The 50,806-nt window shown below is 34.1% G+C and carries 48 protein-coding genes and 1 pseudogene; 33 read left to right on the forward strand and 16 right to left on the reverse strand.

Features of this window, described 5'->3' with window-relative positions:
- Positions 1-578: SpoVR family protein (locus CD29_RS15240; protein ID WP_036188719.1), on the forward strand; the 578-nt coding region annotated here is incomplete at its 5' end.
- A gap of 70 nt (positions 579-648) precedes the next feature.
- Here CD29_RS15240 and CD29_RS15245 read toward each other — a convergent pair.
- From CD29_RS15245 to CD29_RS15255, 3 genes are all read right to left on the reverse strand, one after another.
- The gene (locus CD29_RS15245) at positions 649-2,283 is read right to left on the reverse strand and encodes a catalase (RefSeq protein ID WP_036188721.1); all 1,635 of its coding nucleotides are present in this window, start codon (positions 2,281-2,283) and stop codon (positions 649-651) included.
- 304 nt (positions 2,284-2,587) lie between these two features.
- Positions 2,588-3,028, reverse strand: coding sequence for a hypothetical protein (locus CD29_RS20335; protein WP_140422917.1), 441 nt, complete (start codon positions 3,026-3,028; stop codon positions 2,588-2,590).
- A gap of 10 nt (positions 3,029-3,038) precedes the next feature.
- A complete protein-coding gene (locus CD29_RS15255) occupies positions 3,039-4,703 on the reverse strand; it encodes a ribonuclease J (RefSeq protein WP_036188726.1) in 1,665 nt (554 codons plus the stop codon).
- A gap of 310 nt (positions 4,704-5,013) precedes the next feature.
- Between CD29_RS15255 and CD29_RS15260 the strand changes: the two genes are divergently transcribed.
- The 5 genes from CD29_RS15260 (at position 5,014) to CD29_RS19740 (ending at position 10,616) form a co-directional block, all read left to right on the forward strand.
- Entirely contained in the window at positions 5,014-5,646 is a 633-nt protein-coding gene (locus tag CD29_RS15260; protein WP_169716194.1) for a hypothetical protein, read from the forward strand.
- Between the two features lie 78 nt (positions 5,647-5,724).
- Positions 5,725-6,027 (forward strand): YunC family protein, encoded by a 303-nt coding sequence (locus tag CD29_RS15265; protein ID WP_036188731.1) that lies wholly within the window; start codon positions 5,725-5,727, stop codon positions 6,025-6,027.
- A 225-nt stretch (positions 6,028-6,252) separates the two neighbouring features.
- Positions 6,253-7,128 carry a radical SAM/SPASM domain-containing protein gene (locus tag CD29_RS15270; protein WP_036188734.1) on the forward strand — a complete coding sequence of 292 codons (876 nt, stop codon included), beginning with the start codon at positions 6,253-6,255 and terminating at the stop codon, positions 7,126-7,128.
- Positions 7,129-7,243: 115 nt separating this feature from the next.
- Positions 7,244-8,125: a phosphate/phosphite/phosphonate ABC transporter substrate-binding protein gene (locus CD29_RS15275; RefSeq protein WP_036188736.1), complete on the forward strand. Its 882-nt coding sequence runs from the start codon at positions 7,244-7,246 to the stop codon at positions 8,123-8,125.
- 28 nt (positions 8,126-8,153) lie between these two features.
- The gene (locus CD29_RS19740; protein ID WP_081976290.1) at positions 8,154-10,616 is read left to right on the forward strand and encodes a bifunctional diguanylate cyclase/phosphodiesterase; all 2,463 of its coding nucleotides are present in this window, start codon (positions 8,154-8,156) and stop codon (positions 10,614-10,616) included.
- A 12-nt stretch (positions 10,617-10,628) separates the two neighbouring features.
- Here the strand turns inward: CD29_RS19740 and CD29_RS15285 are convergent, their stop codons facing one another.
- Entirely contained in the window at positions 10,629-11,210 is a 582-nt protein-coding gene (locus tag CD29_RS15285; protein ID WP_036188739.1) for a YitT family protein, read from the reverse strand.
- Between the two features lie 106 nt (positions 11,211-11,316).
- Positions 11,317-11,811, reverse strand: a complete 495-nt coding sequence (locus CD29_RS15290) for a L,D-transpeptidase family protein (protein WP_036188742.1) — start codon at positions 11,809-11,811, stop codon at positions 11,317-11,319.
- A 205-nt stretch (positions 11,812-12,016) separates the two neighbouring features.
- Between CD29_RS15290 and CD29_RS15295 the strand changes: the two genes are divergently transcribed.
- From CD29_RS15295 to CD29_RS15325, 7 genes are all read left to right on the forward strand, one after another.
- Positions 12,017-12,730 (forward strand): MBL fold metallo-hydrolase, encoded by a 714-nt coding sequence (locus tag CD29_RS15295; protein ID WP_036188744.1) that lies wholly within the window; start codon positions 12,017-12,019, stop codon positions 12,728-12,730.
- A gap of 13 nt (positions 12,731-12,743) precedes the next feature.
- Entirely contained in the window at positions 12,744-13,313 is a 570-nt protein-coding gene (locus CD29_RS15300; RefSeq protein ID WP_036188746.1) for a TetR/AcrR family transcriptional regulator, read from the forward strand.
- A gap of 350 nt (positions 13,314-13,663) precedes the next feature.
- On the forward strand, positions 13,664-14,560 hold the full coding sequence (locus tag CD29_RS15305) for a DMT family transporter (RefSeq protein WP_036188749.1): 897 nt from the start codon (positions 13,664-13,666) through the stop codon (positions 14,558-14,560).
- A 200-nt stretch (positions 14,561-14,760) separates the two neighbouring features.
- Positions 14,761-15,747, forward strand: coding sequence for a glutathione S-transferase family protein (locus CD29_RS15310; protein WP_052124201.1), 987 nt, complete (start codon positions 14,761-14,763; stop codon positions 15,745-15,747).
- Positions 15,748-15,760: 13 nt separating this feature from the next.
- Positions 15,761-16,261, forward strand: coding sequence for a GNAT family N-acetyltransferase (locus CD29_RS15315; protein ID WP_036188753.1), 501 nt, complete (start codon positions 15,761-15,763; stop codon positions 16,259-16,261).
- Positions 16,262-16,435: 174 nt separating this feature from the next.
- Positions 16,436-17,350, forward strand: a complete 915-nt coding sequence (locus CD29_RS15320) for an ABC transporter ATP-binding protein (RefSeq protein ID WP_036188755.1) — start codon at positions 16,436-16,438, stop codon at positions 17,348-17,350.
- On the forward strand, positions 17,347-18,957 hold the full coding sequence (locus tag CD29_RS15325) for an ABC transporter permease (protein WP_036188757.1): 1,611 nt from the start codon (positions 17,347-17,349) through the stop codon (positions 18,955-18,957). The genes CD29_RS15320 and CD29_RS15325 overlap by 4 nt, the downstream gene beginning before the upstream one ends.
- Positions 18,958-19,018: 61 nt before the next feature.
- Here the strand turns inward: CD29_RS15325 and CD29_RS19745 are convergent, their stop codons facing one another.
- Complete coding sequence (locus CD29_RS19745) at positions 19,019-20,872, reverse strand: trypsin-like peptidase domain-containing protein (RefSeq protein WP_052124202.1); 1,854 nt, start codon at positions 20,870-20,872, stop codon at positions 19,019-19,021.
- 612 nt (positions 20,873-21,484) lie between these two features.
- Here CD29_RS19745 and CD29_RS15335 point away from each other — a divergent pair.
- Positions 21,485-21,898: a gamma-type small acid-soluble spore protein gene (locus tag CD29_RS15335; RefSeq protein WP_036188759.1), complete on the forward strand. Its 414-nt coding sequence runs from the start codon at positions 21,485-21,487 to the stop codon at positions 21,896-21,898.
- Between the two features lie 81 nt (positions 21,899-21,979).
- Here CD29_RS15335 and CD29_RS20725 read toward each other — a convergent pair.
- Positions 21,980-22,084, reverse strand: a pseudogene (locus CD29_RS20725) (pyridine nucleotide-disulfide oxidoreductase); the annotation flags it as partial.
- A gap of 131 nt (positions 22,085-22,215) precedes the next feature.
- On the opposite strand from CD29_RS20725, the gene CD29_RS15340 reads away from it, so the two are divergent.
- From CD29_RS15340 to CD29_RS15370, 7 genes are all read left to right on the forward strand, one after another.
- Complete coding sequence (locus CD29_RS15340) at positions 22,216-22,449, forward strand: hypothetical protein (protein WP_036188761.1); 234 nt, start codon at positions 22,216-22,218, stop codon at positions 22,447-22,449.
- 235 nt (positions 22,450-22,684) lie between these two features.
- Positions 22,685-23,905: a carboxylate--amine ligase gene (locus CD29_RS15345; protein WP_036188763.1), complete on the forward strand. Its 1,221-nt coding sequence runs from the start codon at positions 22,685-22,687 to the stop codon at positions 23,903-23,905.
- On the forward strand, positions 23,906-24,634 hold the full coding sequence (cuyB, locus tag CD29_RS15350; protein WP_036188765.1) for a cysteate racemase: 729 nt from the start codon (positions 23,906-23,908) through the stop codon (positions 24,632-24,634).
- Between the two features lie 161 nt (positions 24,635-24,795).
- Positions 24,796-25,938: a DEAD/DEAH box helicase gene (locus tag CD29_RS15355; RefSeq protein WP_036188767.1), complete on the forward strand. Its 1,143-nt coding sequence runs from the start codon at positions 24,796-24,798 to the stop codon at positions 25,936-25,938.
- Between the two features lie 4 nt (positions 25,939-25,942).
- Positions 25,943-27,172 carry an aminopeptidase gene (locus CD29_RS15360; RefSeq protein ID WP_036188768.1) on the forward strand — a complete coding sequence of 410 codons (1,230 nt, stop codon included), beginning with the start codon at positions 25,943-25,945 and terminating at the stop codon, positions 27,170-27,172.
- 227 nt (positions 27,173-27,399) lie between these two features.
- Complete coding sequence (locus tag CD29_RS15365) at positions 27,400-28,575, forward strand: exonuclease SbcCD subunit D (protein ID WP_036188770.1); 1,176 nt, start codon at positions 27,400-27,402, stop codon at positions 28,573-28,575.
- Positions 28,572-31,649 (forward strand): AAA family ATPase, encoded by a 3,078-nt coding sequence (locus CD29_RS15370; protein WP_036188773.1) that lies wholly within the window; start codon positions 28,572-28,574, stop codon positions 31,647-31,649. The genes CD29_RS15365 and CD29_RS15370 overlap by 4 nt, the downstream gene beginning before the upstream one ends.
- A 58-nt stretch (positions 31,650-31,707) precedes the next feature.
- Here the strand turns inward: CD29_RS15370 and CD29_RS15375 are convergent, their stop codons facing one another.
- Entirely contained in the window at positions 31,708-32,031 is a 324-nt protein-coding gene (locus tag CD29_RS15375) for a DUF4870 domain-containing protein (RefSeq protein ID WP_036188776.1), read from the reverse strand.
- Positions 32,032-32,270: 239 nt separating this feature from the next.
- Here CD29_RS15375 and map point away from each other — a divergent pair, with 239 nt between their 5' ends.
- Entirely contained in the window at positions 32,271-33,014 is a 744-nt protein-coding gene (map, locus tag CD29_RS15380) for a type I methionyl aminopeptidase (RefSeq protein WP_036188779.1), read from the forward strand.
- A gap of 41 nt (positions 33,015-33,055) precedes the next feature.
- Here the strand turns inward: map and CD29_RS15385 are convergent, their stop codons facing one another.
- Positions 33,056-33,787, reverse strand: coding sequence for a hypothetical protein (locus CD29_RS15385; protein WP_036188782.1), 732 nt, complete (start codon positions 33,785-33,787; stop codon positions 33,056-33,058).
- A 112-nt stretch (positions 33,788-33,899) separates the two neighbouring features.
- Here CD29_RS15385 and CD29_RS15390 point away from each other — a divergent pair, with 112 nt between their 5' ends.
- Positions 33,900-34,670 (forward strand): polyphosphate kinase 2 family protein, encoded by a 771-nt coding sequence (locus CD29_RS15390; RefSeq protein ID WP_036188785.1) that lies wholly within the window; start codon positions 33,900-33,902, stop codon positions 34,668-34,670.
- Positions 34,671-34,830: 160 nt separating this feature from the next.
- The gene (locus CD29_RS15395; protein WP_197061773.1) at positions 34,831-35,430 is read left to right on the forward strand and encodes a GNAT family N-acetyltransferase; all 600 of its coding nucleotides are present in this window, start codon (positions 34,831-34,833) and stop codon (positions 35,428-35,430) included.
- A gap of 309 nt (positions 35,431-35,739) precedes the next feature.
- On the opposite strand, the gene CD29_RS15400 is transcribed toward CD29_RS15395, so the two are convergent.
- Complete coding sequence (locus CD29_RS15400) at positions 35,740-36,318, reverse strand: beta-class carbonic anhydrase (RefSeq protein WP_036188788.1); 579 nt, start codon at positions 36,316-36,318, stop codon at positions 35,740-35,742.
- 156 nt (positions 36,319-36,474) lie between these two features.
- Positions 36,475-36,615 carry a hypothetical protein gene (locus tag CD29_RS20515; protein ID WP_169716195.1) on the reverse strand — a complete coding sequence of 47 codons (141 nt, stop codon included), beginning with the start codon at positions 36,613-36,615 and terminating at the stop codon, positions 36,475-36,477.
- A gap of 295 nt (positions 36,616-36,910) precedes the next feature.
- On the opposite strand from CD29_RS20515, the gene motA reads away from it, so the two are divergent.
- The 4 genes from motA to CD29_RS15420 all read left to right on the forward strand — a co-directional run bounded on the left by motA (position 36,911) and on the right by CD29_RS15420 (position 40,771).
- On the forward strand, positions 36,911-37,714 hold the full coding sequence (motA, locus tag CD29_RS15405) for a flagellar motor stator protein MotA (protein ID WP_036188791.1): 804 nt from the start codon (positions 36,911-36,913) through the stop codon (positions 37,712-37,714).
- The gene (motB, locus tag CD29_RS15410; RefSeq protein WP_036188794.1) at positions 37,698-38,462 is read left to right on the forward strand and encodes a flagellar motor protein MotB; all 765 of its coding nucleotides are present in this window, start codon (positions 37,698-37,700) and stop codon (positions 38,460-38,462) included. The genes motA and motB overlap by 17 nt, the downstream gene beginning before the upstream one ends.
- Positions 38,463-38,768: 306 nt before the next feature.
- Entirely contained in the window at positions 38,769-39,857 is a 1,089-nt protein-coding gene (locus CD29_RS15415; RefSeq protein ID WP_036188797.1) for a carbohydrate kinase, read from the forward strand.
- Positions 39,857-40,771: a pseudouridine-5'-phosphate glycosidase gene (locus CD29_RS15420; protein ID WP_036188800.1), complete on the forward strand. Its 915-nt coding sequence runs from the start codon at positions 39,857-39,859 to the stop codon at positions 40,769-40,771. The genes CD29_RS15415 and CD29_RS15420 overlap by 1 nt, the downstream gene beginning before the upstream one ends.
- Positions 40,772-40,898: 127 nt before the next feature.
- Here the strand turns inward: CD29_RS15420 and CD29_RS15425 are convergent, their stop codons facing one another.
- A complete protein-coding gene (locus CD29_RS15425) occupies positions 40,899-41,120 on the reverse strand; it encodes a DUF1128 domain-containing protein (RefSeq protein ID WP_036188803.1) in 222 nt (73 codons plus the stop codon).
- Positions 41,121-41,296: 176 nt separating this feature from the next.
- Here CD29_RS15425 and CD29_RS15430 point away from each other — a divergent pair, with 176 nt between their 5' ends.
- Together CD29_RS15430 and CD29_RS15435 are read left to right on the forward strand one after the other, a co-directional pair.
- A complete protein-coding gene (locus CD29_RS15430; protein ID WP_036188806.1) occupies positions 41,297-41,620 on the forward strand; it encodes a YtxH domain-containing protein in 324 nt (107 codons plus the stop codon).
- Between the two features lie 35 nt (positions 41,621-41,655).
- Positions 41,656-42,600: a YihY/virulence factor BrkB family protein gene (locus CD29_RS15435; protein ID WP_036188809.1), complete on the forward strand. Its 945-nt coding sequence runs from the start codon at positions 41,656-41,658 to the stop codon at positions 42,598-42,600.
- Between the two features lie 84 nt (positions 42,601-42,684).
- On the opposite strand, the gene CD29_RS15440 is transcribed toward CD29_RS15435, so the two are convergent.
- Together CD29_RS15440 and CD29_RS15445 are read right to left on the reverse strand one after the other, a co-directional pair.
- Complete coding sequence (locus CD29_RS15440) at positions 42,685-44,235, reverse strand: fumarate hydratase (RefSeq protein ID WP_036188812.1); 1,551 nt, start codon at positions 44,233-44,235, stop codon at positions 42,685-42,687.
- Between the two features lie 139 nt (positions 44,236-44,374).
- Positions 44,375-44,572 carry an SE1561 family protein gene (locus CD29_RS15445; RefSeq protein ID WP_036188815.1) on the reverse strand — a complete coding sequence of 66 codons (198 nt, stop codon included), beginning with the start codon at positions 44,570-44,572 and terminating at the stop codon, positions 44,375-44,377.
- A 446-nt stretch (positions 44,573-45,018) separates the two neighbouring features.
- Between CD29_RS15445 and CD29_RS15450 the strand changes: the two genes are divergently transcribed.
- Complete coding sequence (locus tag CD29_RS15450) at positions 45,019-46,203, forward strand: MFS transporter (protein WP_036188818.1); 1,185 nt, start codon at positions 45,019-45,021, stop codon at positions 46,201-46,203.
- Positions 46,204-46,253: 50 nt separating this feature from the next.
- On the opposite strand, the gene nspC is transcribed toward CD29_RS15450, so the two are convergent.
- Entirely contained in the window at positions 46,254-47,393 is a 1,140-nt protein-coding gene (gene nspC, locus CD29_RS15455) for a carboxynorspermidine decarboxylase (RefSeq protein WP_036188821.1), read from the reverse strand.
- Positions 47,394-48,617: a saccharopine dehydrogenase family protein gene (locus CD29_RS15460; protein ID WP_036188824.1), complete on the reverse strand. Its 1,224-nt coding sequence runs from the start codon at positions 48,615-48,617 to the stop codon at positions 47,394-47,396. It lies immediately after the preceding gene.
- A 432-nt stretch (positions 48,618-49,049) separates the two neighbouring features.
- On the opposite strand from CD29_RS15460, the gene CD29_RS15465 reads away from it, so the two are divergent.
- Together CD29_RS15465 and CD29_RS15470 are read left to right on the forward strand one after the other, a co-directional pair.
- Positions 49,050-49,427, forward strand: coding sequence for a GntR family transcriptional regulator (locus CD29_RS15465; protein WP_036188827.1), 378 nt, complete (start codon positions 49,050-49,052; stop codon positions 49,425-49,427).
- 17 nt (positions 49,428-49,444) lie between these two features.
- Positions 49,445-50,551 (forward strand): DUF1648 domain-containing protein, encoded by a 1,107-nt coding sequence (locus CD29_RS15470; protein WP_036188828.1) that lies wholly within the window; start codon positions 49,445-49,447, stop codon positions 50,549-50,551.
- The last annotated feature ends 255 nt before the right edge of the window (positions 50,552-50,806 follow it).

Consider the following 50,806-nt stretch of genomic DNA (forward strand, 5'->3'; position numbering starts at 1 on the left):
CAGACGAAACAATTGAATACGCAAAATTAAATGCTGGTGTAGTGCAGCCATCAAAAACGACTATTAACCCATATTATCTAGGTTTGAAAATCTTTGAAGATATTGAAAGACGATATGACAACCCAACAGAAGAAATGCGTAAATTGGGGATTAAACCAGGCTCTGGCCGAGAAAAAATCTATGAAGTCAGAGAAATTGAATCGGATATATCTTTTATCCGTAACTATTTAACGAAAGAGCTAGTTGAACAAGAAGATATGTACTTGTTTGAGAAAAAAGGACTTGAATATCGAATTAGTGATAAAGATTATGAAAATGTTAGAGATCAATTAGTTTCAATGCGAGTAAATGGTGGCTTCCCTTATATCGTAGTTGAAAATGGTGATTATTTGAGAAACGGGGAGCTCTATTTAAAACATGGATATGAAGGAATGGAGCTAGATTCACGTTATTTAGAACAGGTTCTGCAGTATATTTATCGATTATGGGGTCGTCCAGTACATGTAGAAACAATTGTAGAAGAAAAGCCAATTTTATATACCTACGATGGTAAGAAAAACTCTAAGAGGTTTATGTAATATATAGTAACACTCAATGATAAAAACCCGTGAAGTTTATTAAGTTCACGGGTTTTTTAAAATGCAAATGCTAATAAGGTTTAGAATTACGTGCTCTATTGATAACATCATCAATTACTTTCTTTCCATCTTTTGCTCCGAGTGGGCGCGGATTGAATTCCTCAGCAAATTCTTCTTTATTATTTCGTGCTTGTTTTGCTTTTTCTTGTAGACCTTCTCTCAATCGGCGACCATATTCTTCATCTGCCTGTTCAGCGAGGGCAATCATTTTATCTTGGATTTCTTGTGGACATATACTTAAATCATTGACTAAGTTATTAATCAATTCATCTTTTTCCCATTGCTCGAAGTTACGATATGTTTCACCGGCTTGTTTTGTATTGTCATTACGTTCGATTGATTCTCGTACAAGTTCCCCCTGAATCATTGGTGTATATTCTTTTCCCACTTGCTTCGCTTCTTTTAAACCACCCATACTTGAAGGTTCGTAGTTCACATGTAAATTTTGGCCAGGAGCTTTGTCGTTGTAATAACGTAACTGACCACCTTCTTGGTTTGTAGCTACTCGTTTTTTGGCAGCATTTATTGGGAGTTGCAGATAATTCGCGCCTACTCGATAACGTTGTGTATCAGAGTAGGAAAATGTTCTACCTTGTAACATTTTGTCATCAGAAAAATCGAGTCCATCGACAAGTACGCCTGTACCAAATGCAACTTGTTCAACTTCGTTATGGAAGTTTTCTGGGTTTTTATTTAATACCATCCGCCCAACAGGTAGCCATGGAAATTTGTCGTTCGGCCAAAGTTTCGTATCATCAAGAGGGTCAAAGTCTAGCTCAGGATGAGGGCCATCCTCCATAATTTGTACGAACAATTCCCATTCTGGATAGTCGCCTTGCTCAATTGATTCATATAAATCCTGTGTTGCATGGTTAAAATTTTTCCCTTGGATTTCCTCGGCTTCCTTTACCGTTAAGTTTTTAATGCCTTGTTTTGGTTCCCAATGGTATTTTACAAGAACTGCTTTTCCTTCGTTGTTAACCATTTTATATGTGTTAACTCCTGAACCTTGCATCATACGATAGTTTGCAGGTATTCCCCAAGGTGAATAGACAAGGGTTACCATATGGAAGGATTCAGGTGAATTTGCGCAAAAATCAAAGAAACGTCTCGCATCTTGAATGTTTGTAACAGGATCAGGTCTGAAAGCATGAATCATATCAGGAAACTTCATAGCATCACGGATAAAGAAGATTTTTAAATTGTTTCCTACTAAGTCCCAGTTTCCATCTTCTGTATAAAATTTCACTGCAAACCCTCGTGGATCACGTACTGTTTCTGGCGAATGTAAACCATGAACAACTGTAGAAAAACGAACGAAGACAGGGGTTTTCTTACCTTTTTCTTGAAAAAGCTTGGCACGTGTATATTTGGAAGCCGGGTCATCTCCAATTGTTCCATAGGCTTCAAAGTAACCATGTGCACCAGCACCTCGAGCATGTACGATACGTTCAGGAACTTTCTCCCTGTCAAAGTGGCTAATTTTTTCAATAAAATCATAGTTCTCTAGAGTTGCAGGCCCACTATTCCCAACGGTGCGTATATTTTGGTTATTTGTAATGGGGTGTCCCTGACGATTTGTTAACGTATCGTCATTTTCAATATTTGTTTGGTACTTATCTTGATTTGATGGATCGTTAGTCATTTAAACCCTCCTCAATAATGAAGTTATCTTCATGAAAATAATGTCCTAATGCAACATAGATTAATCATTTAACTATTTTTTTGTCGTAGGAGCTAACTAAAGGGCGATTTACTAATGGAGAGAGTTGCTCATAAAGTGGAGCAGGACAGGGAGTTGCTCATAAGAGGGCAAAAGTTGCCCATAACAGGGTGGAAGTTGCTCATAACGGGGTGGAAGTTTCTCATAAGATGGCCAAAGTCGCTCATATCTGGTGAAAATTTGCTCATAAAGAGAGGAAAGTTGCTCATATCGTGGCCAAAGTTGCTCACAAAGTGGAGCGGGACAGGGAGTTGCTCATAAGAGGGCAAAAGTTGCTCATATCGGGTGAAAAGTTGCCCATAAAGAGCCCAAAGTCGCTCATAATAACCCCAGAGCCGCCAATTAGGGGGGATTCGCTCAATTCCGGGGAAAAGCCGCTCAATCCAAGTTTAGAGTCGCTCAATTCCGAGGGAAAGTCGCTCAATTCAAGCGGAAAGCCGCTCAATCCGAGAAAGCCGCTCAATTCCGCGGGAAAGTCGCTCAATCCAAGCGGAAAGCCGCTCAATTCCGCCCCGAAAGCGCTCAATCCCGGGGGAAAGCGCTCAATCCGGGAAAGTCGCTCAATCCAAGCGGAAAGCCGCTCAATTCCGAAAGAAAACCGCTCAATCCCGCACCAAAGTGGCACAATCTCATCCCCACAGCCAACAAAAAAAGCGCCTTGTCGCAAGGCGCATTCTCTAGATTGCAATGATTATTGGCAATATCATTGGTTTTTTATTAGTTTGTTCAAATACAAAGTTGCCAACTTCTTTTTTAATAGCCCGTCGCATTCCTTGTACGTTCGCATCATTAAATGGATCGATTGTTCTTTTTACCACTTCATTAATATTGCTTAGCAATTCTTCTGAATTCTTTGCATAAACAAATCCACGTGAAATGCTATCTGGGTCACTAATACGATCCCCATTATCCTTACTAATCGACACAACAATTACAAGCATACCTTCTTCGGATAATTGTTTACGATCGCGCAGGACGATATCAAACACCTCGTCGTCCCCTGCATTATCGACATATGTGTCTCCAGCAGGTACACTACGTGTTTGCCTTGCTTCACCGTGCTGGAAATCTACTACGTCCCCATTTTTAATAATAAATGTATGACCTTCTTCAACCCCAACTGCCTCAGCCAACTTCTGGTGAATATGGAGCATACGATATTCACCATGGATTGGAATAAAATACTTTGGTTTCATCAAGGTAAGCATAAGTTTTAAATCTTCCTGATAGCCATGTCCTGAAACATGCATGCCTGTAATTTTTGCGGAACCATAAATCACATTAGCTCCTAATTGAAATAGATTATCAACAATTTTGGAAACGTCTTTTTCATTTCCAGGGATTGGCGATGCGGCAAAAATGACTGTATCACCTGGGTAGACTTTCACATCTCGGTTGCTATTTGTGGATAATCGGGATAAAGCTGCAAGAGGCTCTCCCTGACTTCCTGTACATAAAATAGTTAATCTTTCAGGCGGAAGGTGTCTAACATCTCTTGCGTCTACTAGCATCCAATCAGGTACATCTAAATATCCTCTTGCTCGTGCAACACCAATAACATTTACCATACTCCGACCAAGTAACGCCAATTTTCGATTTGTTTTTTTACAAGCTTCAACAATTTGCTGCACACGATTCACATTCGATGCAAATGTCGAAATAATAATCTTTCCTGTTGCACCAAAGAATGCTTCTTCAATGTGTCTACCAACTTCACTCTCAGAAGGTGTAAGTCCAGGTCTTTCTGCATTAGTACTTTCGGAAATTAAAGCTAATATTCCTTCTTCACCGATTTTCGCCATTTTATGAATATCAGAATATTGGTCATTAACTGGAGTCAAATCAAATTTAAAATCCCCTGTATGAACAACTTTTCCTTCAGGAGTATCAAATACTATTCCCAAACAGTCAGGAATACTATGGCTTGTTCTAAAGAAACTAACTTTTATATTACCAAAGTCTAAATTGGAAGTTTCATTAATCTCAACTAATGTGGATTCACGTAGTAATTTATGTTCTCTTAGTTTTAGTTCTATTAACCCAAGGGTAAATCGAGTGGCATAGATAGGGATATTTAGCTTCTTTAAAAGGTACGGAATCCCACCGATATGATCTTCATGTCCATGAGTAACAACTAACCCACGAATTTTGTGATGATTTTGCTGTAGATAGGTTACATCGGGAATGATTAAGTCAATCCCAAGTAAGGCTTCACCTGCAAACTTCGCTCCACAATCAATGATAATAAGGTCATCGCCGTATTCCAGAACGTACATATTTTTACCTATTTCATTAATTCCACCTAAAGCAAAAATTGATAATGTATTTTGTTTTTCAGACAATGTAACTCCCTCTTTTCACCAACACTTGTTCTTTACTACTCTTATTTTGATTTCATAACACTGATTAGTATATCTATTTACAAAATGTCCTATACGAGTGATTTCTATGGATTTTCAACTAACGGATATCTAACTTTATTTTTTTTCTATTAATTTTCGAAAAATAAGTATGAAAGTCTATTAACTCGAATAGAATTTTATAAGTTTACTATTTGGAAAATATATAGTAGAGGAATGAAATATTATGCAAAAGTTCTTGATTAGCTGGATACTCTTACTAGGGATGGCCTTTTTTATATTAGCTTTTTTCTTGGAATCGTTATTAATGGTTGGTTCTTATTTATTTATCGCGTTACTTATGTTTTTCTGGGGTTATATTGAGTTAAAAAAAGAAATTGATAAGAGAATTGAAAAAGACATTGAAGATACTAAGCAATTATTAGAAGAAATTCCACATACTAAATTAACACTTTCAGAGGATTTACTATGCAGTTTACTAATCGATGAAAATACACATACATTTTATGTAGCCAACAGAGAGGATACAGATGATGAATTTACATTCAAGTCATATCCATTTTCAAAATTATTAGAAGTAGCAATTTTAGAGGATGGAAACGTTAAATATCTTTTCCCGAGGCAAGGAATTCTAGGCGGTACAATCAATGAAGAAGGGCAAGCCATTATTAATGTAATTGATCCTGAAGAAATGGAATATGAGGATGTTGATGATGAGACCATTAGAAAACTAACTTTAAAGCTCGTGCTGGACGATTTCTCAAATCATACATTTGAATATACTTTTTTTGAAAAAGAAGATCCCATTGAAAAAGATAGTGACGACTATAAGGATTCAATAAAAGAATGTACAAACTGGTATCATATGATCAGTTTAGCCATTAATCAATATAAGAACGAAAAAAGATTAGTTGGACAATGGTAATATCAATATATACTCTGAAAAAACATTAACACTATTTAGCCTAACTCCATATTTATATAAGTGGAGGAGGGTTTTGCGGTGATATCAACAGAAACGTTAACCATTCAAGGGCATATTTTTAATGCTGTGACCGTTTATTTACCAAAGACAACATTATTAACAATTTCAAATGACATTGGGTATATTATGTGCGGTGCTTTGGATGTTGGATTGTTGAACGAGAGACTTGCGGATCGTAAAATTGTCGCTGGGCGAGCAGTTGGTGTAAAAACAATCGATGAATTGCTAAAAGCTCCCCTTGAATCAGTTACCTTTGAAGCAGAAAAGTATGGAATAGTAAAAGGCATGATTGGTGAAGAAGCTTTACTAAAAATGATTTAACTAAATATATTTTAGTGACGTATTTGTTTTGAAAAACAAGTATGTCACTTTTTTTGCGGATAAAAAAGTATAAGTTTTTAAGGTAATCCGCATAAGAAAAGACATCATCTCGACCTATTTGGGTCGAGATGTGTTTTCTAATTTTAAAAATAATATAATCAAAATGCGAATATGCTAGAAATTTGATAAAATGAATGACAATATGACTGATTGGAGAATTAGATTGTGAAAACATTTAAGAAAGTTTATGTAGAGATTATTAGTGTATGTAATCTTGCTTGTAGTTTCTGTCCCCCTACGAATCGTACAAAGGGAATTATAAAAGTAGAGGATTTTAATAGAATTTTAGATCAACTTAAACCACATACAAAATATATATATTTGCATGTAAAGGGAGAGCCGTTAATGCATCCCCGAATTGATCAATTGCTTGACGCAGCACACGAAAAAGGGTTTAAAGTGAACATTACTACGAATGGAACTCTTATAAAGAAAAATCGTGAAAAACTTTTAGGTAAACCTGCATTAAGACAAATTAATTTCTCTTTACATAGTTTCGATGGACATGAAGGTTCAGAAAATCGTGAAAAGTATTTAGGTGATATTCTCGAGTTTGTTCGCAATGCAAAAGACCATGGAATAATTATCTCCTATCGTTTATGGAACCTACAACGAGGCCAATCTACTGAAATTGCTAAAAGAAGAAATAGAGAGACGTTAGATATTATAGAAAAAGAATATAATCTTGATTATAGAATTGAAGAAAAAGTTGTACCAGGTGGCGGAGTGAAAATTGCTCATAATATTTATTTAAATCAAGACCATGAATTTAGATGGCCAAGCCTTTTTGCGCCAGAAGATGAGGGGAAAGGATTCTGTCACGCACTAAGAAGTCATGCAGCAATATTAGTAGATGGAACAGTAGTACCATGCTGTCTTGATGGGGATGGGATTATTAAACTCGGAAATGTGAACGATCAATCATTTAATGAGATTGTAGAAGGTGAACGGGCTAATCGAATTGTCGAAGGCTTTTCTAATCGAGTAGCAGTTGAAGAATTATGTAGAAAATGTGGCTTCCGTCAGAAGTTTGGAATGTAGTGGAATATCTACATTATAATAGCTAAGTTGTCGAAAAATACTCGTGAATTAACAATGACTTTACATTTGTATAGTATGATGTGAAAAAGTGACTAATCATGGGGTGAATCCTTAGATGGTAAAGTTGAAATTTACATTAATGATCTTCGTTTTATGTACATTTTTAGTAGGATGTAACATTAACAAAGAGGAATTAACCATAGGGATGATCCCTGTGAAAGAAAAAGAAACGATGCTAAATGATTTTGAACATATTAGACTTTATTTAGAAGAACAACTAGAAGTTCCTGTGAATGTCATTGTGACTGAAGATTATGCGAGACTTGTAGAAGAAATGGAAAATAAAACAGTCGATATTGGATGGTATGGTGCTTTTTCCTACATTGCTGCAGATAGTTTTTTAGATTTAACACCACTAGTTCTACAGGAAAGAAAAGCAGAAGGATTATACTATCAATCTTTGATCATAACACCACAAGATTCTAATATTCATACAATTGAAGATTTAAAAGGAACTACCTTTGCATTTGTCGATTCCGGTTCAACATCAGGATTTGTCCTTCCTTTCGCATTATTTAAAAGTAAAGATATTGAAATAGAAAACTTTTTCAGTGAAATACATTATTCAGGCACTCACCAACAAGTACCTACAGATTTAGTAAATGGTAAAGCAGATGCAGGTGCAATTAGTAGCATCCAATTAGAAAAATTGATAAGTAAAGGCGATATTGACGGTAATGATTTTCGAATAATATGGAAATCAGAAGATATTCCTGGATCACTTTATGTTGCTAGAAGTGCTGTTAGTGAAGAAATGCAAGAGAAATTTATCAATGCTATGGTGGCAATACATCAAGAACAGCCAGATTCGTTAGAAAAATTTGATGGCTCAATTAATAGATTTATTGAAGTTGATAATGATATTTATCATTCAATAAGAAATATTGCAACGATTTTAGGAAAAGACTACATGATGGAATTTTTCTTAAAAAGATAATGAGTAAACTTGAGGATGAGTGGCCGGTTTGAGAACAAAAAGTATTAAACTTTGGGCAATATTATTAATATTGTTTATGTGTATAACCACTATGACACTATTTGGTTTTATTGCATCACAAAGCTTAAAGAAAAATATCGAATTGCAATATAAACAGGAATCACAATCTGTTTTAAATCGTACAGTAACTTCTTTTGAAAGTTCATTTAATGCTGTTGAAAAGTTTTTAGAGCAGATCGAGCAAACATTTATCATGCAACCGAAAATGACTACTGAAGAATTAGGGTTGTTATTTAATACATATCAAAATATTATGCCATCTAATAGTTCACTAATTTACGGACATATTAATGGGCATCTTTATACAGGAAATAATTTAGTAGTACCTAATGACTTCTCACCAATTAAACGGGAGTGGTATAAGAAGGCAATAGTCAACAAAGAAGGGATTAACTGGACTGAGCCATACTTAGATTACTTCAATCAGAATATCGTCATCACTGCATCGCAATATGTAAATGGTCAAAATCATGATGGGGTTATAGGCATAGATTTTAAATTAAATGAATTAAGTAAAATCATTAGCAATTCAATGATTGGTGAAGACGGCTTTGTCTTGTTGTTAAATCAAAATGGGACGGTCATTGCCAATGGAGATAATTATCTAATTGGTGAAACGTTATTTGATGAACAATATAATTTACTAATCGAAGAAAGTAGAAAAAGTTATGTTTCATATTCAATTGATGAACAACAGTATTTACTTCATTCTTACCAATTAAGACAAAATGGAATGAACATCGTTACTGCTATTAGTAAAGATGAATTAGATGCAAAGCTAATCCAAAACTTATTTCCTATATTAGTCGCAGGAGTTATTTGTATATTAATATTTAGCATTATCGGTTATGGAATTACATTACTTTGGACAAGACCATTAAAAAAATTGGGAATTCTTATGAATCATGTTGAAAATGGAAACTATCAAGTCCGTGCAAATGTAAAGAGCTACCAAGAAGTAACCCGTTTAGCTAAAGGTTTTAATAGTATGATTCGAGCGATTAAAAAACGGGATAGAGAACTCATTTTTTCAAACAGTGAATTAAAGCGTACAGAGGAACAATTACGTAGTAAGTATGATGAGTTAAAAGAATCGCAAAGAGTCCTAAAACTAAGTGAAGAAAAGGTTGCACATCTTGCTTCTCATGATTCTTTAACAGGTCTACTAAATCGTAGAAGGTTAAATGAAGAATTAAATAAATCAATAATAAATTATAAAGATTGTCCAATTGCTGTTATTTTTATTGATTTAGATAATTTTAAGATGATAAATGATACATTAGGGCATTCCTTCGGGGATCAACTAATCATCAAAGTGGCAGAGATGTTAAAAAATATTTCTCCTCCCTACAAACAAGTTGCACGTATTAGTGGTGATGAATTTATATTAATCATTCACGATGTAGAATCAGAAAAACAAGCAGGGGAAATTGCTAAAGAAATAGTCGAATTATTTGATACAGGCATAGCTATTGATTCGAAAATATTAAATGTGACGGCTAGTATCGGTGTAGCATTATATCCTAAGCATGCTTTAACAGCGGAGGACTTATTGAAGACCGCTGATATGGCAATGTATCGTGCAAAAGGATCCGGCAAGAATGGTTATCGATTATTTGATGAAAGTATTCAACAAGAGATTGAAGAAAAAACGGTAATCGAATCAGGGATACGTAATAGTCTTGAAACAAATGGATTGGAATTACATTTCCAACCATTGTACAGTACGAATCATAACAAAATTACAAGTATTGAAGCTTTATTGCGTGTGAAATCACCTGATTTAATGAAATTTGGAATCCAAAAAATCATTCAAATAGCTGAGGTAACAGGACAAATTATTGAAATAGATAATTGGGTTCTAGAAAATGCATGCAGAGCAATAATACGCATCAATAAGCAGCTATTAGATCCTGTAAAAATCTCTGTTAACATCTCACCTGTTCATATAATGCAACAGGATTTTGTCGAGAATGTTCGAGGTATTGTTGAAAACACTGGAATACCACCGGAATGGCTACAACTAGAAATTACAGAAACCTCTTTAATGAAATCTTTTGAAACAAACTTAAAAAAATTAGAACTGCTAAAACAGCTTGGAATATCAATTCATCTAGATGATTTTGGTACAGGTTATTCCTCATTAAGCTATTTAAATAGTTTACCTATTGATCGGGTGAAAATTGATAAAAGTTTCGTAGATATGATGTTAAAGTCAGAAAAAGAACGAAGAATTATCGAAACAATCATCAGTTTAGCACATAATATTGGATTGCAAGTTGTTGCAGAGGGCGTAGAGTATAAAGAACAACTTGAGATGCTAATAAAATATAACTGTGAGCTTGTCCAAGGGTATTACATTAGTAAACCATTAAACTATGAGCAAATAGCTGTAAGATTATTAGAAGAAGATGTGACTAGTATTAACTAGTTGCATCTTTTTTTATACTGAAATTTTTACGTTCCTCGTAATTAGGCTAGTTGTCATACCCACAAATAAAATCGTTACAATTGACAGGAGTAATGTCGAAGTTGAGATTAAAAGCCCACCTAATAAAACAACCAAAGCATCAATGAAAAAAATAATAACCCCTACGTTAATTCCTGTTTTATCGCAAATGAATTGTGCGATCAAGTCAGTTCCACCAGTGCTTGTCTTAAATTTGAGCATCAGCCCGATGCCTAGCCCAACTAATATTCCCCCTAATATAGAGCTAAACATAGGGTCAATTCGAACGTACTGCTGAAGTGGTCTAAAGAGGTCTATAAAGAATGAAGATATAATCATTCCATGCAAACTATTGTAAAAGTAATCGCGATAGAAAAACCAAGCAACCATAAAAATTGGAATACTTAAGCAAATAATCATAAGTCCCGCTTTTAAGTTCCATAAATAGTTTAGTATAAGACCAATTCCAATAATCCCTCCATCTAAGATTTTATAGGGAACTAGAAAGAAATTAATACCTAAAGCAATAAGGATACTACAAATAATAATGATAAATGCTTTATTAAAAAAATACATACATTTCCTCCAAAGAGTGGACATGTATGTATCTTATGAAATGAATTAAAATTTAATGAGCTTAATCTATTTGAGAATTTGATAACTTATAATACCTCAATTAACCTTACGCATGGATAGAAACAGCTGTACCGTTAGGAATGATTCCTGCAAGTTCTTCTACATCATGATTTTGCATGCGAATACATCCCCTTGACACTGCCTTCCCAATTGAACTTGGATCATTTGTTCCGTGAATTCCGTAATGCTCTTTCGAAAGACTCATCCACATCGTACCAAAGGGCCCACCAGGGTTTGGTGCACGATTGATTACGACATAGTTTCCAATAGGTGTTTGATAAAGCATACGACCTACAGCAATTGGATAGGTTTTTTGCAATACATTATTTCTATATAAACTTAGTCTTCTATTATTTATCGAAACTTCAATTCTATAAGGAATAGAACTTGGGTCAGGTAAACCAGGAATATCAATTCGCTGACCTACGTAAATTAAATCTGGGTTGATTGTAGGATTTGCACCAATTAAAAGGGCAATTGGTAAACGATAATCTCGTGAAATTTGTAGAAGTGTCTCTCCAGGTAGTACTGTGTGATACACCGAAATCACTCCATTCAATTTAAGTATTCTCTACATCTTATGTCGAAATATGAAATCGTTTCGAATGGAAGTGGAATAATTAATTTACAAAATAACTAAAATATTACAAAAAAAGCGTTGAAAACTAATACCGTTAGTTATATTATAAAACTAACGGTATTAGTTTTTGGGGAAGAACAATAATTCATTTTAAGGGGCTAACATAATGAGGATTTCAAAGTATGGCAATCTTTATCAATTAACACTATTACCAAGATTATTTCCGGTGAATTGTTATGTTTATGAGGAAGAAAATGAATTAACTCTAATCGATGCAGGAATGCCAGCGAGCTTTAAAGGAATTGTACAATTAGTCGAACGTATCAAGAAGCCATTAACGAATATTATTTTAACCCATGCTCACGGGGATCATGTTGGTTCATTGGACCAGTTAAAACAACACTTCCCTAATGTAGCTGTGTCTATATCTCAACGCGACAGCAGACTACTAGCAGGGGATTTAACTTTAGATGCAGAAGAACCGAATACACCTATTAAAGGCGGATTTGATAAAAATTTGAAAACAATACCAGATAGGTTATTAAATGAAGGGGATCGAATTGGTTCTTTTGAAGTCATCTCTACTCCAGGTCATACTCCAGGTTCTATCTCTCTATTTAATACGACTAATCGACAACTGATAGTGGGCGATGCAATGCAAACAAAGGGGAAAGTAGCAGTTGTTGGTCAACTAGTACCAACGTTTCCATTTCCTACTTTTGGTACTTGGAATAAGGAACTTGCTCTTTATAGTGTTAAAAAAATATATGAATTACAACCGTCACTTGTAGCTGTTGGACATGGGAAAGTGTTAGAGTACCCAAAAGATTTGGTAAAACAAGCAATTCAAGATGCAGAAAAGAAATTAGTTAATGTATAAGGAATGATGTAAAGTGCCTAGAGTAGGATTAGATATAAATAAAATTATTGAAACAGCAGTAGAAATAGCTGATCAAGAGGGAATAGAAGCAGTTACTCTTGCAACACTTGCAAGAAAATTATCTGTAAAATCTCCTTCACTATTCAATCATATTAAAGGTTTAGCAAGTTTAAAAAGGGAAATGTCATTATATGGTTTAAGACTACTACTAGAAAAGTTAAAAAATTCTATTGAAGGTAAACAACAAGATGAAGCGCTTTATGCAATGGCATATGCTTATGTAGCATTTACGCGTGAGCATCCTGGTTTGTATGAAGTAACTATACAAGCACCTGAAGTAATTGATGGGGAACTAAAAAAAGCAGGCGATGATATTGTTGAACTTATCATATATGTTTTAAAAGATTATAACTTAGATTATGAAAAAATGATTCACACGATCCGTGGATTAAGAAGTATATTGCATGGATTTTCATCACTTGAACAAAGTGGAGCATTCGCCTTGTCCGTTAATGTGGAGGAAAGTTTCAAATATATAATTAAAAACTTCATAAAAGCAATCCATCGTGTAGATAGAAAGTAGTCTTCTAATAAGTTCACAGGAAATGAGTTTGAGCACTAAATGTGTTCAAACTCTTTTAAATTCCTGGTGGAGCATAAATATAACTATAAATTTTCACTTTATCATTTCTCGGGAAATAATGTCGAACTGAAAATTAAAAAGTCGACTCAAAAAATGAGCTGGCTTTTTAGTTTTAGGTTTTAGTGAGGTTTAAATGAGTTAAGTATCATTTAAAAAAGTTTTTGGTATACTTGTGCAAAATTACTAAGGGTTCTTAAACTATTTGAAATATTCAATAATAGTTGATGTATACTAATATATGAAGATTCAATTATACTAATAAAATAGTTTTTTATAAGTTGGAGGAAGTTATGCAAAAATATATTGGCGAAGTCATGTTAATCATTACCGCAATTATATGGGGAAGTGGATTTGTATTTTCTGCTGTATCTTTAGAGTATTTTACCCCTTATCAAATACTTGCTTTTCGGTTCACTATAGGATTGATCATATTAAGTGCCATTTTTTATAAACGGTTAAAGAAAATAAAAAAATCTACATTAATAAGAGGTCTTGTGTTAGGGATATTACTGTATCTTGCTTTCTTACTTCAAACAGTAGGATTGCAATATACGACACCTTCTAAAAATGCATTTATTACTGCAGTGAATGTTGTTATCGTACCTTTCATTGCTTTCTTTGCATATCGAAGAAAGATAGACAAATTTGAGCTAACTGGTGCTTTTCTTGCAATCATTGGTATTGCTTTCTTATCACTGCAATTTACGGCTGAGGTAAATATAGGAGATTTGTTAACTTTAGCTTGTGCATTTGCGTTTGCGTATCAAATATTTTATACAGCAAAATACGTTAAAGATGAAGATCCTATCTTGCTTACAGTTGTTCAAATGGGTGTTGCAGCTATATTAGCATGGATTGCCTTATTAATAAAAGGAGATACAAACTTCTCGTTTGAAATGGAAGGAGTTTTATCTATTTTATACTTAGGTATCTTCTCTACAACACTAGCATACTGTTTCCAAACTATTGCACAAAAGTATACTTCCGAAACAAAAGCCGCAATCATTTTATCGACTGAGGCATTCTGGGGTATGGTATTCTCAATTATCTTGCTAAGCGAAGTTATCACGGCAAGAATGATTGTTGGTGCAGTGCTCATATTATTAGCAATCTTAATATCTGAAACAAAACTATCATTTTTCAAAAAGAAGGATTTACTAGATAATAATCTATTCCAAAACAAATAAACTCGTTGGCAAAGTATCTAAAAAATCATTTTTTTAGATACTTTTTTAATTCATTTAATTAAAATTCAAAATTATCTTGATATCGAAATAAATTACGCATATAATCCAATTAAACATAGTAATATACTGTGTAATAGTACATTGTTTTCCAAACTATAAATGAAATAAATAAAAATTGCATAAGTCTAGAGTTGAAGGGGATGGATAAAGTGGCGAATCCAGTTGAAATTGACCAAAAAGGGAAATTCAATCGACAAACAAATCGTTTTACAAATGTATTCGGAGATCAACCTGGGGAATTACCTGTTGAAGCTGACCGTTACCGTTTAATATGGTCTGAAATTTGTCCTTGGGCACACCGTACAGTCATAGTAAGAAGTTTACTAGGTTTAGAGGATGTCATTAGTTTAGGGACAGTAGCACCAATGCGTCCTGCAGTACCGCGTGTTGACTGGGATTTCTCATTAGATGAGGGTGGGGTAGATCCGGTTCTTGGTATTCAATATTTAAGTGAAATATATACAAATACAGATCCCGAATTCTCAGGTAGACCTACAGTACCAGCACTGGTAGATGTGAAAGAAGGGAAGGTCGTAAATAACGATTACTTCCGACTAACAAACTATTTTGAAATCGATTGGGCTCCGTTTCATAAAGAAAATGCCCCAAATCTATATCCAGAAGATTTACGCGATGAAATTGACTACTTAAGCGAAGTAATCTTCCATGATATAAATAATGGCGTTTACAAATGTGGGTTTGCTCGTTCACAAGAAGCATATGAAGAAGCTTACGATGTGTTGTTTAATCGACTTGATGAGTTGGAAGAAAGATTAGCTACAAAACGTTTCTTGTTTGGCGACTATATAACGGATGCAGATGTTCGTTTATACACAACTTTAGTTAGATTCGATGTTGCCTATTACGCTGCTTTTAAAACAAACCGTAATCGAATTGTCGATTTCCCAAATCTATGGGGTTATTTAAGAGATTTATATCAAACACCAGGATTTGGTGATACGACAAATTTCCACGCGATTAAATTGCATTATCATCTATCGAATCATATCGCAAGTGATGATCAAAAAAGCTTTAATATATTACCTAAAGGACCCGATACTTCGATTTTCATTACTACGCATAATCGGGAGAACATAAGTGGTAAAAAAGAAAAGTTCCTTATTTAAGGGGGATTGAAAAATGATAATCCGAGACGCTTTACCAAGCGAATACACAATAATACAGGAATTACGCTTACAAGCATATGAAGAACATGCATCAAAAATTCCTGAGGGGCATTGGAATGTATTAAAACAACAAATAGTAACTGATGATCAAAATTCAGAAATCGATATTATGGTTGCTGAAATCGATGGAGAGATTGTTGGTTCTGTAGTGTTATTCCCAGCAAAAGTACAAGGTTACCAAGGCCTTGTTGCGGATGAACTAGAATATCCTGAGCTTAGGAAGCTTGCAGTTTCTAGCAAGGTAAGAGGCAAAGGTATTGCAAAAGCTTTAGTAAATGAATGTATCAAACGTTCAAAAGAGAAAGGCTATAAAGCTATGGGATTACATACATCAGACTTTATGGAAACAGCCGTAAATTTGTATGAACAAATGGGTTTTGTAAGAGTACCCGAAAATGACTTTATTCCTCTTGATGACGGAATAGTTGTAAAGGCATTCCAAATTAGTTTTTAGGTTAGATAAATAATACCATTAGTAAAGAGGTCTAATTAAAGGCCTCTTTTTTTAATAGATTAACTTAATACTGTTAGCCGATTTCTTCAGTTATATTTTCGTGAATTTTACAAATTTAATGTACTTCAATGTAATATAATTAACTTATATAACCAGGGATTGGGAGGGGAAGAAATGAGCTTAGTTGAAGTAAAAGGTTTAACGAAAAAGTTTGGAAAATATAAGGCTTTAGATAATGTTCATATGGAAATCAATGAAGGGGAAATTTACGGTTTTATTGGCCCAAATGGAGCAGGAAAATCTACTACAATCCGAATACTATTAGGAATGCTTAAAGCTACAAGTGGAGAAGTGAAAATCTTTGGAAATGACGCATGGGAAGATGCAGTAGAAATACATAAATATCTTGCATATGTTCCAGGAGAGGCGAATCTATGGCCAAATTTAACTGGGGGAGAAGTTATTGATATCTTCCTAAAAATGCGTGGAAATGGAAGTAAAAATAAACGTGATGAATTAATTGAACGATTTAACTTAGACCCTACAAAAAAATGTAGAGCCTACTCTAAGGGGAATCGTCAAAAAATCGCATTGATCTCTGCTTTTGCCTCTGACGCACAATTATATATATTAGATGAACCAACTTCTGGTCTTGACCCACTTATGGAACGAACTTTTCAAGAGTGTGTTCTTGAAGTGAAAAATGAAGGGAAGAGTGTACTTCTTTCAAGTCATATTCTCTCCGAAGTGGAAAAACTATGTGATACAATCTCCATTATTCGTGAAGGTAAAGTCATTGAGACAGGTACTTTGAATGAGATGCGGCATTTAACACGTACAAATTTGCATGTACAAACAAAGCAACCTTTGCCCTCCATTCAGCATATGAAAGGTGTACATCATGTGGATAATCATAGTGATGGAGTTTCTATCCAAATAGATTCGGAAGAATTAGGAACAATTATTAAATTTATAAGTGATTTTGGTATTCTAAAATTAGAAAGCACACCTCCGACCCTAGAAGATTTATTTTTACGTCATTATGAAAATTCTAATTCTGTTGCTTCTACTGGAGGCAGAGGAATATGAATGTACAAATGTTGAAAGGTACTAGTCAGTTAATAAAAATTATTTCTAGACAACATCGTTTTCAAATAATTGCATGGTTAATGGGAATAGTGTTCGTGTCACTAGCAGTAGCTTCTAGTTATCAATCAGTTTACCAAAATGAAAGTGACAAACAGGGATTTGCTCTTACGATGCAAAATCCTGCGATGGTTGCAATGTTAGGACCAGGATATGAAGCAGATGAATATTTACTTACTATAGGTACTCAATTTGCTCATGAAATGTTACTGTTCACTCTACTTGCTATTGCGATAATGAACATTTTACTTGTGGGAAGTAGTACAAGAACAGATGAAGAAACAGGTAGAACTGAAGTACTTCGTTCCCTACCAATTGGAAGACTTTCATATCTAGCAGCTAGTATAATTGTTGTAGGTTGCGTGAATCTGATCATTGCATTAATAACTGGTATCGGCCTTCATCTACTAAATATAGAGGGAAATACATTAGAAAGTTCCATTTTATATGGAGCGATTTTAGGCTTAGGAGGATTCGTATTTGCAGCCATTACATCCTTATTCGCGCAAATTACTGATTCTTCAAGAGGAACAAAAGGGTTAGCTTTCGGGACTTTAGTTATAGCTTATTTTATAAGAGCTGTTGGCGACGTAGTAGATGAGAAAATATCTTTTTTTTCGCCACTTGGCTGGTTACTTAGAACAGATGTTTTTATAAACAATTATTGGTGGCCAATTGTTATATCTTCTATTTTTTCTATTGTCTTAATTATCATCACTTTCTATTTAAATTCAATTAGAGATTTAAATTCAGGTTTTTTACCGACACGAAAAGGCAGAACGAATGCTTCCTCCATGATCAAATCAATATTAGGACTTGTGTATCACTTACAAAGAATAAAGATTATTGCTTGGGGTATTGGTATTTTTGCACTTGGTGCAGCGTTTGGTGCGGTAATGGGTGATATGGAAAAGTACTTTTCTGACAATGAGTTTGTTCAAATGATGTTAGCCCAAATGGGAGACTTTTCGATAACGGATCAATTTATTTCGATGCTAATGGGGATCATGTCATTAATCTCTGTTATTCCAGTAATAATGACTATTCTAAAGTTAAAAAGTGAAGAAAACCACTATCGGACAGAGCATTTTTATAGTCGAGCCATATCAAGAAATAGGGTATTAGGAAGCTTTACGGTTTTAGCAATCATTGAAAGTATTATATATTTAATGTTATTAGCCCTAGGGTTATGGTTGGCTGCAAATACAATGATGGAAAATCCAATTTCATTTGCAACAATAATGCAATCTGCGTTAGTCTACTTACCAGCTATGTTCTTTATGATAGGTGTTACGGTATTTTTAGTCGGATTTGCTCCAAAATTTACAAGTGTTATTTGGCTATATTTTGCATTTTGTTATGTAGCTGTATATGTAGGTGGGTTGTTAAATTTCCCAGAGTGGATCATGTATTTATCTGCCTTTGAGTTAATCCCCAAAGTACCTGGAGAAGAAGTGGATATTCAATCATTATTCTTATTATTAGTTCTATTTATAGTATTTCTTTTTATCGGATTTAAGGGATATAACAAACGAGATATCGCGGGATAAACAATTAAAATACTTATAGATAAATAGAAAGAGGCATCGAAAAATTCGATGCCTCACTTTATTACATTGCTTCGTAATAATACATATCTGATATTAGATAATAACCGTACTCATCGATGACTACATAATATTCTGCAACTTCTGAATACGTTTCATATTCACCGTTTGCATCATATAAATCGTATTCTTCATTAGTAGTTACGATTGCATAACCTTCTTCTTCAAAAATTTCAATTCCTGTTATTTCAGTAGATAAATAATCGAACGTATAACCGGAGCCATAGTATTCACCAATTTGCCTTTCGATTTCTAAGTAAGCATTACTTTCTGGTGAAATCATGTCTTCAACCCAGTAGAAGTCACCGTCATTAATGGACCATTCATAGTATTCAAAGTAATCATTAATAAAGTTTGTTAATGTAGTTTCGTCAAAATAATAACCGTAAGTATCTAGGTAATTATCATAATCTACATATTCATCTGTTCCTTCACCATAATACTGTTCATACCATTTCCAGAAATCTGAATAATCTTCTCCAAGATCATTAACGTTTGTTTCGTAACCTGCATAAACATCTACTGAAACGACTTCACTTGCCGACATTGGATTTTTAATCCAATTATCGAAATACTCTTTAACTGTGTAAACTGGGATAGCAAAGGCAAAAGACTGATAGTTTAGGTAAACGATGGAATTGATACCTATTACATTTCCGTTTGTAGCATCAAATAATGGTCCTCCGCTACTTCCTTGGTCAATTTGAGCATCAATTTGATACAATTCATCGTATACAAAATTATAACCATCAATAGACATTTCTCTATCTGTACCCGTTAAATAACCGATAGAAGCTGAATTTTCGAATCCTTGAGGGCTACCAATGGCGATTACTTCAATACCAATGTCTGAAGGCTTATTTTCAATAGAAAGTGGTTCTGTCCTTGCGTATTCTTCGCTCTGAATAAGTGCAATATCTAAAGTGTCAGAAATACCTATAACTTTCCCTGGTGATTCTTGGCCTGCACTATTTCTTACAAGAACATCTGAAAAGCCTGCTACAACGTGGGCATTTGTTACAATATAGCCACCATCAGCATAAAGGAAACCTGAACCATGACCATCTTGAGTTATAATTGTAAACACTTTTGGTAAAGATTCCTTAATAATTTGTGTTTTTTCTTTTTGTTCAACGACTTCTTTTACTTTTTCTTCTTTTGTATCTTTCCCGTTTTTGTCATCATTTTTCTCGGGGTCTTCATTTCCATTCACATTGTTATTTTGATTGTTATTACCTTGCACAGTCTGACCAATCTGATTGTTATTGTTTAGTGGAGTCGCATTATTTTGACCGTTAAAGTAAGTAAATAAACCATAGCTTACCGCAAGGATCACAACAAGCAATACCGCCACACCAGAAATAATCCAAACTTTCGTGTTCTTTTTTGGTGGTTTTGGATTAGAACGTTGCGGACTATTTGATTGAAAATGACTATTAACCGGTTGTTGGAACTGACCATTACCCTGGAATCCTGGACCACCTGGTTGCTGGAATTGATCATTTCCGGGTTGCTGGTATCGTTGTTGGTTATTATACTGTTGGAATTGAGTTCCACCTGGTTGCTGGAATGGCTCGTTACCGGGCTGATTTAATTGTCCGTCAAAAGGTCTTTGGAATTCTTGGTTCCCTTGTCGCTGGAACGAATCTCCACTTGGTTGCTGATAGTTTTGGTTACCAGTTTGTTCGTAATGTTGCGTATTTGGTTCTCGATAATTAGGATATGAATGTTCATCATGTGTTTGTGAAGATTCTCCACCAGGCTGATGACCCATAGGATTGTTTAACATTGAGTGCCCACAATTCCCACAAAACTTAGAGCTTTTTTCGTTACTTTCACCACAATTTGGACAAAACATTACCCCACCTCCTAAATAATAAATTTATAAATAAATTAAAGACTAATAAAACAATTTTACTATTAAAACGATAACAATGTCTTCCAGACTTTTAGAGGTAGAAATGGTTTTCAGTTTTTTATAGTGATTGTTACATAAATACTATACATGATGGATGAAAAACGAGAAATAACAAATTTTCAAAAATTTTGAAAATAATAATTGATTTACCCTAATTGAAGAACTTGATTGAAAGGAGATTTACGTAAGAACAGATAGGCTCATATGATGAGAACGGAAAATGTAGAATGGGGTATCAAAAACGTATGGTATGAATAATTACAAATGCGGTAGTAATGCATTATATGGTGAATACTCCATTGTAACGACAGGTCGAATAATTTTTTTTTGGAAGAACTAGTATGGACTATTTTAAGAAGGAACCAGCGATGGCAAAACCAGAGTTTTATTGATTTATTTTGATATAAAATGTAAATAATTTTTAATATTTATAAGGAAAAATACTACAATACTTTTTTATACAATTGATGTAAAAAAAGAAACATAATAATTACTCATAATTACTTCGATTTTTGGAATGATAATGACGTAACCAATTTGGAGGTGTTGATAATGGAAAACAATAAAAATCGTACGGTTACAGGTACTGATATTAATGAGGTAAAACAACTTAATGCTGGTGGAAGTCCTTCTAATGGATCGTTTGGGGCATTTTCTTCAAGCACTGATCCACAAAAAGTGAGAGAAGAAATTGCTCAAGAAGCAGGTCCTTTTACATCTGGCCAAGCAGCTGCAAATCAGTCAAGCCAATCATATGGCAGCCAATCTACATTTGGTAAAACTGCGTCTGGCACTGATATTCAAAAGGTGAGAGAAGAAATTGCACAAGAAGCAGGTCCTTTTGGAACTCAAGCTTCTCGTCAATCAAGTCAATTCTCTGGAAACAAAACAGTGGCCGGAACTGATATTGACGAAGTAAAACGTCAAAATGCACAATCAAACCAAAACAAAAACTTCAATCAATAAGTAAAAATAAAACGCCTCTTTAGTAGGGGCGTTTTATATTATGTACTCAATAATATATTTCAAACTGCTTATAAATGTGAATTATTTTAATACATCGTGAACAACGTAACGTTCACCATTGATTTCACTAATTAAATTTATTGCAACTTTTGCACCGTCACCAGCAGTAATAATTGTATGTACACTTTTTATTCTAAATTAGTGCCCGATTATACTTTTAAAAAGATATAATAATAGAACTATAGCAATAAATAGGATAACTGGAAATGCATAATTAATTTTACAAATAACACACTAATGGTAAAGGAGTGGTTGTTATGAATAAAGATTCAATTCCAGAATCCAAAAAAGTTTTTATGGATTTACCCTTTAAAGATAAACCTGATATGGTCGATTCCGAAAATATAAGTCTTTTCGATCTACATGAAGATATGCAAACCGTCGATGCAATTGCAGTCCACGAGTTAAATAAAAGAGTAAAAACTGAGGGTGACGAATTGTTAGAAGAAGTTTGGAGAAAAGAATCCCCAGATGAGAAAAAACATTCATAGATTTACATAATACCCTGAAGTTGATTCAGGGTATTTTTAATTTATCGTTGTAGCTAATATTTAATATAAATTTAATATGATAATTTCCTTACGCTAGCTAAAATGAATTAGTTGGCGTTTTCGTTTTTAAAAGTGCTTAGTATATGAGAATATAATTGTATGTATACTTAATAACATAGAAAATATGTGCTAAACTTTTTTCATAATAAATTTTACTAAAAGTGAGCTGAGATGAATGGATCAACCATTTTTACCAATATTACTAGGTTCTGATATGAACGCATATGGAATGGCCCGTGCCTTTTATGAGGCATATGGCATAAAACCACTTGTGTTAGGGCGTTCGCACTTAACAGCAACACAAGATAGCAGTATTCTACATTTTAAAGAAATTGCAAATTTAAATGAGCAAGAGACATTTGTTCCTGCTATGGAGGAAGTAGCAAAGCAATATAATGATAAAAAATTACTTCTGCTCGCTTGTGGCGATGACTATGCGAAACTCATTATTAAAAATAAGCCACAATTACAAAAATACTTTACTGTTCCTTATATAGATGAAACTTTAATGGATCAGATTCTATTGAAGGAAAACTTCTATAAAATGTGTGAGAAGTATAACTTTAAATATCCTGGTACAACAACTGTAACCGCTGATAATTATGAAAACTTCATACCACCATTTGAATATCCAATTATATTAAAAGCTTCAAACTCTGTTGAATATTGGGCATGTTCATTCCCAGGGAAAAAGAAAGTGTTTGTTGCTCACGACGAAGATGAAAAAACGGCAATTCTAAAGGCTATTTATGCTTCTACTTATCAGGACACAATGATTGTACAAGAATTTATCCCTGGTGATGACTCTTACATGCGTGTTTTAAACGCTTATGTGGGTAAAGACGGTAAAGTGAAACTAATGTGTCTAGGAAATCCAATCTTAGAGGAACATTCACCTGAAGGAATTGGAAGTTATGCTGCCATTATTACGACATTTGATGAAAAGTTAATGGACAAAGTACGTTTCTTCCTAGAGGATATAGGTTACACAGGATTTGCAAACTTTGATATGAAATATGATGCTCGTGACGGTGAATATAAACTATTTGAAATTAATTTACGTAATGGTCGTTCAAGCTATTATGTAACTGCTGCTGGTTATAATTTAATGAAATATGTAGCAGATGACCATATGTTAAATATTCCTCAAGAATTAACGTATGGGGACAATAAGCACTTATGGACAATCATTCCAAATGGCGTTTTATTTAAATATGCATCAAACCAAAAATTAAAAATTGAAGCAAAAAAATTGATTCATGAAGGAAAATGGACAAATTCATTATTCTTCAAAGAAGATATGAACCCAAAACGTTGGGCAAAATTGACATTAAATAATTTAAATTATTATCGTAAATATAAAAAATACTTTAATAAAAAAGGTTTGGCTGAATAAATGAAAAAAATATTAGGTATTATCGGTGGTGTCGGTCCACTAGCAACTATGTTTCTTGGCGAAATGATTGTTCGCCGAACGAATGCATCTAAAGATCAGGAACATGTACACACAATCATTGATAATGATACAACAATACCTGATAGAACAGCGTATATTCTTAATCAGTCGGAGGATAACCCGATTCCATTCTTAATTCGAGATGCAAAAAAATTGGCTAGCGTTGGTGCAGATGTAATTTGCATTCCTTGTAACACAGCCCATACATTTTATGATGATTTACAAGGTGCATCTCCTGTACCTGTCATACACATGATTCGTGAAACTGCTAAACGCGCTTCAATTTTAGGAGCAAATCGAGTGGGAATACTTGCGACAGATGGTACCATTGCTGCAGGTGTGTATCAGAATGCCTTACTGGAAGTGGGAATTAAACCAATCATACCAGATGAGAGTACTCAAAAAGCAGTAATGTCCATGATTTATGATTACGTAAAAGCTGGTAAAAGTGTGACGTATGAACAATGGATGAAAATTGAACAAGCTATGTGTGATCTAGAGTGTGATAATATTATTTTAGGTTGTACAGAACTTTCAATTATCAATAAAGAATTAAGCCTAAATAAACAACGATATATTGATTCTTTAATTGTATTGGCTGAAAGTGCTATTGTTTATTGTGGTTATGAATTAATCGACAACAACATAACTTCTAAAAACTACTTATAAAAAAATCTTTCCTAAAAAAGGAAAAACTCTACGAATATAGTTACTAATCATATTATAAATCCTCGATTAGGGTACACTCTAATCGAGGATTTTTTGCTGTTTCACGTTAATATTAACTAAAATATGGTACACTAAACGCAAGATGTAAAGGTGGGAAAGACATGTCAGTAATTAGCTTATTAAATGAGACATTACAAAGTAAATGGAAATTTGAAACAACAATGAAAGTGCAAGATGAAATGATTCCTGCAATGTTAAAAGGAAAAGACATTGTAGCAGAATCACCAACTGGTTCAGGTAAGACTCTTGCATATGTTTTACCAATTTTAAATAAAGTAAATGGTAGCAAAAAGCAAACCCAAGCTCTAATTGTTGCCCCTTCCCAAGAACTTGCAATGCAAATTGTAGAGGTAATAAGGGAGTGGATAACTGGTACAGATATAACTGTACAACAATTAATTGGCGGGGCAAATTCAGCTCGTCAAATCGAGAAATTAAAGAAAAAACCAACGATTGTTGTAGGTACACCTGGACGCTTAAATGAGCTAGCTAGAGCAAATAAGTTAAAATTAAAAGAAATTGAAACAATCGTCTTAGACGAATGCGACCAGCTATTGAGCCGCGACTATCGTGTAGTGGTGAAATCCTTTATAGAAGGTTCTGCGTTTGGCCGTCAAGTAGTTGTCGTATCTGCTACCATCACAGATGAAATTAAACTTGTTGCAAGTCGTATGATGTTTGAACCAATTACTATAAACATTAAACCTGAAGATATGGTGAAGGTTGGGAAAGTGGTCCATTCCTTCATAAAAGTAGATGAGCGTGATAAAACAGAAATGCTAAGAAAATTGGCAAACGTTGAAGGATTAAGAGGGCTTGCATTTAGTAATAATGTGGACCAAGTCATTATGAAGGAATCGAAGCTAAAATATCATGACGCAAAAGTTGTTACTTTGCATGCGGATATGAAGAAAGATGAAAGAAAAAGAGCACTAGACGCGTTTCGTAAAGGGGATGCAAGAATCCTAATTGCTACGGATTTAGCAGCACGTGGATTGGATATAGAAGGTCTTACACATGTTATCCACGTAGATGTTCCGCATACAATTGAGCAATATACACATCGTTCAGGTCGTACAGGGCGTGCAGGAGCTGATGGTGAAGTATTAACTTTACTAACATATAAAGATGAAAAAACGTACAAAAAACTAACAAGAGAATTAGATGTAAAGGCCATTCAAAAAGTTTGGAATAAAGGCGAAATAGTAGAGGGTAATTCCAAAACGGTTACAAAGAGAGGTTAAGTCCATGGAGTTTCAAGAAAAGCTAGAACAATATGCTGAATTAGCTGTTAAAATAGGCGTTAATATTCAAAAAGGACAATATTTATTAATTAATACTTCTACGGAGGCTCTTGAATTTGCTCGTATGGTCGTTAAAAAAGCCTACGAAGCAGGAGCTGGAAGAGTTCATGTACAATTAACAGATTCTTTTATGACACGTAAATTTTATGAAAATGGTGCTGAAGAAGAATTTAGTCAATACCCAAAGTGGATTGTCGCTCAGCGTGAAGAACTGATTGAAAAAAAAGGTGCATTACTCTGGATTGATGATGAGGACCCGGATTTACTTTCAGGTATACCTGTATCACGAATTTCAGCAAATCAAAAAGCAGCAGGATCAGCTTTAGTCAATTATCGTAAAGCTGTAATGAACGATGACATTGCCTGGTCAATAATTGCAGTGCCATCTCCAAAATGGGCTGCGAAGGTCTTCCCTAATTTACCGCAAACAGAACAGGTATCAGCTTTATGGGAAGCAATTTTTAAAACAGTTCGTATTGGTGAAGGTAGCGCGGTAGAAAAATGGCAAGAACATATTAAACACTTAGATGAAAGAGCATTAAAATTAAACGAAAAGAAATTTGCGAAACTTCACTATAAGGCACCTGGAACTGATTTAACAATTGAACTTCCACAAAAACATATTTGGGTTTCAGGAAGCAGTAAGACACCAAATGGAACGATATTTATCGCTAATATGCCAACGGAAGAAGTATTTACACTACCATCAAAATACGGTGTAAATGGTTACGTAAGTAATACAAAACCATTAGCATATCAAGGAAATATTATTGACCAATTCAAGCTAACTTTTGAAAATGGTAAAATTGTGAAAGCAGAAGCCGAAGTAGGAAATGAACTTTTACAAGAGTTAGTTACTGCAGATGTAAACTCATGTTATCTTGGAGAAGTTGCTTTAGTTCCGCATGAATCACCAATTTCTACATCAGGAATTTTATATTACAATACACTATTCGACGAAAATGCATCAAACCACTTAGCAATTGGAGAGGCTTATCCTACTTGTTACGAAGGTGGACGTGATCTAAGCGAAAGTGACTTTGATTCATTAGGTATTAACAAATCCATAACGCACGAAGACTTCATGATTGGTAGTGCACATATGGATATTGATGGAATACTTTCTGATGGAACAACTGTCCCTATATTCCGTAACGGGAATTGGGCATTCTAAAATAATGGATAAAACTGCCGAAGTTGAATGCTTTGGCAGTTTTTTTATTTTCTAATAAACAAGAGTTTATAGATTTTTTTTTACTGTATTATTATCTAGCTGGAAATTAACATGTGGAAATGGTAAGATTTTTACAAGAAATACGTACGAACATTTGTGCGTAATTTATGGTGTTATTATATAGAAAATGATAGAATAACAATACGATATTAATAGGGGGTAATATATTGAAAATCTTTCATACCGCGGATTGGCATTTAGGGAAACTTGTTCAAGGCGTTTACATGACAGAAGACCAAGAATACGTATTAAACCAGTTCTTGCAAGCCATTGATGAAGAACAGCCAGATGTAGTGATAATTGCAGGGGATTTATATGATCGAGCAGTACCTCCAGTAGAAGCAGTAAATTTATTAGATTCGACATTAGCTGAAATAGTTTTAAAGAAAAAAATTCCCGTATTAAGTATTGCGGGAAACCATGATAGTCCAACACGGGTTGGATTTGGGCAGCAGATGCTTAAAGGGAGTGGTTTATTTATCGTAGGGGAACAAAGTGCGAAAATAGAGCCAATTATATTAAATGATGAGCATGGCGAAGTTCATTTTTATTTAATTCCTTTTAGTGAGCCTTCCACAGTGAAACATATCTTTGGTGAAGATTCAATTTCCAACTACAATGATGCTATGAAAAAAGTGGTGGAAGTCATTGAAGATAAAATGGACAAGTCTAAGCGACATGTTTTTATAGGACATGCCTTTGTTACACCGCATGGCGAAATGGAGGACAATACTAGTGAGTCAGAACGGCCTCTATCAATTGGGGGTTCTGAATATGTAAGTGCAGAAATTTTCAAACCGTTTCATTATACAGCTTTAGGCCATTTGCACAAGGCGCATTATGTGTTAAATGAAACAATTCGTTATTCTGGTTCGCTATTAAAATATTCATCATCAGAAGCAAACCACGAAAAGGGATTTCTAATTGTTAATCTAGATGCTGAAGGTCAAGTATCAGTGGAAAAAAGACCATTCAAACCAAGACGAGATTTAAGAATAATTGAAGGCTCCATTCAAGAAATATTAAAGCACGAAGTATGTGAGGATTATGTTTTTGTTCGACTAACGGACTTGACTCCAGTAATTGGAACTATGGAACAAATTCGTACGGTCTATCCAAACGCAATGCACGTTGAACGTAAAGCGCTTCAACAACAGTTTGTCGCCCAAGAGGGACAAGTGGTACGACGAGAACAGATGGATGATGTGAGTCTATTTAAGGCTTTTTATCAAGAAATCCTAGGCGATACACCATCTGACATTCAAGTAATGCTTCTTCAAGAAGTGTTAGATGAAATGCTATCTGAAGAACGAGAAACAAAAGTGATGGTGATGAATAAATGAAGCCTATTAAGCTAACAATGCGCGCTTTCGGACCATATAAAAATGAAGAAACAATTGATTTCTCGAAATTACATGAAAATCGTCTTTTTGTAATATCAGGTGCTACAGGAGCTGGAAAAACTACAATCTTTGATGGTATTTGTTTTGCGTTGTATGGTTTGGCAAGTGGTTCAGATCGTAAAGACACCAATATGCTCCGAAGTGACTTTGCAGATGATGATGTGCATACAGCTGTTGAATTTGTTTTTGAACTTCACGATAGAAAGTACCGTGTATTAAGACAAATACCACATATAAAAAAGGGTAGAAAAGGTGCGACAGGTGAAAAGTATGAGTTATTTGAAGTTGTTAATGGTAACGAAGAAGTTCCAGCAGTAGAACGACAAAAAGTTACGGATATTAACAGAAAACTCGAGGAGATTATTGGGCTAACGTATGATCAATTCAGTCAAATAATCATGCTGCCGCAGGGAGAATTTCGAAAATTATTAACCTCAAAAACAGAAAATAAAGAAGAAATTTTACGTAAAATTTTCAAAACAGACCGTTATGGTGAAATTGCACTCAAATTAGAAACGAAAAAGCAACAGGCAGAACAAAAGCTAAATGAAGCTAGAGTTTTAAAAAATAGCTATATTAGCCAACTTTCAGGAGCTCTACCAACACGTGAATCTAACCTATTTACGTTATTAGATAAGAACTCGAACATCTATCAAATTCAAGATGCACTTAAAGAGGAATTGGATTTCTATCAACAAAAAATTGAAGATGATCGTAAACTATACGAAGATACCTATCTTCTTCATAAAGAAAAGTATGAACTCTATCTTGCGACGAAATCATTAAATGAGCGTATAGACGTTTTTCAACATAAAATCACTAAATTGCAAGCTCTTGAAACGCAAAAAACATTCTATGAAAACTTGAAAATAGAGTATGACGTAGCTATTCTTGCAAGTAAAATTGACCCGCTCTATAAACAAGTAATTACAATAGATAGGGAATGTCAATCGAAACAAAAAAAATTAATAGAAGTAAACGAGCTACTAAATTCTTCTAAAGAAAAATTAGAACAAACAAAAGCACTCTATGAAGAAGAAAAACAAAAACAAGGCATTCGTGAAGAATCAATCAAAAAAGTAATGGATTTAGAAAAATTACTACCAATATTTGAATCTATTGAGAAGCAAATGATTTTCGTTGACCGATTAAGTAAAGATCTAGAAATTACGAAAGCGGAAGTTACAAAGTCGACTAACCAACTTAATGACAAAAAGACTCAACGCCAAACGGTTAATCAAACAATTGAACAACTTGAAGCAAAATTAGAAAACAACCAGTCTGTGCAAGCAGAACAGGCTCATTTAAAGGAAATTGTACAAGCATTTAATCGTTACGAACAAATTCAATCTCAATTGAATGAATTAAATGATGAATATACATTAGCGTTACAAAAATATGAAGAAGCAAAACGTATTTACGACCTCGAGGAAATGAAATGGTTAACTAACCAAGCCGCGACATTGGCTAAAAAATTAGTACCAGGTGAACCTTGTCCAGTTTGTGGAAGTACGGATCATCAGTTGTCAAAACAAGAGTTAACAGAGATGGTTGATGAAAAAGAGTTAAACCTTTTAAAACAATTACTTAGTGTAAAGGAACAACAAAAATATGAAATTCTAGCTAATATTAAAGCGATAAATGGTCAATTAGAATCTATAAGCAATGATCTTCTAATACAGAATGTAATAATTGAGGATAAAGATTTATATCGAACGAAATATCATAATATCAGTGAATTAGTAGCAACTTTACACAAAGATAACGAGCGATTGATTGAACAACGAAAGCAATATAAGAAAATTGTAGTTGAAGAACAAGAGTTAGAGCTGCAACGAAACGAAATTGAAAAACATCTTCATCAAAAGAGCAGTCAATTATTAGAACAAACAACGATACTAGAACAGCAAAAATTATCTATACCTACAGAAATCAAAAATCTCAATGAGTTGCACATTGCTTTAAACGATGCAAAAAATTCAAAATCGATGTTACTAAACGAATGGGAAAAAGCACAAAGGGATTTCCAAGAAGCTAAAACTGAACTAGCAAAAAATGATGAAACATTCCATTTAATTTCACAACAGGTTCAAGAGCTTAGTACAAAATTTGGTAAAACGAAAGAAGAATTCCAAGCTGCACTACAACATGCTGGTTTCCAGAGTACTGAGCAATTCCAATTAGCAAAAAGAACAGATTCAGAACAACGACAGCTGTATGAACAATACATGAATTTCACAAAAGAATTGCACTCACTATTGACTCAAGTAAATGAGGAAAAAGAACAACTAAAAGATAAAGTAAAAACCGATTTACGACAAGCAGAAGAACAGTTAGATTTATTAAAAAGAGACTATGAAAGAGCATTTCAGCATCTGAATGAGTCGAAGAACTATTCTGATCTTTGTTTAGATTACAAAGATAAATTAGAAAGAACAGCAGATAATATTGTTCAACTCGAGGAAACGTCTAGTCAAATTGTAGACTTATACAATGTATTGCGCGGCCATAATACAAAGAAAATATCTTTCGAACGTTATGTGCAAATGGGTTATTTAGAACAAATTACAGAAGCTGCTAACATTCGTTTGAAAAACTTGTCAAATGGACAGTTCTATTTACAATGTTCAGATCGTCAAGAATCTCACGGACGTCAAAGTGGGTTAAGTTTAGATGTATATGATACTTATACTGGCCAGTCACGTGATGTGAAGTCACTATCTGGTGGAGAAAAATTTAATGCTTCCCTTTGCTTAGCGCTAGGAATGGCAGATGTCATTCAAAGCTACCAAGGAAATGTAAAAATTGATACGATGTTTATCGATGAAGGGTTTGGATCACTAGACGAGGAGTCATTAATGAAAGCTATTGATACTCTTATTGATTTACAAAAGTCTGGAAGAATGATTGGTATTATTTCACACGTTGCTGAACTTAAGGCTGCAATACCTGCAATCCTTCAAGTTGAGAAATTGAAAGAAGGATATAGCAGAACATCGATTACCATTAAATAGTTAAAAATAAAACGAGTCCTCAAATTTGGGACTCGTTTTTTCTGCTATGTTTGAAAAATTATCGGTATACTCTCACAGCTTGTACGAGATTCCAGATAACAATAGCAATTGATAATACAAAATAAACGGACATCCAAATCATAAAGTTCGAATAAAAAGAAGCGTCATATACTGTACCATTAAATGTAAATAAGCTTATTAATGCAATAAAAGAAATCACTACCCCAATGACGGTGGGTATTAAGTGAGAAATAGATGCACGTTTTGCATGATACTTAACTTCTGTTTCTTTGGAAACAAAAAATAATATGACAGGAAGAATAAATGGTGCAAAAAAAATACTTAAATAACTAACTGCAGATAATGTTTTTGGGTTAAACATAAGATCCCTCCATGGAAGATAAGATACAATTCCACATATTTGTTAAGATGGTAATGTTTTATAATAATTATTGTTATCTATTTAGATTTCTATTCGTATATAAAGAAATATGGATTTATTTTTACGAGGAAATTATTTTCAAAGTTCAGTTTCTAAAGAGAATAAACGGGATTGCCTAATTTGATTTGTACAGTTGTGGTATATTATATAAATAGATTGTAGAAGGAAGGAATTTTTTCATGATAGTTAAAACGCAAGAAGAATTAGATGCTCTTAAAAAAATAGGTCGTATTTGTGCTGACATTCGAGATGCGATGAAAGCAGCTACTAAACCGGGTGTAACGACAAAGGAACTCGATGAGATTGCTGGGCGCATGTTTGAGGAAGCTGGAGCAATTTCAGGACCGAAAGGCCAATATGACTTCCCAGGATTTACATGTATTAGTGTGAATCATGAAGTAGCACATGGTATTCCCGGTGATCGTGTAATTAATGAGGGTGACATGGTAAATATTGATGTATCAGGATCCTTCGATGGCTATTTCGCAGATACTGGAATATCATTCGTAGTTGGTGAAGGCTATGAAAAACAAGAAAAACTTTGTGAAGTAGCAAAGTCTGCCTTTGATCGTGCAATGACAAAAGTTAAAGCAGGATCAAAATTAAACCAAATTGGTAAGGCTGTAGAACGTGAAGCAAAGGATCATGGTTTACACGTCATTATGAACTTGACTGGACATGGTGTAGGAAAAGCCCTTCATGAAGCACCTGATCATGTATTAAATTATTATGATGCTTGGGATACTACAATTTTAAAGGAAGGAATGGTATTAGCGGTTGAGCCATTCATTTCTGAAAAAGCCGAGCATATTGTAGAAGCTGGTGATGGTTGGACATTTATAACACCTGACAAATCATTAGTGGCACAAATCGAACATACAATCATTGTTACAAAAGATAAACCAATTATTATTACAATATAGTCATTTTTTTCTCTAACAAAAAAATCCTGTATTCTCTCAAATTATTTTGAGGAAACAGGATTTTTTTTCATAAACAAAATTCCAACCACTATTACTCCACTTAAGAACAGAGCGGCTGTTGTAACAAATAATTCGTCAAAACCATTTTCAAATGCAATTCCAACATAACACCATATAAAGACACTCGGAGATGCAACATCATGGTGATGGTAGCGGAAATGTAGGATGGTTGCTGTCCCAATCGTCATTACGAAGACACACCATAGAGCATTGCTTAAACCAAAACCGGACCATTGGATATGTACTAAGACATAGCAACAACTTAATATCAATAAAAAAAGTGTCCAACTGAAATAAACCGCTATAGGATTACGTAGTTGAATGGACAACTTTTCTAATGGGAAGGTCAAGTATAAAACCAATAAAGCTATAAATTGAAAAGAAAGTAGAATCGTCGATAGAAAGAACTGTTCATAATGCCAACTAAAAGTTGAAATCAATTGAAGTAAGGATATTGTTACGAAAAGTATTGATTGTTTCTGATTTATTACCTTTTTAGACTTTTGTAAGTTGAAACATTTCAGTACCCATAGGGATAGATAACCGTAGATAAAAATCCAAATGATAAAGACGTAATTCGAAGGTGCGAATAAAACTGGTAAGTGATTAATAATATCAATTGTAGAATGCCCATTTAATTGAAACCAAAATGCATTTATTGTATAGGGGGCTACTACGATAATTGACAGTAATATAGTAACTAATCGAACCACAATGCTTTCACTCCTTTCTATAAAATTATATACATAAGATATATCATTCAACAACAGTTTCCAATAACAGACAAATTTTTGTAAAATATAAAAGGAAATACACGCAGGAGTGATGAATTTGAATAGAATAGAAGACATTGATTTAACAAATAACTTAGATAAAAAAGAGTACAAAAAAAAATTAAAGCATCTACAATATGAGTTGTTAAATATACAGCAATATTTATTAAAAAATAAAATTGGATTGATTCTAGTTTTTGAAGGAATGGACGCTGCGGGAAAAGGTGGTGCGATAAAAAGGCTAACACAAAAACTTGATCCACGTGGATTAATTGTTCACCCCATATCAGCTCCTCAGCCTCATGAAAAGCGATACCACTACTTACATAGATTTTGGAGAAAACTCCCCCAACATGGCCAAATTGGTATTTTTGACCGTTCTTGGTATGGTAGAGTGTTGGTAGAGAGGATTGAAGGTTTTGCAACTGAAGATGAATGGCAACGTGCATACGATGAATTGAATGCATTTGAAAAAGCACTTACAGACGAACATTACATACTGTTAAAGTTCTGGATCCATATCGATAAAGACGAGCAATGGAAACGATTCATTGAACGACAACAGGATCCTTATAAACAGTGGAAATTGACAGATGAGGATTGGAGAAATCGCGAGAAATTTGATGACTATATGTTAGTAGCGAATGAAGCGTTTCAAAAGACGGATACACACTTTGCTCCGTGGGTTTTAGTGCCAGGAAATAACAAAAACTATGCTCGTATTAAAGTGATACAGGAAACAATAAACTGGGTGAAACAAGAACTAAGTCGCAGGGGACTTTCAATTAACGATAATAATGAAAATAAAGATTTGCAAATTTAGTTACAGTGATGATAATTATAAACTTCAAACAGTGAACATTCTTTTTAATCCTACACTCATTGTTATTGGGAACGGATAAAACACTTTAAAGTAATCTGACCAAAGTATAAAATATGTAAAACAAAACCACTAAAAAGGAAAGGCAAGGATAAGGTGGAGCATGGTGAGAAAGTTTCTTAATTTACTTCAGAAAAAAGGTGATCAAGTGGTAAAAATTGAGGGGGAACGACTGTTTTTAAGGACGTTTGTAGAATCGGATGCTAGAAGTCTTTCAGATCTTTTAACAGATAATAAGTATTTTTGGTCACAATATGAACCTTTACACGAAGAGTATTTTTATACTGAAGATGCACAGTTTAGAAAAATACTAGAAAGTATGCAGTTAATGCGTGTTAATAGGGAATATTCATTTGGAATTTATACGAAAGGTCGACAACAGCTCATTGGACATATTTCTTTGTACGCTATTAAAAAACTCCCTTATTCAAGTGCATTTATAGGCTATTCGATAGATGAACGTTTTACGAAAAAAGGAATTGCCTCAGAAGCTGTAAATCATCTTGTACGTTTCGCATTTAATGAATTAAATTTACATCGAATAGAAGCTTATGTATCACCAAAAAATATAGGTTCAATTAAAGTGCTAGAACGTGCAAACTTTGAACGGGAAGGGTTATTAAGAAAGCTACTGTTTATCAATGGAGTTTGGGAAGATCATTATATGTATTCCATTTTAAAAGAGGATTATAAAAGGTTTTAAAAATGTGAAAACGACTAAACAAGGACTAACCAACAAAAATAAAAGTGGGGTACAGTCCTTTATTTTTTTAAAAAAGAGAAACTGAATCGAAGTATCGATTCGGGATTAGAGTGGATTTACGGGCTCTCAAGGACAAAAAAGGCAAAAAACAGTAGGAAACGTCCCTGAGAAGGGCTCTCAAGGACAAAAAAGGCAAAAAACAGTTGGAAATGTCCCTGAGAAGGAATCTCAAGGACAAAAAAGGCAAAAATCAGTTGGAAATGTCCCTGAGAAGGGCTCTCAAGGAAAACTTTTCCGATAACCCTATTGTTATTGATCTTCGGCTAAATTTTCTTCACCATCTGAAAGTAAGTCAAGTTTTCCAGTACCAGGATCCATCACCAAACCATGTACCGGAACACTTTTAGGCATTAGTGGATGATTTCGAATAATGTCTACACTTTTTAACACACTTGTACTTACATCTCCAAACCCTCTTAGCCATTCCACTAAGTCCATTCCTGTATAATTTACTATATTGATAATGTCTTTATTTACACCACGTTCAATCATCTTGTTAATCATTTGTCCTGGTTCAATGGCACTCATTCCGCAATCATAGTGCCCAATAACATATACCTCGTCAGCTTTTAACTCATAAACAGCTACAAGTATACTACGCATTACTGCTCCAAATGGATGGCTGACTTGCGCACCAGCACTTTTAACGATTTTTACATCTCCATTTTTCATGTTCATTGCTTTTGGTAATAATTCCACTAATCTTGTGTCCATGCAAGTTAAAATAACAATTTTTTTATTAGGAAATTTAGAAGTAACAAATGGTTCATATTGTTTGAATTTAACGAAAGACTCGTTGAAATCTAAGATTTCTTTTAAAGATGACATTCAATACAATCCTTTACTATTAGTTTTTTTTCGGACAAGTTTTTAGTTTTCAACTAGCCCTTTTAGAAAAGACAATTGTTTTTTTATACTATACCAAAAAATAATAAAAAAAGTCGACAAATACAGTTACATGACTGTTGTCGACTTTTCAAGTTATTAGTATTTTTCTGTTGGTTTTGGATCAATTACTACTGATGAATGTGAATTTAATCCTACACGTAAATAGTGGATGAACATTGCCATACTAATCATTAAAACTGTAAAGAATCCTGCTACTGTTGAAATAAATAAGCCCATAATTAAACCCCTTTCTATAAACCAAGTAGTTTAAAGATATTATACTATATAATGTATTGAAATTGTTAGGGAAACGAGAAAAATCTATTGCCAATATGATGCACTTGAGTCGAAATTTTGACAATGAGAAAATTGGAAAATAGTAATTTAAAGATAGTATTCTATGTTAATTCTATGATTAAGTTCATAATTTCGTCGAAAAATATATTATTTCCCCTTATACTTAAATGAAGAATGTTAATAAAATCATAAAAATGTCGAAATAAAAGATAGGTGAGTAATTGGAGGTAAACATATGGATATTTCGTCTTTAATAGGACTTATACTTGCATTCATTGCACTAATTGCTGGTATGTTCTTCAAAGGTGTTGGGCCCGACGTATTAATAAACCCTGCCGCATTATTAATAATCATTGTTGGAACAATAGCTGCAGTAACAATCGCATTCCCAATGAAGGAGTTAAAACGTGTTCCAAAGCTATTTGGAATTTTATTTAAAGAAAGAAAATTAACAAGTGACTTGGAAATTATTAGAATGTTTTCAAGTTGGGCTGATCTTGCGCGACGTGAGGGATTATTAGCTCTTGAAAGTAAAGCTGCAGATATAGAAGACCAATTCTTGAAAAACGGTTTATCTTTAGCTATTGACGGTCAAAACGCTGATTATATTCGTGATGTATTAACAGAAGAAGTAGAAGCGATGGAAGATCGCCATGCATCAGGTGCTGGGATTTTTACTCAAGCTGGTACATATGCCCCTACTTTAGGGGTACTCGGAGCAGTAGTAGGTTTAATCGCTGCTTTAAAGGAAATGGAAGATGTTGACAAATTAGGTGCTGCAATTTCCGCTGCCTTCGTTGCTACTTTACTTGGTATTTTTACTGGATATGTTTTATGGCATCCTTTTGCCAATAAATTAAAACGTAAATCTGCTGAGGAAGCAAGACAAAAAAGAATGATGATTGAAGGGGTGTTATCTGTTCTAGAAGGTGAAGCACCTCGAGTCATTGAACAAAAATTAGCTTCTTATTTAACAATGGAAGAACGTAGAAAAATAACGGCTGAAAGCGGGGCGAACGGCCTTGGCAAAGAAGAGTAAACGTCGTAAAAAGCACGAAGACCATATGGACGAATCGTGGCTAGTTCCCTACGCAGATATATTAACCTTATTATTAGCTTTGTTTATAGTTCTTTTTGCATCTAGTACGGTTGACCAAGATAAAATGTTGCAAATGTCACAAGTTTTTAATGGGATATTTGATAGCGGTACTGGATTTTTGGACGAAAATGCGGTCATTGAACAGGGAGATATTGTTAAGACTTTAACGAATGAACAAAAAGCATATTTAGAAGAACAAGAAGCTCTTAAAGAAATACAAGGCGAAGTGGATAATCTAATAGCAGTAAATGAGTTAGAAAATACTTTTGTAACATCTATGACAGACGAAGGATTACTCATTACAATACGTGATAATGTATTATTTGATCCAGGAAAGGCTGATATAAAGCCACAGTATATACCTATAGCTGAAGAATTATCTCAAATTCTTCAAATGGATTCACCGCGTCATATTGTCATATCTGGTCATACAGACAATGTGCCTCAAAGAGGTGGGCAATTTAGCTCGAACTGGGAATTATCGGTTATGCGCGCTGTTAGCTTACTGGAAATCATTGTTGAACGTAATACAAGTCTAAACCCGAGATATTTTAGTGCAAAGGGTTATGGCGAGTATAGTCCTGTTGCTTCAAATGACACAGCAGAAGGAAGATCACAAAATAGACGTGTCGATGTACTAATTCGGCAATTAGTAAATGAAGACGGAACGACAAATAATATAGAATAATTTGATGACAAAATCTCAAGCTAAAAAAAGTAAATGGGATTTTGTCATTTTTTCTTTATTTTTATTAAACAATTGTTTATAATGTTGAACAGATGTTTAACTTCATTCAGTTATTAAGTCCCCACATTAATAAGTGGAGCAAACAAATTTAAAAAAGTAAGTCCATCTATGAGGATTCAAATCCGACTGAATGAAGTAAAGCCTCTGACGGAAGCTAAAGAATTATATACTAGTTACTTTTATATGCTGGTTAAATACTGAGCTTAAATACGTCAAGGCGATTTGAATTATATGGAGGGCTGTATGTTGACGGAAAAAGAAATCCAAGTCCTAGAAATGATTAAAAAGAATCCTTATTTGTCCCAACAAGATATGGCAGCACAATTGAACATCTCTCGGCCAACATTAGCCAATATTATATCTGGTTTAATGAAAAAAGGGGAAATTGTTGGACGTGCTTACATCTTGCCAGAAAAGGACGTCATTATTGTAATTGGCGGGGCAAATGTGGATCGTAAGTTTCACTTAAATGAGGCAGTGCAATTAGGAACATCAAATCCTGCTACTACCTCAATCAGTGTGGGTGGAGTAGCGAGAAATGTTGCGGAAAACCTAGGAAGACTAAGTCACTCAGTGAAATTAATCACATTAATGGGAAAAGATCAGGATGCAACTTTTATAGAGGAAACAAGCGGTGCTTATATTGACTTTGAATTAGTTGATCACCTGGAAGAAGAAAAAACAGGATCGTATTCGGCGATATTAGATAATGAAGGTGAATTAGTATTAGGGCTTGCCAATATGTCTATATATAATTTACTCTCGCCAAATGTACTAAGAAAACATGAAATTATCTTACTAAATTCAAGATGTATAATTGTAGATTTAAACTGTCCTAAAGAGACAGTAGAATACTTACGCGATTTAGCAATTAGTAGGAATATACTATTTACCATCGTCCCAGTATCTTCTTCAAAAATGAAAAATATGCCAAATACTTTAAATGGAGTTTCTTTTTTCATATGTAATTTAGATGAAGCGGAAACGTATTTAAATAATCGATTCGAAGATATGAATGATTTTATGAACGCAGCCCAAAGATTACTTGAAATGGGTGCTGAAAATGTTGTTTTGACACTTGGTGATAAGGGTGTCATTGTTGGAAGTTCTTTAGGCATAAAACATATAGAAGCGACCAAAGTAAATGAAGTAAATGATGTAACAGGTGCAGGAGATGCATTTGTAGGTGCAATGATGCATGGTGTTTTAGTAGGGGAATTGTTTGAAGATGCTGTTCGATTAGGATTATACAATGCATCGAAAACAATCGAATCAGATTATACAGTAAGAACTGACTTATCAATCGAAGAGTTATCAAATTGGAGGAATTCATAATGGAAAAATATTTATCATACTCACAAGAAGTATTAGAAGCTAAGGAAAAAGGGCTACCAATCGTAGCGCTAGAATCTACTATCATTTCTCATGGAATGCCATACCCACAAAATGTTCAAACAGCACGCGAAGTTGAAGATATCGTACGTTCATACGGTGCAGTACCAGCAACGATTGCAATTATCGATGGGAAAATTAAAATCGGTTTAACAGACGAAGAACTTGAAATGTTTGGTAATGCAAAAGATGTAGCTAAAGCATCTAGAAGAGATTTAGGCTACTTAGTTGCTACTAAAAAATTAGGTGCAACAACTGTTGCTGCAACAATGATTGCAGCAGAATTAGCAGGAATTGAATTGTTTGTTACTGGGGGAATTGGTGGAGTTCACCGTGGTGCAGAAACGACAATGGACATTTCAGCGGACTTAGAAGAATTGGCACAAACAAATGTAGCTGTAGTATGTGCAGGTGCTAAATCAATCCTAGATTTGGGTTTAACTCTTGAGTATCTTGAAACAAAAGGTGTTCCTGTTATTGGATATGGTACAGATACATTACCGGCATTCTTCACAAGAGAAAGTGAATTTGGATTAAACTTAAGAGCGGACTCTCCAGAAGAAGTTGCAGACACAATGCGTGCAAAATGGAATCTTGGACTAAAAGGTGGATCTGTTATTGCAAATCCAATTCCAGAAAAAGATGCTATGGAACCATCATTTATAAATGGAATTATTGAAAATGCTTTAAAAGAAGCAGATGAAAAAGGAATTAAAGGAAAAGATGTTACTCCGTTCATGTTAGGCAAAGTAAAAGAATTAACTGAAGGTAAATCATTAGAAGCAAATATTGCTTTAGTTAAAAATAATGCAGTTATTGGATCACAAATCGCAGTGGCATTACAAAAAAATAAATAATTCATCTTAACTATTTCGATTAAAACTTAAAAAAAGAAGTTCTATTAAGGGAGTAAAATACTTCGTGTTGGCAAAAGCTAAGACAGGTTAGTATGTATCCCTTTTTAGAACTTCTTTTATTATTCATTTATTTTCTTAATGAACCTAATTCAGAAACAATAGCTTGCATTTCACTCGGACTAAACGAGTTGCGTTTCATTACCATTTCGTAGAGATAGTGTAGATCTTCATAATTATCTTCTTTAAATTGTTCAGATTTCATCGCATCTACATTAACCATACGGAGCTTTTCTTTAATTTGTTCAATCATGAACATTACATTTTCTTTCGTTGGGTTTGATAAATCCATTTTATAATCCGCCTTTCAATATTTACTTATTAATCATTTCATTTCAACTTAAAGGAGTCAATAATAAGATAACCAATATGGCCATTTACTTTTAAAAAAAAGAAACATTATTTAAAATGGAAATAGAAAGATTCAGACCTAAGAAAATCCAATCCCAATATATGGAGGTATTATTAATGAGTCAAAGTAAATTACTAAAATCGATGGTTGCTGGTGCTTTAGTTGGTGCAGCATTAAGTTTGTTAGATCGAACAACAAGAGAGCATACGGTGGACAATTTGAAAAAGGCGAAAGATACTGTTCAATATTATGCTACACATCGTGATGAACTACAACAAATGATTGAGCAAAAAATGGCACAAGTTCAAAAACTATTTGAAACAACACAAGACAATGTTAGTTTTATTAAAGATAAAATAGACGAAGTGAAAGAAATTCCAGTTGCAGTACAGGATATTATGGAAGAAACGAAAACAACTTTTACAAAACCAATTAACTAAATCCATTTAAGTAGTAGTGAAAGGAAGTGGGTTCGATGGTGAGTGAGGACAAAAGATTACCAAATAAAAAAGGTCTTAACTTAATCACATCTTTCCTATTTCCTGAAAAGTCTAAAGTAGATATAACAACATTCAAAGGATTAATCCAAGATTTATTATTACGTATGTATGCAGTTGATGTATCAGGTTTAGGAGCCCAATTAGCCTATTTCTTCTTACTATCGTTCTTTCCACTGTTAATTTTTTTAGTTGCTTTACTTCCGTTGTTAAATTTAAACCAAGAGCATGTTTTTGACTTTATGCAAAGTGTGGTACCTACAGAAGTATTTCTACTAACTCAAGGAACCCTTGTTGACATATTAACGAGTAATAATAATGGCGGAATATTATCGATAAGTATCTTAGGGACAGTGTGGTCAGCATCAAGAGGTGTAAATGCATTAATAAAAGCCTTGAATGAAGCTTATGATACAAAGCCTAAAAACAGTTTAATTGTCCGGGTATGGTCGATTATTTTTACAATCGCACTTGTTTCAATTTTATTACTAGCTTTAACTTTACCGATTCTAGGATTAAGATATGGTTTTCAATTATTTCATTACTTAGGTTTTGAAGAGTCTTTTATTACGATTTGGACATATGTCCAATGGATTCTTCCTCCTTTCCTTATCTTTATTGTACTTTTGTTAATTTACTGGATAATACCGAATACAGATCCAAGATTAAAAATAATAAGCGTCTTACCTGGTGCAATGTTTTCAACAATTTCATGGGTTGCATTAATTTATGCTTTTTCGTACTACATTAACAACTTTGGGAATATTTTTTCTACTTATGGTAGTATCGCTAGTGTTATTGTGCTGATGCTTTGGTTGTACTTTACTGGTATGATTTTAATTTTTGGTGGATTGGTGAATGCTACATTTCAAAGTCGAAGATTGGCAATGAAGCAAAAACATAGAGATAAATTGACGAACTAATAATATTTATGCAAGTAACGAATTCGTAATTCGCCATGAAAAAAGATTCGCGTTTTTTCGCGAATCTTTTTTTACCCATAAATTTTAGAATACACGCTCAGCGTATTGAGAAAGCTTTTCTAACGAAGATTTTTCAACATCTGCATGCAATGAATTACCGTGTGAATCCATTGTTACAACAGCTGTGAAACCGTCTACTGTTAAGTGCCACATAGCTTCAGGTATACCAAACTCTTGTAGATCGACACCATCTACAGATTTAATACAGTCAGCATAATATTGAGCTGCTCCACCAATTGCATTTAAGTAAACTCCGCCATGCTCTTGTAATGCTGCAAGCGTTTTTGGACCCATACCGCCTTTACCGATTACAGCGCGGATACCGAATTTTTTCATAATGTCGCCTTGGTAAGGCTCCTCACGAATAGAAGTTGTTGGGCCAGCTGCTTTTACAGTCCAATTACCATTTTCATCTTTAGCCATTACTGGACCACAGTGATAAATAATTTGACCATTTAAATCAACTGGAGCATCATGGCTCATTAAATGGTGGTGAATTGCGTCACGGCCAGTGTACATACGACCGCTAATTTTAACAACGTCTCCTACTTTTAACTCGCGGATTTGTTCTTCTGTAATAGGAGCTTTTAATTCTACTACTTTACTTTCGGAGTTACCTTCAGTTTTTGGCTCATCGCGGAAAGTTACTCTTTCACCATCTTGGTAATGCCATTTAATAATTTCCCCAGTTGTTGCATCAATATCAATAGCCATACGACGGTAAGCCCAACAGTTATACGCAACTGAAACGAAGAATGAAGCTGGAAGACGGTGACCTACACCAATTTTACAGCCAAGTAAAGTTGCTTCACCACCGAAGCCCATTGTACCAACACCAAATGTGTTAGCTTTTTCTACGATATATTCTTCAAGTTTAGCAAGGTCTTCTTTTGGATTTACATCGTCAACATGACGGAATAATTGATCTTTTGCAAGATCATATCCAGAAGAACGGTCTCCACCAACGCCTACACCGATGAAACCAGCTGAACATCCTTGTCCTTGTGCTTGCCAAACTGAGTGAAGAATACATTTACGAATCCCATCTAAGTCACGACCAGCACGACCAAGACCTTCTAATTCACAAGGTAAACTATACTGGATGTTTTTGTTTTCACAACCGCCACCCTTAAGGATAAGTTTTACCTCTATGTAATCGTTTTCCCATTGTTCAAATTTAATGACAGGGAAGTTTTCGCCTAAATTGTCTCCACTATTTTTACCTGTTAAGGAATCAACAGCGTTTGGACGTAATTTTGCATCTTTTGAAGCTTGTACGATTGCATTTTTGATTACTGCTTTAATTTCTAATTGGTTAACACCAACCGGAGTTTTTACTTTGAAAGTTGGTAAACCTGTGTCTTGACAAATTGGTGACACATTATCTTCTGCCATTACAATATTGTTTGTAATTGTTGCTAAACTCATTGCAGCACGAGTACCAGAATTTTCTGCTTCTTTTGCTTTTTTAATCGCACGACGAACGTCTGCTGGTAAGTTTGTTGATGTTTCACTCACTAAATCATAAAGACTTTTTTCTAAAGTCTGTAAATAAGAAGTCGCCACTTGTGACATTGATCTATAACCCCCATAAATTTAGATAAAATCGTATTCCACCTATCATTATACCCTTTTAAATCTATGAAAAAAAGACTCGTAACATTATATAAGAGGAAATAAAAAAACAGAATCAAATTTGATTCTGTTCGTATTGTTATTGGTCAAGTAGATTGGCACGATTATTAAAAACTTCAATTTTTTCTTCTACATCACTTATCATCTGAATTAATCGATCGATATCTTCAAGATCTGTTGTTTCAGGATCAATCGCTTCTAAAACTTCAAGAAATATTTGAAGACGTTCCTTTAAATAACTAAGTTGCTGATCTTTATCTGTAATGGATTTTGACATGAATTCACCTCATAATATTGGATAACCTCACAATTATAGCATGTACAAATGTGACAGAAGAATAAGTATTTTAAAAAAGTATTATGATTTCTGGAAATAATTATTAACAGAATATTTACAATATTCTAACTATGTGGTAAAGTAATTACAAGTATTACAAAGGAGATGATCAAAGAATAAATGCAAATGCTCACTCTAAATCGAAAAGGAGGGAGTTTAAACAGTTTTCGGCGATCATTTGGCCGAATTGTAGTTTAACTTTAAGATGGTGAATATAATGATGTAACCCTAGCAAATGGATTGATTCATTTCCATTGCTAGGGGTTTTTTGTGTTAGAATTTATACTTTAAAGTGAAATATCTTTATATATTGTCGAAATAATAAGGAATTCTGTAATTGTTGTGTTAACATATGTACGTAAAACATCAATGCTCGGAGGACAAGCATGCATACAGTAAAAAGAAATGAACGACGATGGTTTTTGACGTTGGTGATCATCGTATCCATTTCAGGATTCTCTCAAGGGATGTTACTACCCCTTATTTCAATAATATTTGAAACCGACGGAATATCTTCTACATTAAATGGATTAAATGCAACGGGTTTATACATAGGTACTCTATTAATCTCCCCTTTTGTTGAACAGCCATTACGAAAATTTGGATATAAGCCAATTATTATTGTTGGTGGAGCAATTGTATTTATTTCACTATTAATGTTTCCGCTATGGAAACATGTTTTGTTTTGGTTTATTTTAAGACTACTAATAGGGATTGGCGATCATTGTTTACATTTCGCTACACAAACATGGTTAACAAGCTCAGCGCCAGAAGGAAAATTAGGAAAGAGTATGGCCATCTATGGATTATCATTTGGTGTTGGATTTGCAATTGGTCCGTTAATGACACCACTTCTTCGCATTTCGGAATCTCTACCGTTTATTGTTTCATCGATTTTATGTTTATTTGCGTGGTCGCTCGTATTCTTTATTCATAATGAACATCCAGCTGTACTTAAAGGAGATGCGAAAGAATCCAATAGCTTCACGAGATATAAGTTGTCATTTAAATATGCCTGGATAGCATTTTTACCGCCATTTGCTTATGGTGTTCTTGAAACATCGCTTAACGCGTTATTTCCTGTGTATGCACTACGTTTAAATTTTGATGTAGTATTTGTTGCCTTCATCATATCGGCTTTCTCAATAGGCGGTATTATTACGCAAGTTCCAATAGGAATATTAGGTGACAAAATTGGAAGACGGAAAGTGTTGTTAATCTCCTTAATTACAGGAAGTTTAGTGTTTGGATTTGGAAGTTTATTGGAGTTTTCAGAGGTTCTTATTGGTCTTGTATTTTTAGTAAGTGGGATGTTTCTAGGTTCTATCTTCTCACTAGGGATTACTTATATGGCAGACCTTACACCGAAAGAATTACTGCCAACAGGAAACTTACTATGTGGTATATTCTTTAGTTTGGGAAGTTTAATCGGGCCATTTATAGGCGGCTTATATTTACAAGTAGTAGAAGGAATTAGTTTTTTAATATTCGTTTCTTTTATTTTGTTAGTCATTTTTATGATTTTGTTATTTTCAGGAAAGAAAATGAAACCACTACAGCGCAAAATATAAAAAGCTTTGCATGAGAGCCCTCATGCAAAGCTTTATTTGTACCAAAGTGCTTATGACAATCTGTTTCTATAGTCATCATAGCCAAAGCGACGCACTACTTTAACGCCCTCATCTTCGTTATACAAGCAAATGCTTGGTAAGTTGACACCATTAAACATATGGTTTTTCACCATTGTGTAGTGGGCCATATCAGTGAAGACAACTTTGTCCCCTGCTTTTAATGGTTGATCGAAAGAGTAATCCCCGATTACATCGCCAGCAAGGCAAGTCATTCCACCTAAACGATATGTATGTGCTTTATCGTTTGGTGTACTTGCACCGATAATTTGTGGGCGATATGGCATTTCTAGAACGTCTGGCATATGACATGTTGCAGAACTATCTAAAATCGCGATATCCATACCATTTTTCACAACATCTAGTACTGTTGTCACTAGGTAACCAGTATTTAAAGCAATCGCTTCACCTGGTTCTAAAATGACATGTACATCATATTTCTCTTTAATATAGTTAATTAAGTTAACTAACTTATCCACATCATAATCTGGGCGAGTAATATGGTGACCACCACCAAAGTTTACCCATTTCATTTGATGTAAATAAGGACCGTATTTTTCCTCAAAATGAGGCAAGATACGTTCTAATACATCAGAGTTTTGCTCACACATCGCATGGAAATGGATTCCTTCAACACCGTCTAATTCATTAGGACGGAACTGATCAAAAGGAATTCCTAAACGAGAGTTTAGTGCACATGGGTCATATAACTCTGTTTCAACTTCAGAATAGCCAGGGTTTACACGTAATCCGATAGAAACGTGTTTATCTAAGCTTTGTACTTTTTCTTTGTATTTGTTTAATTGATCAAATGAATTAAATACAATATGATCAACATATTTTAAATACTCATCAATTTCATGATCAGCATATGCTGGTGCATAGGCGTGCACTTCTTTTCCAAATTCTTCATATCCTAGACGAGCTTCAAAAAGAGAACTTGAAGTAATCCCTTTTAAGTATTGCCCAACCATCGGAAACGTTGAAAACATGGAAAAACCTTTTAAAGCAAGTAATATATCGCAACCAGTTCGATCTTGTACTGATTTTAAAATTTCTAAATTACGTTTCAGCAAGCGCTCATCAACTATATAACTAGGAGAAGGAACTTGTGTCCAATCGATTTGTTTCATTTACTTAGCCTCTTTTTCAAGTTCAAGGTCAATTAGTTCAGGATTAAAGCTTTCCTGCCATGGAAGACCCCATTTATTTAATGCTTCCATGAATGGATCTGGATCGAATTCTTCTACATTGTATACACCTGGTTTTTGCCATGTGCCATTCATTACAAGCATTGCACCAATCATAGCTGGAACACCTGTTGTATAAGAAATTGCTTGTGAACCAACTTCACGATAACATTCTTCGTGGTCACAAACGTTGTATACGTAGTAAGTTTTTTCTTCGCCATCTTTAATACCACGAGCAATAATACCGATATTTGTTTTTCCTTTTGTACGTGGTCCTAGAGATGCTGGATCTGGTAATACAGCTTTTAAGAATTGAAGTGGTTGAATCATTTTACCTTCAAATTCAATTGGTTCAATAGAAGTCATACCAACATTTTCAAGTACATTTAAGTGAGTGATATACTTTTGTGAGAATGTCATCCAGAAACGAATTTGTTTAATACCTGTGATGTTTTTTGCTAAAGATTCTAATTCTTCATGGTATAGAAGATACATATCTTTAGGTCCGATTTCAGGGAAGTTATAAACTTCTTTGTATTCTAAAGGCTCAGTTTCAACCCATTCGCCCTCTTTCCAGTAACGGCCATTCGCTGTAATTTCGCGAATGTTAATTTCTGGGTTGAAGTTAGTTGCAAAAGGATATCCGTGATCACCAGCATTAGCATCAAGAATGTCGATATAGTGAATTTCATCGAAGTAATGTTTTAATGCGTATGCCGAGAATACGCCTGTTACGCCTGGGTCGAATCCGCTACCAAGTAGTGCAGTAAGACCTGCTTTTTCGAATTTCTCTTTATATGCCCATTGCCATTTATATTCAAACTTAGCTGTTTCAGGTGGCTCGTAGTTAGCTGTATCTACATAGTGAACACCTGTTGCTAAACATGCATCCATAATCGTTAAGTCTTGATATGGTAAAGCAACGTTAATCACCACATCTGGTTTAAATCCATTGATTAATTCAACAAGTTCGTCCACATTATCCGCATCTACTTGTGCTGTATGGATAATTGTTTTACCGCCGTCTAACTTTTCTTTTAATGCGTCACACTTTGACTTCGTTCGACTAGCGATCATAATCTCCTCGAACACTTCTGAATTTTGTACACATTTGTGCACTACTACACTAGCAACACCGCCAGCACCAATAATCAATGCTTTACCCAATTCCTTATTACCTCCTTAATGAGATCTTCTATTATTATGTGCAAAACAAAATATGCACAATAAAACAGATTATACAGAATTATTTTTTTTGTATCAATGCCTATTCTTCAAATAATTACATGATTTGTAGAAGATTTTCTATTAATCGTCCTCTTTCTATTATCTCAACTCAATTATAGGTTAAACCAAATGGTTGAAATTATGTTTCGTTTGTTAATTTGTCATTGAAAGTGTTCGACAAATTTGTAATTATGTCCGAAAAAATTTGGGAACTGTCCTATAAATTAAAAAAAGTGTCCGATAAATTCGAAGAATTATCCAAAAGCAATAAAAAATGAAGCTATCAGGACTTTGTTCTAGTAAAAGTAGAACAAATTTGTTATAATAATTATATAACAGATTGGGATGAAGAAATGATTGGAGGACCTAAGTATGATGATTCAGATTGAACCTGATGCAGATGTACCTATTTATACACAACTAACGAATCAAATTATTGAGGGAATTGCTCGAGGAGTTATCAAGCCAGGGGATTCGTTGCCTTCTGTAAGGTCTTTTGCTGCAGATCTTGGTGTTAATATGCACACTGTTAATAAAAGTTATCACGAGCTTGAGAAAAAGGGAATTATTCAAATTGTACCAAAATCAGGTGCAGTTATTATAAAACATGATGGATATGATGATTCTATTTACCAAAAGTTAATGCAGGATATGAAACCAATAATTGCGGAGGCAATTGTTTTCGGGATGACAGAATATGAAATTCAACAATTAGTTAAAACAATAGTTGAAAATTTTAAAGAAAATTAATTAGAGGAGGACTTTTAATGGGGGCATCCTTAGTTTTGACGATAGTCATCATTTTATTTCTTACTATTGCGCAAACCTTTATACCTTACTTAGTAAAAAGGACTGTAATATTTGGAGTTACAATTCCAGAACAATATTTGCGTAATCAAAAGCTACTTCAATATAAAAAGCAATATTCATTATTTACATTTATTATTGGACTAATCCTATTAGCTACATTTGTAATATGGGTATTAAATAATAACTTAAGCGAAGAACAAATTGTAGTAATAGGAACATTTATAGAATTTGGCATTATCATTATTAGTTTATCTTTCTATTTTTATTTTCATGGAAAGATAAAACAGCTTAAGCACTCATCTAAATGGACGGAGAATTTAAAGCAAGTAAAGGTTACTGACTTATCAATTCGTTCTCAGGATGAAATGTTACCTTGGTATGTGCATATATTACCTATGATCATCACGGTAGGCTTAATTATCTATACAGTAATGAACTATGAATTACTTCCTGACAATATTCCGACGCATTGGGGCCCAACTGGTGAACCAGATGCTTTTACAGCAAAAACACCGTTCACGGCAATCCAAATGCCTGGAATGTTATTATTGATGCAATTTATGTTTATAGGAATCCATATTGCGACTAAAAAATCAGGCATTAAATTAAGTGCAACAAATGCGACAGCTTCTAAAAAGAGACAGCTTGGTATGCGCAAATATACTAGTTGGTTAATGTTCTTTGTAATATTTGCTGTAACAATCCTGTTCACATTTTTCCAATTAACAACGATTCACCCGAATTTGTTTGAAGGAACGTCAATGCAAATGATAATTCCATTTGGATTTTTAGCAATAATCTTAATCGCTACGATTATTTTTTCCATTAAAATCGGGCGTTCGGATAAAGAAAACGATCCTATTATAGAGGGCGACATTACAGACATTGATGAAGATCGTTATTGGAAAGGTGGCCTAGTATATTTCAATCGGAACGACCCATCTATTTTTGTAGAAAAACGTTTTGGTATTGGATACACTTTAAACTTTGCAAATCCTTTAGGTTATCTGATTATTTTACTTCCACTTCTAATTATCATATTGGTTCCGTTTTTCTTAAACTGATTAGGGGAGATTACCTTGAAATTTATACTAGACTTGCAGATTAAGTGAACAAAAATTCTCACTAATTGGTATAGCAGCAGAGGTTTTATATTGGGATATTTGAGAAAGTATTATTAAGTTTATGAGTTTAGTTATTCGGATTTATTAATAACCACAAGAAAAACAAACGTCCTACTTGTTAAAATAATAGCAAGTAGGACGTTTTATTTGTGCGCTCGGCATGGGCTTATAACTTGGTGGTGAAAGTCCACTACA

Source organism: Ureibacillus manganicus DSM 26584, from assembly GCF_000772945.1.
In the GTDB taxonomy this organism is placed as follows: domain Bacteria; phylum Bacillota; class Bacilli; order Bacillales_A; family Planococcaceae; genus Ureibacillus; species Ureibacillus manganicus.

Excerpts from the sequence above, each read along its gene's own strand:
- CD29_RS15245 (WP_036188721.1), bottom strand. The coding sequence starts at position 2,283 with ATGACTAACGATCCATCAAATCAAGATAAGTACCAAACAAATATTGAA.
- CD29_RS15275 (WP_036188736.1), top strand. The coding sequence starts at position 7,244 with ATGGTAAAGTTGAAATTTACATTAATGATCTTCGTTTTATGTACATTT.
- CD29_RS15285 (WP_036188739.1), bottom strand. The coding sequence starts at position 11,210 with ATGTATTTTTTTAATAAAGCATTTATCATTATTATTTGTAGTATCCTT.
- CD29_RS15295 (WP_036188744.1), top strand. The coding sequence starts at position 12,017 with ATGAGGATTTCAAAGTATGGCAATCTTTATCAATTAACACTATTACCA.
- CD29_RS15305 (WP_036188749.1), top strand. The coding sequence starts at position 13,664 with ATGCAAAAATATATTGGCGAAGTCATGTTAATCATTACCGCAATTATA.
- CD29_RS15310 (WP_052124201.1), top strand. The coding sequence starts at position 14,761 with ATGGATAAAGTGGCGAATCCAGTTGAAATTGACCAAAAAGGGAAATTC.
- CD29_RS15315 (WP_036188753.1), top strand. The coding sequence starts at position 15,761 with ATGATAATCCGAGACGCTTTACCAAGCGAATACACAATAATACAGGAA.
- CD29_RS15320 (WP_036188755.1), top strand. The coding sequence starts at position 16,436 with ATGAGCTTAGTTGAAGTAAAAGGTTTAACGAAAAAGTTTGGAAAATAT.
- CD29_RS15325 (WP_036188757.1), top strand. The coding sequence starts at position 17,347 with ATGAATGTACAAATGTTGAAAGGTACTAGTCAGTTAATAAAAATTATT.
- CD29_RS19745 (WP_052124202.1), bottom strand. The coding sequence starts at position 20,872 with ATGTTTTGTCCAAATTGTGGTGAAAGTAACGAAAAAAGCTCTAAGTTT.
- CD29_RS15335 (WP_036188759.1), top strand. The coding sequence starts at position 21,485 with ATGGAAAACAATAAAAATCGTACGGTTACAGGTACTGATATTAATGAG.
- CD29_RS15340 (WP_036188761.1), top strand. The coding sequence starts at position 22,216 with ATGAATAAAGATTCAATTCCAGAATCCAAAAAAGTTTTTATGGATTTA.
- CD29_RS15345 (WP_036188763.1), top strand. The coding sequence starts at position 22,685 with ATGGATCAACCATTTTTACCAATATTACTAGGTTCTGATATGAACGCA.
- cuyB (WP_036188765.1), top strand. The coding sequence starts at position 23,906 with ATGAAAAAAATATTAGGTATTATCGGTGGTGTCGGTCCACTAGCAACT.
- CD29_RS15355 (WP_036188767.1), top strand. The coding sequence starts at position 24,796 with ATGTCAGTAATTAGCTTATTAAATGAGACATTACAAAGTAAATGGAAA.
- CD29_RS15360 (WP_036188768.1), top strand. The coding sequence starts at position 25,943 with ATGGAGTTTCAAGAAAAGCTAGAACAATATGCTGAATTAGCTGTTAAA.
- CD29_RS15370 (WP_036188773.1), top strand. The coding sequence starts at position 28,572 with ATGAAGCCTATTAAGCTAACAATGCGCGCTTTCGGACCATATAAAAAT.
- CD29_RS15375 (WP_036188776.1), bottom strand. The coding sequence starts at position 32,031 with ATGTTTAACCCAAAAACATTATCTGCAGTTAGTTATTTAAGTATTTTT.
- map (WP_036188779.1), top strand. The coding sequence starts at position 32,271 with ATGATAGTTAAAACGCAAGAAGAATTAGATGCTCTTAAAAAAATAGGT.
- CD29_RS15390 (WP_036188785.1), top strand. The coding sequence starts at position 33,900 with ATGAATTTGAATAGAATAGAAGACATTGATTTAACAAATAACTTAGAT.
- CD29_RS15395 (WP_197061773.1), top strand. The coding sequence starts at position 34,831 with ATGGTGAGAAAGTTTCTTAATTTACTTCAGAAAAAAGGTGATCAAGTG.
- CD29_RS15400 (WP_036188788.1), bottom strand. The coding sequence starts at position 36,318 with ATGTCATCTTTAAAAGAAATCTTAGATTTCAACGAGTCTTTCGTTAAA.
- CD29_RS20515 (WP_169716195.1), bottom strand. The coding sequence starts at position 36,615 with ATGGGCTTATTTATTTCAACAGTAGCAGGATTCTTTACAGTTTTAATG.
- motA (WP_036188791.1), top strand. The coding sequence starts at position 36,911 with ATGGATATTTCGTCTTTAATAGGACTTATACTTGCATTCATTGCACTA.
- CD29_RS15420 (WP_036188800.1), top strand. The coding sequence starts at position 39,857 with ATGGAAAAATATTTATCATACTCACAAGAAGTATTAGAAGCTAAGGAA.
- CD29_RS15425 (WP_036188803.1), bottom strand. The coding sequence starts at position 41,120 with ATGGATTTATCAAACCCAACGAAAGAAAATGTAATGTTCATGATTGAA.
- CD29_RS15430 (WP_036188806.1), top strand. The coding sequence starts at position 41,297 with ATGAGTCAAAGTAAATTACTAAAATCGATGGTTGCTGGTGCTTTAGTT.
- CD29_RS15435 (WP_036188809.1), top strand. The coding sequence starts at position 41,656 with ATGGTGAGTGAGGACAAAAGATTACCAAATAAAAAAGGTCTTAACTTA.
- CD29_RS15440 (WP_036188812.1), bottom strand. The coding sequence starts at position 44,235 with ATGTCACAAGTGGCGACTTCTTATTTACAGACTTTAGAAAAAAGTCTT.
- CD29_RS15445 (WP_036188815.1), bottom strand. The coding sequence starts at position 44,572 with ATGTCAAAATCCATTACAGATAAAGATCAGCAACTTAGTTATTTAAAG.
- CD29_RS15450 (WP_036188818.1), top strand. The coding sequence starts at position 45,019 with ATGCATACAGTAAAAAGAAATGAACGACGATGGTTTTTGACGTTGGTG.
- nspC (WP_036188821.1), bottom strand. The coding sequence starts at position 47,393 with ATGAAACAAATCGATTGGACACAAGTTCCTTCTCCTAGTTATATAGTT.
- CD29_RS15465 (WP_036188827.1), top strand. The coding sequence starts at position 49,050 with ATGATGATTCAGATTGAACCTGATGCAGATGTACCTATTTATACACAA.
- CD29_RS15470 (WP_036188828.1), top strand. The coding sequence starts at position 49,445 with ATGGGGGCATCCTTAGTTTTGACGATAGTCATCATTTTATTTCTTACT.